This is a genomic window from Oceanimonas aquatica (assembly GCF_030732065.1).
GTDB lineage: Bacteria > Pseudomonadota > Gammaproteobacteria > Enterobacterales > Aeromonadaceae > Oceanimonas.
Genome location: NZ_JAVBHX010000001.1, coordinates 1 through 57,671 on the forward strand (window position 1 = coordinate 1; position 57,671 = coordinate 57,671).

Here is a 57,671-nt window from a genome sequence, read left to right on the forward strand (position 1 = left end):
TGTACTGCCGCCAGTTGCTGATGTTGTGCCGAGCTTTGCCCATCTGCCTGCTCCTGAGTCCGTTCGTTAGGAGATCGGATCACGGCTGAGACAGATAGTTCCCTGATTTAGGAAACAACGCCGGTTCGCTTCGCTCATCACAACCTACTTTACTGCCCCAATAAATTGGGGCCTACGACCCCGCCGCCAGGTATTTGGCCATTTCTTCCTCGGGCACCATGCCGCCGCCGGTGGCCCACACCAGGTGATGGGCCCGGGCCAGCCGGGCAGGGGTTAACCCCATGCGCTCCCGGTAGCCCTGGTCTTCGTTCTCCACCCGCCAGGGGCCGGGCATGCCGGCCAGGGCCGAGGGCTCGAGGTAAATGCCTTCCTGCCGGGCCAGCAGGCTGAGCAGGTTCAGCATGTCTTCGTCGGGCAGGGTGTAAAAGCCGTCCAGCAGCGGGGCCATTACCCGGCCCACAAAGCCTGACGGCCGGCCCACCGCCAGGCCGTCGGCGGCGGTGAGATTGTCGATGCCCAGATCCTGCACCGAAATGCTGTCGTGCAGGCCGGTATACACCCCCAGCAGCATGCAGGGGGAGTGGGTCGGTTCGGCAAACACGCAGTGCACCGCATCGCCGAACGCCAGCTTCAGGCCAAAGGCCACACCGCCGGGGCCGCCGCCCACGCCACAGGGCAGGTACACAAACAGCGGGTGCTCCTTGTCCACTTTTATGTCCTGCTTTTCGAGCTGGGCCTTGAGCCGCTGGCCGGCCACGGCATAGCCGAGAAGCAGCTGCACCGAGTTTTCGTCATCCACAAAGTGGCAGCAAGGATCGTTCTGGGCCTTGGCCCGGCCTTCGGCCACTGCCACCGAGTAATCGTTCTGGTATTCCACCACGTTCACGCCGTGGCTGCGCAGCCGGGCTTTTTTCCATTCCCGGGCGTCGGCTGACATGTGCACACTGACCTTGAACCCCAGTTTGGCGCTGATAATGCCAATGGACAGTCCCAGGTTCCCGGTGGAACCTACGGCCACGGAATACTGACCGAAGAAAGCGCGGAATTCGTCGCTGTCGAGTTTGGCGTAGTCGTCACTCGGGTGCAGCAGGCCGGCCTTGATCGCCAGTTTTTCGGCATTCTGCAGAACTTCGTAAATGCCGCCCCGGGCCTTGATGGAGCCGGATACCGGCAGCAGATCGTCCCGCTTCAGCATCAGGGTGCCGGCAAGGGGCTGCTCCAGGCGCGTATCCATTGCCCGTTGCATGGCGGCAAGGGGCTGAACCGGTGATTCCAGCAGGCCGTTAAGCGCCCTGGTGTTGGGAAACACGGCGCGAAAGTAGGAGGCGAACCGATTCAGCCGGGCGGCGGCATCGGCCACGTCGTCGGCGTTCAGGTTCACCCCCGTCAGCGCCTGCTCCAGCGGCTGGCGTTCGGGGTTGAACCAGCTCACCGGGGTCAGGGCCATCAGCGGGTTCAGCAACGGATAGGCGCGGCTGAGTTCGTCAATGGCGCTTTGGGAATAATGGGGGTGTGTATGCATGGGAAAAGGTCCTGAATACAAGCTGTTGCCAGTATAACAGCGTTGGGCAACGAACAAAGGGCGTGGTTGGCATTCTTGTCAGCGCGGCAGAATGATTCTGGATCAGGAGCGAAAGAGCAGCGTCGTCTGCCCCTGGATCTCCGCCTTCGCGGAGATGACGAGTGGTTTTACTTCTGCGAAGAACCGCCATTCCCAAAAAAGCGGGGCGGGGTCATGCATTTCTGCAGACGCTGTGTTGTCGTCAATATCTTGCAACAAAAAGGGCACCGTTGCCGGTGCCCTTGGTACTGGTTACTCGATTAATCAGCTTGCTTTCTGCTTGGCGAAGTATTCCCTGGTCAGGCGGAATACCACCGGGCTCAGCAAGGCCAGAGCGATGAGGTTGGGAATGGCCATCATGGCGTTCATGGTGTCTGCCATCAGCCAGATAAACTCCAGCGACTGAGTGGCCCCCAGCGGCAGGGCCAGTACCCAGGCAACACGGAAGGGCACAATGGCCTTGACGCCAAACAGGAATTGCACACACTTCTCGCCGTAGAAACTCCAGCCCAGGATGGTGGTAAAGGCGAAGATGGCCAGCGCTACCGATACAATGTATTCCCCGCCGGGAATGGCCAGCGAGAAGGCCAGGGTGGTAAGCGACGCACCGGCCTCGCCGCTGGTCCAGCTGCCGGTCACGATAATAGCCAGACCGGTCACCGAACACACGATAATGGTGTCGATAAAGGTACCCAGCATGGCGATCAGACCCTGGCGCACCGGGTTGTCGGTCTTGGCGGCGGCGTGAGCAATGGGCGCACTGCCCAGGCCCGCTTCGTTGGAGAACACACCCCGGGCCACACCAAAGCGAATGGCGGCCCACACGGCGGCGCCGGCAAAACCACCCTGGGCGGCGATGGGCGTAAAGGCGTGCTCGATGATCAGCGCAAAGGCGGCGGGAATCTCGCCAATGTTCATGATCAGCACCACGATACCGGCGGTGAAGTAGGCCACTGTCATCAGCGGCACCAGCTTGCCCGCCACTTCCGAGATCCATCGAATGCCGCCAATCAGCACCAGGCCTACCAGCACCATCAGCACAATGCCGGTCATGGTGTGGGAAATGCCAAAGGACGCATCAAGGGCATCAGCCACCGAGTTGGCCTGCACCGTATTACCAATGCCAAAGCCGGCAATGCCGCCAAAGATGGCAAAGGCCACACCCAGCCAGGCCCACTTTGAACCCAGACCGTTGCGAATGTAATACATGGGGCCACCCACGTGGTTGCCCAGCTTGTCGGTCTCCCGGTATTTCACCGCACACACCGCCTCGGCGTATTTGGTGGCCATGCCCACCAGAGCGGTCATCCACATCCAGAACAGCGCACCCGGGCCACCAAAGAAGATGGCAGTGGCCACACCGGCAATATTACCGGTACCAATGGTGGCCGACAGGGCGGTCATCAGCGCGTTAAAGGGGGAAATTTCACCGACTCCGGCTTCGGTCTTGCTGAACAACAGTTTAAAACCGGTGCCCAGTTTGCGAATGGGCATCAGCCCCAGACCCAGCTGCAGGTACAGGCCCAGGCCGAGAATGCCCACCAGCATAGGCACGCCCCAGACAACGCCGTTAATTGAAGTTAATAGTGAGGTAAGTAGTTCCATCTATGCTGCTCCTTAAGGAAAAAAAGCATCCGGGTGAAAGCCGTCAGTTGAAGACTAGCCCCATTCAGGTCAATAGCATAATGACTTCATGTTTCAACTGGAACTTAAAAGTAACACTGCATGATTCGGCGCAGCGCCGCGATCACACTTTTCTGCCCGGCATAGCCCAGCTCTCTGGCCAGCCGGGTGGGATCGGCACCGGGCTCAAGGGCGGTGTGCAGCAGTGTGTGTTGTGCCTGAGTAAGGGATTGGCGCGGGGAATGGTGTGCAACAAAACGGCGCAGGGCCGGGCGATCCGCATGCAGATCTCTGTGATAAAAGGCAAAGTCATGAGCGCGCCAGCGATCCTGCTCTTCATCGGGCCGGGGCGGCACCAGGGGTATGTTTGCCGGCGCCCGGCGGCCCTCATCGTATATGTCGGCACTGAACCGCCCTTGCCACTTTGGCAATGCCGTGTGAGCCTTTGCCGTGACCGGCCACAACATCATGGCCGCCTGCAGCCCGCTGACCCCATCGGCGGCCAGCCCCAGGCGCACCAGCTTAAAACCATTGCCATGCCAGAAGGCCAGCAGCTCGGCGCTGGCACCAAAGCTGGTACCGAGAAAGTCGGTGTCGGTCTGCTGTTTGAGCCAGCTCAGCAACTGCGAGCCAACCCCCGCCTGCTGACAGGCCGGGTGCACCACAATGCGCATAATGCGGGCATAGCCGAACCGGCAGGCCTCGGCTAGGCCGCCATGAAAGGCCAGCGACTGGGGCAGCAAATGCCCGCGAGGGCGGCGCTGGCCCCGCCAGATAGGCTCGCTCAGTGCCGCGTCCAGCTCACCTTCCTGTTGCAGCAGGGCCGCAGCCACCGGCATCTTCTGCCGGAACACCACCGCCAGTGACACTCCTGGCGCATCCAGCAACTGGCGCAGATCGCTGGGCCGGGTCTGGTAATGGGCCAGGGTCAGCAGACCAAACACTTGTTGCAGCAGTTGATCGTCGGCCAGCAGGCGCGGGCGGGAGACCCATTCAGTATGCAGCTCACCGGCGGCGGGCGGGGCGGGCGCATCCGCGTTCAGGGCCAGCAGCCGAAACAGCAGGGGTTCAAGCGGATCGGTGTCGCTCCAGCGCGCCGGGGCCTGAATATGCACCTTGCGAAAGCCGGGATAATGCGCTGCCAGCGCCGGCTGAAACTTGAGGGCAAAGCCCAGGCCGGTGCCTTCGTAGCCGTGCTCGGTGCTGGCAAACAGGCAAGAATAACGGCGCGCCAGGGTCAGCAACATGGAAACGGGAATGGCGGCGGCCTCGTCCACCAGTACCACATCGGCCTCGGGGTGCTCAGCCAGCAGGGCGTCGGGGGCCATAAAGTCGAGGGGAAGATCACAGTGTGACAGAACTTGAGCGGCCGCCCCCGGGCTGGGGGCGGTGAGCAGCACCTGTTTGCCGGCACGCAGCAGCCGGCTGGCCGCCAGCCCCAGCAGGCTGGACTTGCCCCGTCCGCGATCCGCGGTGAGCACCAATGGACGCTGGTGGCGGGCACTGTGCAGCAACAGCGCCAGGGCATGGCGCTGTTGTGAGTTCAGGCAGCCGTGGCGGTCCCGGTGCAAGCGCCAGGCCGGGCCGGTGATTGCCGGCTGTGGCGGAAAAGCCTGGCCCTGCTGCCACAGCAGGACGCTTGTATCGCTTTGCAGCAGGGAGACGATCCGCGTAATAAAACGACTGGTCAGCCCTTCTGCCTGCTCGGGCAGGGCCACGTAGCGGCGCAGATCCGGATCCGTAAACTGGGGCCAGTCGCTCAGTGGGGGGCACAGCAACAGCAGCATGCCGCCGGCAGCCAGGGCCCCCACGGCGGCGCCAAGGGCATCGGGGTGCAGGCCGCTGCGGGCATTGAAGACCAGGTTTCGGTATTCTCTGCCCAGGGCGGTGTGGTACTTGCCCATGGGGCAATGAGGTTGCCCGGCAGAAGCATCGCCCAGCCAGAGGGTGTTTGAAGCGGATTCATCGGCGAGTAACCTCTGGGCCTGGTTGAGCGTCCAGTCGGCCTCACCGCTTAGCACCAGCAGCCGGCGTTCGCCAAGGTAGAACAGTTGCCGGCGAAAGCCGGGCCAGTCAGTCAAACAGGCGCTCACCATTTTCGTCGATCAGCCGCCTGGCCTTGCTCACCATCAGTTCGGCAGCCTGCTCGGCACCGGGCAGCAGGTCGGCCCGGATCAGCCGGTATTCCCGCTGCTCGCCATCCTTCTGCAACACAATGCGCCCCTGCAACCGGTACTGGCCGCCTTCGGCCCCCGGCTCGGGAATAATGGTAAAGCCCTGGTATTCCACCGGCTCAAACCGGGGTTGTTCCGGGACGGGTGCGGAGACGAGTTTTTTCAGCCAGCCGAACATGGTAATTACTTTTTAACCCGCAGGATCACGTCGTCGGCGGCGGTAACGGCGCCACTTTGCCGGGTCAGCTCCTTGACCTCGTCCATATTGGAAATCACGATGGGGGTCAGGGTGGACTTGGCCTTTTGTTCCAGCAGCGCCAGATCGAATTCCAGCACGGTATCGCCCTTTTTCACCTGCTGACCTTCCTGCGCCACCCGGGTAAAGCCTTCGCCCTTAAGCTCAACGGTGTCGATGCCGAAATGCACAAACAGCTCCAGGCCGGAATCGGATTCAATGGAAAAGGCGTGGTTGGTTTCAAAAATTTTGCCGATGGTGCCGTCGCAGGGCGCCACCATTTTATTGCCACTGGGCTTGATGGCGATGCCGTCACCCACGATCTTCTCGGCAAATACCACGTCCGGCACTTCCTCAAGAGGAACGATTTCACCGGAAAGGGGCGCAAACACCTCAATGGCGTTGGCTTCGCTGGTATCGTCTGACACCATTTTTTTCAGTTTATCGAACAGACCCATCGTCTCAGCTCCTGAAGGATTCAGTTGATGATGATAGCACGCCCTTAAAGCAGGTAAACAGCCGTTGAAAGGGGGAATGATCACCATCAAAAAAGGCGCCTTGCGGCGCCTTTTGATGACTGCGAATTATTGTTGCAGTTCCTGCTCGGTAAAGAGGCCCTGGAACAGGGCGGTGCTCAGGTAACGCTCACCGGAGCTGGGCAGGATCACGACGATATTCTTGTCGGCAAACTCGGGCAGTTGGGCGATGCGGTTGGCGGCCACCACGGCGGCGCCGGAGCTGATGCCGGCCAGAATGCCTTCGTCCTTCATCAGGCGGCGGGCCATATCGATGGCGTCTTCGCTGCTGATTTGCTCAACCCGGTCGATCAGCGACAGCTCCAGGTTGCCGGGAATAAAGCCGGCGCCAATGCCCTGAATCTTGTGCGGGCCGGGCTTGATTTCATCGCCGGCCAGGGCCTGGGTGATGACCGGGGATTCCACCGGCTCAACGGCCACTGTGGTGATGGCCTTGCCCTGGGTATGCTTGATGTAGCGGGATACACCGGTCAGGGTGCCGCCTGTGCCCACACCAGCCACGAACACGTCCACTGCACCGTCGGTGTCTTCCCAGATCTCGGGGCCGGTGGTCTTTTCGTGAATTTCCGGGTTGGCGGGGTTGTTGAACTGCTGCAGCAGTACGTATTTTTCCGGCTCGGATTCTTTCAGCTCCATTGCCTTTTCAATGGCGCCTTTCATGCCCTTGGCGCCGTCGGTCAGCACCAGGTTGGCCCCCAGGGCCTTGAGCAGCTGGCGGCGCTCCAGGCTCATGGTGTTGGGCATGGTCAGGGTAATGGCGTAACCACGGGACGCCGCCACAAAGGCCAGGGCAATACCGGTGTTGCCGCTGGTAGGCTCAATGAGCTCCTTGCCGGCCACCAGCTCGCCACGTTTTTCCGCGTCCCAGATCATGTTGGCGCCAATACGGCACTTCACGCTGAAGCTGGGGTTGCGGCTTTCCACCTTGGCAAACACCCGGCCCTGAGAAACCCGGTTCAGCTTGACCAGCGGAGTGTGGCCAATGGTGAGTGAGTTGTCTTCAAAAATCTTGCTCATTGTGGCTGTCCCTGAAGTAAATAAACATGAATAGAAAGAATACAGTGTCAGCTTAATCCTTCCGTCGAGAATGAGAAGTGACGATTTGTTATAACAATATGTTATTAAATGATAAAATAATATTCCTTACAGCTCTCTGTAATATCACCGAATGAAACCCTGTGACCCTGCTCACTTTTTTGTTTTTCAAGCTGAGCGGTGTTTTTGCAGGAGCCCTTGTCTTACAGTCATAAAAAAGTGGCAGGCTTGCTGGTTTGCCCCGGTCATGGTGAATAACGGACTTTCGGAACCCTGCTGATGAAAAGAACCCTAGTCTTGAGCTGGCTGTGCGGCCTGTGCCTGCTGAGCTTCGCCTCCCTTGCATCTACCTGGCAGCAGGCGCCTCAGGCCCGCCTGCAACTGCATCAGCTGGGGCTGGAGCTGGCCCTGGCGGATGTGCATCCGGAGCTGACGGCGCGCTGGCAGCAGGCGGTGTCGGCGAATACCTCCTCGGAAGCGGCAGACGACCGGCTATGGCTGGGGCTGGCGGCCTTCTGGCGGCAATGGGCCACCCTGGATTTTGAACAGCGCCAGTACCTGAGCACCGGCAAGCTGGCACTGGAGCCCAGCGAAGAAGAGCTGGCCCGGCTGAGTGCGGCCGCCGCCGGCAATAACCGGCTGGCGCTGGTGCGCGAGCTGGTACCCGGCTACGGCGATTACGATGCCCTCAAGGCGCAGCTGGCCCGGCTGCTGGCGCTGGCCGACGAGCCCTGGCCCGCCATTGCCGGTGCCACCTTGAGGCCGGGAGATAGCGGCGAGGCGGTGGTTAACTTGCGCCGCCGGCTGCAACGGCTGGGGGACTTGCCCACCGAACCCGATGCCCTTAATGATCCCGCCTTGTTTGACCAGACCCTGGCGGCGGCGGTTGCGAGCTTTCAGTATCGTCATGGCCTGACGGTGGACGGCGTGGTGGGCCCCCACACCTATGGCTGGCTGGATCTGCCGCCCCGGCGCCGGGCCCAGCTGCTGATGCGCAGCATGTTGCGCACCCTGATTGGCGACAGTCTGCCGTCGTCCTACCTGCTGGTGAACATTCCGGAATACCGGCTGCGGTTGTATCAGGATCGGGTTCAGGTGCTGGAAAGCGAGGTGATCGTGGGCCGCGACAGCCGGCGCACCCCCATTATGCACAGCGCTATTACCAACGTGGTGGTGAATCCGCCCTGGAACGTGCCCAACTCCATCATGACCAAGGACATAGTGCCCAAGCTGTATCGGGATCCGGATTACATCGCCCGTCAGGGCTTTGAAGTCATCGACCGGGCCGGCCGCATTGTGCCCACCGAAGAGTGGCAATACGTACTTTACATGGAAAACCGCTTTCCGTTTCGTCTGCGCCAAAAGCCCGGCAGCCGCAACGCCCTGGGGGCCTGGAAGTTTCATCTGCCCAACAACGAGGCCATTTACCTGCATGACACGCCGTCCCGCAACCTGTTTGCCCGCGACAGCCGGGCGCTCAGCTCCGGCTGTGTGCGGGTGGCCAACGCCGAGCAGCTGGCGCTGTGGTTGCTGAATGCCAACTGGAGCCCCGAGCGTCTGGCCGAGCTGAAGTCGACCAAACGTACCCGCTGGCTTCCGGTGAGCGAGCCGCTGCCGGTATTTATGGTGTACTGGCGCGGCTGGCTGGGTGCCGATGGCCTGCCCCGGTTTCGGGACGATATCTACGAGTTCGACAAGGGCCTGGCGGATCCCTTTGTGCCGTTACACCGGCAGAGCTGAATGACATTGGTTAACTTCCAAATGGCTCCTTATAACCAATGGTTGTTGAAGCACGGGCTTATTCCGGGTTAGCTTACGCTCACTTTTATCCATTCCAAGGCCGGATCACGCCATCGTGACCCGGCTTTTCGTTGGCTTGTTATTTTAGTGGGGGTTGTATGCTGAAACGCCATCTGGGTCGTCGTCGTTTTTTGCTGGGGCTGGGAGGGCTGGGCGCCGCCGCCCTGGTGCCAACACCGGCCGAGGCCAGTTTGTCGGCGCCGGTGCGCAAGCTCAGCCTGCATAATCTGCATACCGGAGAAAAGGTCAGCGCCCGCTTCTGGGAAGAAGGCCAGTACATCGATGACGGTCTGGCGTCCTTTAACGAGGTGATGCGCGATTTTCGCAGCAACGAGGTGCACCGCATCGATCCCAAGCTGTTCGATCAGCTGTTCCTGCTGCAGCACCGCCTGGGCAAGCAGGGAGAAATTCAGATCATCTCCGGCTACCGCTCACCCAAGACCAACGCCATGCTGCGCCGCACCAGCTCGGGCGTGGCCAAAAAAAGCTACCACATGAAGGGGCAGGCCATTGATCTGCGCATGCCCGGCGTGGAGCTGGCTCATCTGCGCAATGCCGCCCGCAAAATGGCGGTGGGTGGGGTAGGTTACTACCCCAGCTCCAACTTTGTTCACCTGGATACCGGCCCGGTACGCAGCTGGTAAAAGTGGTCTACCCACAGGGCGGTGGCCCCGCACACTGCCACCGGCATCACCAGCAGATTGATAAAGGGCAGGCTTGAGCACAGGGTCACGGTGGCGCCAAAGCCCCAGGTAAGCCGGCGTTTGCTGCTCAGCTCCCGCTGCATAAGGGTAAAGTCGATCTTGTGATTGTCGAAGGGATAATCACAATACTGAATGGCCATCATCCAGGCGCTGAAGGCAAACCACACCAGGGGCGCCAGGGTCTGACCCACCACCGGCACCAGAAACAGCAACAAACAGCCCAGCGCCCGGGGCAGGTAATAGGCCATTTTGCGCCATTCTCTGGCCAGCATGCGCGGCGTGTCTTTTATCAGGTCCAGCCAGCCGCTGTCGGGCACCGGGGTGCCGGTCAGCTTCAGCTCCACCCGCTCTGCCAGCAGGCCGTTAAAGGGCGCCGCCAGCATATTGGCAAAGCCGGTAAACACAAACGAAAACCCCACCGCTATGGTGATCAGTGCCAGCGGCCACAGCAGATAGCCCAGCCAGTGCAGGTAGTCGGGGGTCTGTTCGGCCAGCCAGGCAAACAGCACTTCCAGTTGGGTAAACAGGTAATAAAAGGCGCCGCCAAACAGCAGCAGGTTAATAAGCAGGGGCACCAGTACAAAGGGGCGCAGATCCCGCTCGCTGATAAGCGACAATCCCTTCATCAGATATTGCGGCCCGCTGGCGCTGTGGTAACTGGCAGACATAACGACTCTCTTTTTGAATGAAGGGCACATTCTAAATAAGCCCTTGCCCGACCGCCACCGTCGCGCGAAACCCCTTGTCGCAGTGCCGTTTCCCGCAAAAGGCGGGCTCAGGCGGCAAAAGCGCATGATTTTGTGTTACCAGTGCTTGCCAGACTCTTGTCAAACCCGAATGGTAAACATACCCTTGTCGCAGTATTCGGGATAACCCCTATGGATTGCGCCGGTGCCAGCGGCTCGGCAGGCAAACAAAAACAGAGAAACGATAATGCAGGACTTGCGAATTATCTTGATTATTCTGGGCGCCATGGCCATTGCCGCCCTGCTGATCCATGGACTGTGGACCAGCAAGAAGGATCGCCAACCCGCCATGCGCAACAAGCCCATGGGCAAGGTGGCCTCGGAGCCGGCCACCAGTGACGACTTTGATCAGGACGGCATTGGCCAGGTGCGGGTAGTGAGCGGCCCTCGAGCCGGTGAGCCCGTGGCCGGTGAACCTGTCCGGCGCGAAGAGCCCCACTTTTCCGCTCTGGACGAAGACGACGAGACGCAAGCTGCTGGCCCCGAGCTGAAGCCACAGCCCGCCAAGCCGGCGCCGGCCGCCGAAGTGAAGGCAAACGAGCAGGATGACGAGTTCGATCCCCTGTTTGACGAGCCGGTGCGCCCGGCAGCCCGCGCCACTGTGGCTGAACCCGAACCTGCAGCCGAGCCAGCTCAGCCCGAGCCAAAAGGTCAGCCCGAGCCGGCCAGTGAGCCCGAGATCAAGGCTGAAGCGCCTGCGGTCGCCGAGCCGGCTCCGCAGCCCGAGCCTGAACCGCAGGCCCCCCTGCGTGAGGTACCCCGCACCTGGCAGGATGTGTACGTAGTTAACCTGATGGCCCGCCCCAACCAGCAGATTGACGGCGCCGCTCTGATGCGCGCGCTCACCAACAACGGTTTTCACTTTGGCGACATGGACATTTTCCATCATCACCAGACACCGGCGGGTCAGGGCAGTGTGTTGTTCAGCCTGATCAATATGGTCAAGCCCGGCACCTTTAACCCCGAGGCCATGAGCGACTTCACCACCCCTGGTGTGTCCATCTTTATGCAGCTGCCGCGCCCCGGCATGGCCAAGAACCAGTTCAACCTTATGGTGCAGACCGCCGAGAACCTGGCCGAAGAGCTGGACGCCCTGCTGTTTGATGTGGAGCGCTCGCCGGTGAGCCCCGATTACCTGGCCCATTGTCGTGAGCAATTGCGCGACTACGACAGCCAGGCCCAGTAACCCATTACTTTGAAAGTTAAAGTGCGGCGCCAGCCGCACTTTTTGTTTAAGCGGAACCCATTAATGAACGACGTCCACGCCCGCCTGCTCGCCCTGCGCGATCAACTCAACACCTGGAACTATCAATACTACGTGGAAGACGCCCCCAGCGTGCCCGACGCGGAATATGACCGCTGTATGCGCGAACTGCAGGCCCTTGAAGCCGAGCATCCCGAGTGGCAGGATGCCAGCTCGCCCAGCCAGCGGGTGGGCGGGGCGCCGGTGTCGGCCTTTCCCGAGGTGCAGCACGCCATGCCCATGCTGTCTTTGGATAACGTATTCAGCGAAGACGAGCTGGCCGCCTTTGAAAAGCGTATTCTCGACCGCCTCGGCCGCGCCGAGCCGCTGGAGTTTTGCTGCGAGCCCAAGCTCGACGGCCTGGCGGTAAGCCTGGTGTACGAGCAGGGCCGGCTGGTGCAGGCCGCTACCCGGGGCGACGGCGCTACCGGCGAGGGCATAACCGAAAACGTGCGCACCATTCGTGCCGTGCCCCTTACTCTGCGCGGCGAAGGCTGGCCCGAGCGGCTGGAAGTACGCGGTGAAGTTTATATGCCCAGGGCCGGCTTTGAGCAGATGAATGAGCGTGCCCGTCTTGAGGGCGGCAAGGTATTTGCCAACCCGCGTAACGCCGCCGCCGGCAGTTTGCGCCAGCTCGACTCAAAAATTACCGCCAGCCGGCCCCTGGCCTTTTACTGCTACGGCGTCGGCCTGGTAGAAGGCGAGCCCCTGGGCGAGCGCCACTTTGATGTTCTGCAAACCCTCAAGGGCTGGGGCTTTCCGGTCAGCCCGGAAGTTAAGCGAGTCAGCGGACGTGAAGGTTGCCAGGCCTATCACGACGACATTCTGGCACGCCGGGATCAGCTGCCCTACGAGATAGACGGCGTGGTCTACAAGGTGGACGAGCTGGCGCTACAGGCGGAGCTGGGCTTTGTGGCCCGGGCGCCGCGCTGGGCCACCGCCCACAAGTTTCCGGCTCAGGAGGAGCTGACCGAGCTGCAAAATGTTGAGTTCCAGGTGGGCCGCACCGGTGCCATTACCCCGGTGGCCAAGCTTAAACCGGTGGCGGTAGCCGGCGTGACCGTATCCAATGCCACGTTGCACAACGCCGATGAAATCGCCCGCCTGGGCGTGATGATTGGCGATAGCGTGATCGTGCGCCGTGCCGGCGACGTTATTCCTCAGGTGGTGGGCGTAGTGTTGGAACGCCGGCCCGAGAATGCCCAGGCTGTGGTTTTTCCCGAGCGTTGCCCGGTGTGTGACTCCGACATTGAGCGCATTGAAGGCGAAGCCGTGGCCCGCTGCACCGGGGGGCTTATCTGCGCCGCTCAGCGCAAGGAGGCCCTGCGCCACTTCGCCTCGCGCAAAGCGCTCGACATAGAAGGCCTGGGTACCAAGCTGGTGGAGCAACTGGTGGATCATGACCTGGTCAAGACCCCGGCGGATCTGTTCCATCTCGATCAGGCCACCCTGATGGGCCTGGAGCGCATGGGTGAGAAGTCGGCAGTCAAGCTGCTGGCCGCCTTTGACAAGGCTCACCACACCACGCTGCCACGCTTTCTCTATGCGCTTGGTATTCGCGAGGTCGGTGAAGCCACCGCCAACAACCTGGCCCGGCATTTTCTGGAACTGGACGCGGTGATGAATGCCGAGGTGAAAAAGCTGATTGAAGTGCCGGATGTGGGCGAAATCGTGGCCAAGCACATCTATTACTTCTTTCGTCAGCCCCATAACCGGGAAGTGGTGGATGCACTGGTCACCCCCCGCGAGCAGGGCGGCTGCGGCCTCACCTGGCCAGCGATGGAAGCGCCCAAGACCGACGCCCAGCCCCTGGCGGGCCAGACTTTTGTGCTCACCGGCACGCTAAACCGCATGCCACGCAACGATGCCAAGGCCGCGCTGCAGGCCCTGGGGGCCAAGGTGGCCGGCTCGGTCTCCGCCAAAACCAGCGTGCTGGTCGCCGGCGAAGCCGCCGGGTCCAAGCTCACCAAGGCCCAGGAGTTGGGGGTTGCCATTATGGATGAAGAAGAGCTGATTGCGCTGCTGGCAGAGCACAACCTCGCTTAAATTACCTTCTCCCGCTAAGGAACGTCATTCATCGCGAAGGCGGGGAGCATGTGACAATGTCGGCTCACATTTCACAAGGTTTTTGTCACCCCCGCGGAGGCGGGGGACCATGCGGGCGAAGCGGCAATCTTCATCCGTCAGCAATACCCGGCTCGCGTCATTCCGGCCCCCGAGCCGGAATCTTTTTGCTGGCCGCTGTGAACCTGCGTAGCACCAACTCTGGCTCTTATCAAAAACACCCTAAAGCTTGGCCAAACGAAGCCGATAGCCCTGATGAAAGGCAGGGTGGCCATGGTGCATAGCTGCAAAACACAGCGAAAAAAACGCTAAAGAAGCCGAGAACCTCGCCGATAACCTGAATAACAACGCAATACCGGCACGGGCCGGAACAAACCTCACGGAGAGTTTATTATGGCGATTACAGTTAATACCAACGTTACTGCAATGGGTGCCCAGCGCAACCTGAACAAGTCTTCCAACGCCCTGGCCACCTCCATGGAGCGTCTGTCCACCGGCAGCCGCATTAACTCCGCCAAGGACGACGCCGCCGGCCTGCAAATCTCCAACCGTCTGAACTCTCAGGTGCGTGGTATGGGGGTTGCGATGAAAAACGCTCAGGATGGTATTTCTCTGGCACAAACCGCTGAAGGTGCGTTGGATGAATCCACTAATATTCTGCAGCGTATGCGTGATCTGTCGGTTCAGGCCGGTAACGACACTAACAGCACTGCAGACCGCACCGCGATTAAGGCCGAGATTGACGAGTTGTCTGATGAGCTGACCAAGATTACCGAGAGAACCAAGTTTGGTGGTGGCGCGCTGCTGGATGGTCAATTCACCAGTAAAGTATTTCAGATTGGCGCCAATTCTGGTGAGACCATCACCATAAGCATTGCAACCCTGAATGCTGCTGCTTTGAGCGTAAATGCCATTACTGTAGAAAGTAACGGAGCGGTATCAGTCGGGCTGGCAAAAATTGATGCAGCCATTGCATCAGTTGACACCGAGCGCTCGAAACTGGGTTCCTTCCAGAACCGGATGGACAGTACCATCAATAACCTAGCCAACATTCGTGAAAACACTGCAGCAGGTATGAGCCGTATCAAGGATGTGGACTTTGCCCAGGAAACCGTTAACCTGACCAAGCAGCAGATTCTGCAGCAGGCCGGTACTTCCATCCTGGCTCAGGCCAAGCAGATTCCGCAGGCTGCCCTGTCCCTGCTGGGCTAAGCCGAATGTCTACCGGGGGAGAGTCCCCCGGTTTATTCGCCGTTGAGCTTAGTGTCACAGATACCTGGTCATTAAGCTCAGCGGCGTCTTGGTTTTGGTGATGAGGACTCAACCATGAATACGCTTATCCCTTCTCAACGCATGCCTGCCTCAGTAACAGATGCTGTACAGAAACAGCCTCTCGTATCCACTCAGCCTGCCGGCAACGAGGCCACTCAAACTAACCAAGCCGTGCAAGCCGTGGATAAAACACAAAAAAGTGAGCTGAGCGGCAAGCAACTGGAAGAGATGGCAGAGCAGGTGGAGTCTTTTGTCAGTACTTTTAATCGCGGGCTCCAGTTCAGGGTGGATGAAGACTCGGGCCGGCATGTGGTCACAGTGCTCGATAGCGACACTGGCGATGTGGTACGCCAGATACCATCAGAAGAGTTGCTGGATGTGATTACTCGCCTAAATGAAGCCAGTAGAGGCTTGATTGATACCAAAGCATAGGAGATAGCACTGTGGCAGATTTGAAGTTACCCGGCGTAGGCTCCGGCTTTCCTATACAGGCTTTTGTTGATGCAACCGTAGCTGGCGAACGTGCAGCCAAGGATCAACAGTTGTCGCGCCGTGCCGATTCCATAGATGTGCAACTGTCAGCTTATGGCACCATTAAAAGTGCGATGGACGAGTTTAACACCGCACTTAAAAAGCTCACTGAGGATGAAGCCTTTCAGAAGCGTTCGGCGACACTGAATCATGAAGACTTTATTGCCGCCAAGGCAGATAGCACTGCCGTGGCGGGTAGCTACAGTATACAGGTGATACAGCTTGCTCAGGCACATAAGCTGGGGTCGGCTGCCGTAGAGCCAGATAAATCTCTTGGCTCTGGTAGTATGACGCTGGGAGTTGGCGGTGAGTCTTTTACCGTTAACATCGATATTAACAAGAGCTCTCTGGCCGATGTGGCTGCTGCCATCAATAACGCGGAAGACAACACGGGTGTCAGAGCAACAGTCATTACCGATGATGGTGGCTCGCGACTGGTTTATTTTGCCGATAAAACCGGCGAAGATCATCAGATCACCGTTGCAGCCAGCAGTAACGGGGATGGAGAGGCCGGGAACAGCCTGACTGCACTGGGGCAGACCACAGAAATAAATGCAGCTCAGAACGCTAAGGTAAGCATTGATGGTGCCACTGTTACCAGCCAGTCTAATCAGGTAAAAGATGCCATCGCCGGTGTTACCCTGGATTTGAAAGCCGTGAACAATGCCGCAGGTGAAAAACCTAATACGACTCTTACTATTGGTTATGACAAGGAAGCCGTAGAGACCAATATTAAAGATTTTGTTGCATCTTATAATAAGGTGATGAGCACGCTAAATAAATTGACCAGCTATGATGTGGTGAATGAAAAGGCCGGCGCTTTGAACGGAGACAGTACCGCTCGTAGCCTGCAGTCAAACATGAGAGCATTGTTGGGTGAATCGGTAGCAGGGGCAATTGGTGATCTGAACAGCTTGAATGACCTGGGTGTAAAAACTAAAAGAGATGGTTCAATAGAGCTTGATGATAGTGTGCTGAATAAACAGCTTACTGATAACTTTGATCAGTTGGGTGCCTTGTTTTCGTCTGATGATGGTGTTGGTAGTAAGCTCAGTAACTTAATAGATGGATATATTGGGAATGAGGGTGTTATTACTCAAAAAAATGATGCTCTTAATAAACAGATGACCCGAGTAGAGCAAGATGCCGATAAGTTTGAGTTGTACATGAGTGGTTTTGAGACTCGGGTTTACAAGCAATTTTCTGCGATGGATATGGCTGTAGCCCAAATGAACCAGCAACTTAACTCCGTAATGGCTGCATTTTCCAATATGCCGACCATGGGAATGAATCAGTGAGTGTATTAAAGGCGCTCACTGAACTGGATATTCATCTTTTGCAAAATTTGAAAGATGTGGACTCTATTGATGAAGTGGATCTCGAAAAGCAGATTGCTTTAAGAGGGGAGTTGTTGAAAAAAGTCATCAAAGAAGAACCTAGTATTGATCACGTCGAAGCTGAGCAGCTCATAGCGCGCTCTCGACAACTTAAGACGAATGTTGAGAATTTAAGGCAACAATTGGCTGATAAACTTAAAACGATTAATAAAGGCCGCCGTCTTATCCAAGAGTACCAATCTGTAAAAAATAATCAGGAGTAAACCATGCGCGGTTCTATGAAAGCGTATAAATCCGTAGCGATCGATAGCCAAAAATCGGTGGCAAGCCCCTATCAGATAGTCAAGTTGCTGCTAGCCGGTTCACTGGAACGTCTTGCCAAATCGCGTGTTGCCATTGAACAAAAAAACTATGAGCAACGTGGTGAGCTGATAAGTTCAACATTGCTCATATTGGCAGAGCTTCGCATGTCTCTGGATCATGAAGCAGGGGGTGAAATAGCCACTAACTTGGATAAACTATATGAGTTTATAATGGGTGAGTTGGTTGAGGCTAATAGTGAAAATAATATTGAACAGGTAGAGAATGCAAGCCGTCTTTTACGAGAAATAAAGGTTGCTTGGGATAATATTCCAACAGAGTTTCAGAGTTAATTAGTTTAAGGAATGGTAGCAATGCAAGCTTTTAAAAATAAAAAAAACATGACAGTTCAACGTCTATTAGATGAAGGGCTGCATTGTTACCATGAAAGGCGTCTCGAAGAGGCCCTTTTTTATTTTGAGAAACTACTGGATGTTGCTGATAACAATGTTGATCTTTTACATACTATTGTAAAGCTACTGCAGGAAATGCAAGATTTCAGTAAAGCAGCTATGTATGGTGAAAAACTTCTTGTTTTATCTCCGGAAAATGAAGACTTTTTGTTGTCCCAGGCTGAAAATCACTTTTTTTTGAAAGATTATCAAAGTGCATTACAACTTTATCTAAAGTTGCATCAGCAGTTTCCTTCTAGCCTACATCTGTTGAATCGATTTATTTTGATTTGTAATGAAGATGTCAAATGTTTGAGTTCGTTACAACTACAGTTGCTTGCTGATAATGACTTGGAGCATGAAACCCTTGTTGATTCAGCACTTTCTTTATCTGAAGCACTGCTGAATAAAGATGAACTTGACAAAGGTAAAATAATTCTGGAAAGTCTGCTTGCTATAGAGCAGGAGAACTTAGAAGTATTTGGGCTGTATGGTATTTTTCTGGAAAAATCAAGTAATCGAGAAAAAGCAATATTTTATTTAGATAAAGCGGTTGATAATGGTCATTTTAAATACTTAAGTACATTGGCAAAATGCCTTGAAATGGTATTTAACATTCCTGCAGTAGTGTTCTACCTTGAAAAACTGGTGGAAAAATTCCCTGATCATGATGTGACTAAAAAGTTGCTTGGCTATTATTATTATAGAAATGATGATTACGGGAATGCTGATAAAATATTTTCAAATTTTTCCGTTTCTCCTGAGGATGATATTTATCTTTTTAAGTATAAAACACTTGCTCGATTTAAAGTGGTCGATGAGCGTAGCGGTGCACAAGATATAAACGTACATATATCATTGATGAATGATCTTTTTTCACTATGGAAACACTTACCGCAGGATGAGCAAGTTTCATCTAACTTGGTTTTATTCTACCTGAATTTAGGGGAAATTGAAAAAGCACATGATATTTGTCTTAAGTTGGATGAAGTAATTCCAGGTAACTTGACCAATAAATGGAACAAGCATGTTTATTATCGTGCGAAAGGGTTAAAGGATGAGTACTTTGACGCTTATCTTGCCGGGCGTCATATTCGATACAGAAAATCCTGGAGTGTAATAAAAGATAAAGTATGGAACGGCGAAAGTCTAAAAGGTAAGCGAATTGTCGTATTCAGGGAGCAGGGGGTTGGTGATGAGTTACTTTTTGCTAGCAATTACGGTTGGCTCGTAGATAAGGCCGAGCACATTGATGTTTTCTGTGCTTCCAGATTAAAAGATATATTTAGCTGTGCATTTCCTACTATAAACTTCATACCCATTTCAGAAGAAAGTTTTAATTGCAATGATGAAAGTGTATTTCAGCTGATATCTGATGCTGACAAAATAATTCTTTCAGGAGATTTACCTTCATTCATATATCGGGAAAGAAGGGAGAGCTTGTATGAACAAGTTTTTCTTGAAGTAGAGGGTTATAAAAAAACTTTTTGGAATAGTAAGCTGGCTAATTTAACAGGAAGGAATAAGCCCAAAGTAGGTTTAATCTGGCGAAGTGGCTTTGTTAGTAGTTCAAGGAGTAAGCACTTTCTAGATGTTTATGAAGTGGCTAGTATTATTTCAGGTATGCCGGATGCTGATTTTTTTAGTTGCATGTATGTAGAGTGCGATAATGAGATTAAAGAAATAGAAAAGCTTTCAGGCAGGAAGATACATGTTATACCTGAACTTGATCAAAAAAATGACTTTGGTAATACAGCTGCAATGCTGAGTAGCTTGAATGTTTTGGTTGGTGCTTATACTGCTACTCTTTCTCTTGCTGCTGCTGTGGGCACTCCAATAGTGGCTTATGCTTCAGATTACTTTAAAAATGACGGCGTGCTTAAAAAAAGAGCGCTCTACTATAAAGATGTTGTCCATATTTCTTTGCCGAATAATGATAATTTAACACGGAGAGAAGCTGTAAAAGTTATTATGAATGAGGTAAGGCTTTCTATTTCTTAAAATGAAGTGATTCAGACACGATCTGACAGTTTCCGGCTACCGACTTTTCAACTCGTGACTGTCAGATTTTAATCATCCTGGACACTTCTCTTGCTAAGCTGATTTTTCATCAATCATTGCTTACATGGGGACAAGACTACAGCACATTTTTTCTTGATGGATTCGTTCATTGTTGTAGTACTCCAACTAGATACCCAGACCATCTTGCAGCTAATCAAGTGTGCTGTAAACCTTCTTCCTGAAAGTCACTTGTAGAATTCCTACAATATCGTCTTAAGGAAGTATGAAGGAGAGTAACATGAAAAAAGATAGTTCCTTGATTTAGGATAAACGGCCCAGTTTTCATTTAAGAGGAATAAGCAAAGTCAGTAGCACTTTTTTATCAGCAATGCTTTCAGAACTTTTATCAAGTTTGGTAAACCTCAATTATTCAAGGTTAGTGTTAGATTAAGTCAGGAATAATAAACCGCACCTTTGTATAACACATCAGTTGCAATTAATTTTCATGTAAAACGTTTTATTCATAAAACAAATTCCAATTCGTTGGTTGACCGTAACTAACACTTTCTTTTAATAACTTACCAATTAATGAATCAAAATATTTAGGAGCTAAACCATAACCTGGTCTTACACTGCGTATCGCATCTTCAGTTACAATGCTGTCGGCCTTTAGATCTTTAACGAAATAAAGCGAGCGGCGGAACTTAATATTACCCTGTTCACTGGACTTACGTCCGTAATCAATCTTTCCAAGCGCTTGCCAAGCTGTTTTGGTATCGTTGCACAGGGTTGTGAGTTCAGCAGGTTCAAGTGAGAAACTGTCGTCCGGGCTACCACCATTACGATCGAGAGTAAAGTGCTTTTCAATAATGGACGCACCCATAACAACGCTGGCGATGGCTGTGGTGTTATCCAAGGTGTGATCTGACAGACCAGTTACCAAACCAAAGCGCTCAATCATGTCCGGGATTGTACGCAGGTTGTAATCTTCTGCTGGTGCCGGATAGCCACTAACACAGTGAAGAATAGCCAGCTCCTTGCAACCACCTTCCCGCGCGGCCTCTATGGCTTCCTGAATTTCTTCTGCATCAGCCATGCCGGTTGAAATGATCATCGGCTTGCCGGTGCTGGCTACATATTTGATAAGAGGCAGATCAACGGCTTCAAAAGAAGCAATTTTGTAGGCGGGTGCATTCAGCTCTTCCAACAGATCGACTGCGGTGTTATCGAATGGTGAGCTGAAGATGGTAATGCCAAGTTTACGAGCGTGTTCAAAAAGTGGCTTGTGCCACTCCCAGGGCATATGAGCTTCTTCATATAGATCGTAAAGTGTGCGGCCGTCCCACAAGCCACCTTTGATCTGAAATTCTTCTCTGTTTCTGTTAAGTGTAATGGTGTCGGCAGTATAGGTTTGTAATTTAACAGCATCTGCACCTGCTTTTTTTGCTTCTTCAATAATACGAAGAGCAGTTTCTAGCTTCCCGTTATGGTTGGCAGACAGTTCAGCAATAATATAAGGACTAGTATCAGCAGCAATTTGGCGCCCAGCAATATTAATACTCGGAAGGTTAGCCATATGTTTATCTCTCATTATTTGTGTTCCATTCGCTTGAAATCAAACCAAAGCAAATAACATCATGGTACTGTTGCCCATCAAAGTATTGATCACGCAGCCTGCCTTCTTCTTCAAAGCCTAAGCGCAAATGAAAGCATATGGAGGGTTCGTTATAGCTCAACGCTTGGCCACATACTTTATGTAAGCCAGCAGTAGTAAATGCATAATGTAATGATGCTTGCCCGAGCAATTTTCCAGTTCCTTTGGGTGCCCCTGGTGCAGCATAAAAACCCCAGTCTGCCACCCCACCATCAGTAATTTGGTGAATATTAATAAATCCGAGGGGCTTGGCATCAATTTCAAAAATCAATAGGTGATAAGTGCTATCTTGAGATACTCGCTCAAACCAATGGGAGTGTTCAGCCAACGTAATTTCATGCTGTCTGTACATATATCGTCGCACATCTGAATGGTTGCGCCACCCTAATACAAATTCGAGATCACTCTCGAGCATAGGGCGTACTTTTATATGTGAATTTTTATTCATATCATGATTCCAGACGCTTTATTACTGTGTCAGCACCATAGCCATCGAGTATATCTGCAGCAGCTTGACTCATTTTTTTAAGCTGGAGTGGTTGTGCTACTAACGCTGCTAACATATTTGATATACATGAGCTAAGATGATCATTATTAGATAGAACTCGGGCAGCGTTTGCTTTTTCAAGGTTATTAGCAATTGTCTGCTGATTATCAGCCAAGACCACCATTACAGTAGGCAAGCCCAAACAACACCGCTCCCAGGATGTGGCTCCAGCAGCGCCTATGGCCAGATCACTATCGGCCATCAATTGGGCCATGTTACTAACCCCCACCTTGACTTCTGTTGACCATGGCAGTGTTTCGGCTTGTTGGATTACTCTTTCTAACCAGGGAGCTGTTGCTCCCATCACCACCATAATTCTGCAATCGGCCGGAAGTTCGCTGTCACGCAGTGCTTCAAGCACTTGTCCGGTTACATTGTCTTTATCCACTCCGCCCATGGTGATCAGCAATTGGCGTAGTGCCGGTTGGCGACGGCGCTGCTGGCTGTAAGGCCGTAGTTCGGCAAACTCCGGGCGCAGCAATGCGTATTGGGAGCCACATAGCAGCTCGCAATTATCAGGCACCAAGGGGCGATAGTCTGCTGCGCTGCGGCCAAAGGTCTGATCCAGCAATAGGTTGCACTGGTGTTCACGGTCGGCCAGATCATCAATCACCATAATACGGGCGGCAACCTCGGCTGCCTGCTGCTCCCAACCAATGTCCAGTGCATAGTGATCCGCTACCAGCCAGTCTACGGGCTGATTGCTGAGAACAGCGCGGGTCTGTTCGGCGTCCTGCTGCCAGGTGACACCCAGCCAAGGGGCGTGATCATTCCAGTTCAGCTCTGCTGATGCATGCTCTGCTTTATCACCAGCCGGCAGTAAATGCAATGAAAAGCCTTTCGCGGCAATCAGGTCACCTAGGTGCCCTTTGTGTTCACGGCAGATAAACAGGCATTCATGGCCTTGACGTTTCAGCTCTTCGGCCAGCGTAAAGCAGCGCATAACATGACCGGTGCCAATTTGAATGGAGGCATCGGCGCGAAAGGCGATGTTCATTCAGCCACCACATTGGCCTGCATGGCTTTGAACAGCCACTCGGCACGGGTCCAGTCTTCCGGGGTATCGATATCCTGCACCCGGTGCCGGGGCAGCTTTACCGGTACCGAGCCGCCGGCAAAGAGTGGTTTTTCGGCCAGCCAGGCTGCTGCTGTGCCCCAGTAGAACTGGCCCGCATCGTGCCAGGCTTCTTCCAGATCCTGAGAGCGGGTCATGAAATGTTCGGGGTTAAACATGGCCACACTCCCTTGCCCGGTAATGCGAATGGCCCGCTGAATGGGGAAGGCATAGCTGGTAACCGAAAAGGCGTAATCATGCGCTGTGCCATTGAGCAGTTGCCAGCCTTGCTGAAGATCTTCGGCTGACACAAAGGGCGCCGTGGCATAAATGCAGCAGGCATAATCAACAGAACCTTCATGTTCTTGAAGCCACTGCACCGCATGGCGTATCACCGGAATGGTGCCAGCGTAGTCGTCGGACAATTCTGTCGGCCGCATAAAAGGAACTTGTGCTCCCCATTGCCTGGCCGTTTCCGCAATCTCGATATCATCCGTGGAAACGATAATTTTATCGAAACAGCCGCTGGCCTTTGCCGCCTCAATAGACCAGGCAATCATGGGCTTGCCACAAAACGCTTTGATGTTTTTGCGCGGAATACGCTTGCTGCCGCCCCGGGCAGGGATAATGGCAACTCGGATCATGCTGTTGCCTTCTCCAGAACTGCGTTCAGCACCTGAATAACTTCATCCTGCTGCTCATCAGTCAGCCCCTGATACATTGGCAGGCTGATCGCTTCGCTGTAGTACTGCTCCGCTTGCGGGTAATCGCCCTGCTTAAAGCCCATGTTCTGGTAGTAGGGTTGGGTATGCACCGGAATATAATGCAGGTTTACGCCAACACCCTGCTCTCTCAGCTGTTCAAACACCTGACGATGAGTTTTACCGTGCAGGCGAACAACATACAGGTGTAACCCGGAGTAACTGTCGGGCTGCTGCCAGGGAGTGATAACCGGCAGGTTTTGCAGCAATTCATCGTAGCGCCTGGCCAGCTGATGTCGGTGGGCTACAAAGGAATCCAGCCGTTCCATCTGACTGATGCCCAGTGCCGCCTGCAACTCGGTCATACGGTAGTTGTAACCGAGTTCTATCTGCTGGTAATACCAAGGACCATCTGGCTCATGAGTCATAAGTTGTGGCTCACGAGTCACGCCATGGTTGCGATACAGCTTCATCTTCTCGGCTAGCTGATCATCGTTAGTTAGCGCCATGCCGCCTTCGGCAGTGGTGATGATTTTCACCGGATGGAAGCTGAACACAGTAATGTCGCTGTAGCGACCGTTTCCGATGTACTCGCCCTGATACTTGCCACCAATGGCGTGAGAAGCGTCTTCAATCACCTTGAAGCCGTATCGCTGTGCTAGTACATGTATGGCCGCCATATCGCAGGGCTGGCCACAAAGATGCACGGCTACCAGCACCTTTGGCAGGCGGCCTTCGCACTCGGCCACTTCCAGCTTGGTGGCCAATGCCTTGGGGCAAAGGTTATAAGTGCGTGGGTCTATATCGACAAAATCCACTTGGGCGCCACAATATAAGCCGCAGTTGGCGGAGGCGACAAACGTGATGGGAGTGGTCCACAGCCAGTCTCCTTTGCCAAGACCCAATGCCAGGCAGGCGATATGCAGTGCACTGGTTGCGCTGTTGGTAGAGAGAGCGTGTTTAGCTCCTACCTTGGTGGCAACGGTATGCTCAAACAGTGGTACTTTGGGACCCTGAGTAAGAAAGTCAGAATTGAGCACCTCAACCACCGCATCAATATCGGCCTGGGTGATTTCCTGTTTACCGTAGGGGATCATCAGATGCTGCCTATTTTTCCACGATTTACTTTAATCCAGCTTTGCAATTCAGCATCTGTCATCCAGTCGGCATTATTATCGCTGGCGTAAACGAAGCCTTCTGGTACTTTTTTGCCGTTCTTGATGCGTTTTTCACAGTTGGACCAGCCATGAATGCTGGGCAAAATTTTGAAATGCTCGTCGTATTCATAGGTGTAGTGGGCATCTTCAGCGCTGATCATTTGTTCATGCAGCTTCTCGCCGGGGCGAATGCCAATCAATTCCTGCTTGGCTTCGGGGGCAACTACGCGGGCCAGATCTGTTACCTTCATGGAAGGGATTTTTTTCACATAAATCTCGCCACCCACCATGTCTTCAAAGGCATGCCATACCAGCTCAACACCCTGTTCGAGTGAGATCATAAAGCGGGTCATCCGAGGATCTGTAATGGGCAATACGCCCTGATCCTTAAGTGACATGAAGAAAGGAATGACCGAGCCTCGTGAGCCCATGACATTGCCATAGCGAACAACGGAAAAGCGGGTACCGTGCTCACCGGAGTAGGAGTTACCAGCTACAAACAGCTTGTCGGATGCCAGTTTGGTGGCGCCATAAAGGTTGATGGGGCTGCTGGCCTTGTCTGTTGAGAGAGCCACAACGCCTTTAACTCCCTTGTCGATGCAGGCATCGATCAAATTCATGGCGCCGTTGATATTGGTTTTAACGCACTCGAACGGGTTGTATTCGGCGGTGGGCACTATTTTGGTGGCGGCGGCATGCACCACATAGTCGACACCATCCAGGGCTCGATAAAGGCGATCCTTGTCGCGTACATCGCCTATAAAGAAGCGGATTCGTTCATCGTGCTGGAACTTGGCGGCCATCTCCCACTGCTTCATCTCGTCTCGGGAGAACACGATCAGCTTTTTGGGGTTGTAACGGGCCAGTGTCATGGGGACGAAGGTGTTACCGAAGGAGCCTGTCCCTCCCGTGATGAGGATGGTTTTGTTGGAGAGCATGCCGATTCTCTGGTGCAATAGAATGAACCTGATTCTAAGCAAAATGTATGCCTGTTTACAGGGCATGATGACAAGCGCCATTTTCCCGCCACAGACTGCCTCCAAGTTTGACCTGACTGCCCTGCTCAAGATTGAAAATTAGTCACCTACTTTTCCAAGTTTGATCCTGATCAATATTGTTCGACTTTTTGCGTCTATCTTTGTCGAGTTGTTTTGACGCTTGTGTCAGAATTACGACTCATATGGTTTCATGTGTGTACCGCTTCAATGTTATGCTGGTGTCGAGCTAGGGATAAGCTCTGAAATTAAATTTAATAACCAACTGAATTTAAAGGATATTTACCCTATGGGCTTTAATGGCTGTGTCTTGATCATGGATCATAACCAGGAACGGCGGTCAAGACTGGAAGCTATCCTTTCCTTTATGCAGGTGCAGTGGCGCAGCGGCAGCCGCGCCAATGATCTGGCGTGGTTGCGGGAGCAACCCCATACCATGACGGTACTGTTGGGGGAAACGGACTTTCCGCCCGCCGAGTTGCTGAAAGAGCATCCCCATCATGTGTTTATTACGCTCAACCCTTGCCGCACCAGGGCGACTAATCTGCTGGGCGCCATTAATGAACTGACCTACGACGAGCTCACCCGGCTGCTGGGGCAGGCCGAGCAATGGCGGCCAGTGGCGCAAGGACATCAGCATGAGCAGTGCCTGAAGGAATTACTGGTGGGAGAGAGCCCCGCCATGCAGTCGGTAAAAGGGCTTATTCGTCAGGTGGCCGACAAGCAGGCCAATGTGCTGTTGCTGGGGGAGTCGGGTACCGGCAAGGAAGTGATCGCCCGGGCCATTCATTCATTGTCGCAACAGGCGAAGGGACCCTTTGTGCCCATTAACTGTGGAGCCATTCCGGCGGAGCTGCTGGAAAGCGAGCTGTTTGGTCATGAAAAGGGCGCCTTTACCGGCGCGGTATCGGCCCGTAAGGGGCGCTTCGAGCTGGCCGATGGCGGCACCCTGTTCCTGGATGAAATTGGCGACATGCCCCTGCCCATGCAGGTAAAGCTGCTGCGGGTGTTGCAGGAACGCAGTTTTGAGCGGGTAGGGGGCACGCGGCCCATCAAGGCCAATGTGCGGGTCATTGCCGCCACCCACCGGGATCTGGAAGAAATGATCCAGGAGCAGCGCTTTCGGGAAGATCTCTACTACCGGCTCAACGTGTTTCCGATCACGGCGCCGCCCCTGCGTGAACGAAAAGACGATATTGCCCTGCTGCTGAAAGAGCTGGTGGCGCGCCACCGCAGCGAGCACCGCGTGGATCTGGGCTTTTCGCCGGCGGCCATTCAGACCCTGCAGGGGTATCGCTGGCCCGGCAATGTACGCGAGTTGTCGAACCTGGTGGAGCGCATGATGATCCTGTGCCCCGATCAGCAAGTGGAGCCGGGCGATCTGCCGGAAAAATACCGGGGCGATTATGTACCTGCGTCGTTCGATGACATGGACGAGCAGGCAGCTCTGGCGTCCATTTTTTCCGATGAACCCGTCGAGTTCGATGAAGAAGGGGCTACCTTTTTTGATTTTGAACCGGAAGACGACACCCCGGTCATGAACGGTGAGCTGCACATTCCCGATCTCGCCACCGAGTGCTTCAACCTCAAGGAAATGCTGGCCAATATCGAGGTCGACATGATCGGCAAGGCGCTGGACGCCCACGACGGCGTGGTGGCCCGGGCCGCCGAGCACCTGGGCATGCGCCGCACCACCCTGGTGGAGAAGATGAAGAAGTACGGGATTGGGCGGGATTGACCGGCTCATTTGCGCGTAAGTCAGTCATGCCGGCCTTGAGCCGGCATCTTTTTCAATGCGACCCTGGGTGCCACAAGATTCCGGCTCGGTGGCCGGAATGACAGCGTGACTTGTTCCCTCCCCTTGGCAAGGGAAGGGGCAGGGTGTGGTTTTTATTTTGCTCATGGCACGTATTTTGAATAATGCGTGCCATGAGCACATTAACGCCCCCCCATACCGACACCGATGCTCCCTGGCTCAGCCTGCTGGGATCCGAGCGCCTTGAAGAAATTCTTCACACCATGCCCGGTGGTTTGCTGTGGGTGGACGGCCACGGTACGGTCAGCCGCGCCAACGCCGCCGCCCGCGAATTGCTGGGGGAGCCCTTGCTCAACATGCCCTGGCTTGAGGTGATCACCCGGGCCTTTGCCCCCCGGCCCGACGACGGCCTGCAGGTGTCGCTCAAAAATGGCCGGCGGGTGCAACTGGCCATTTCCCATCTGGAAGGTCAGCCCGGCCAGCTGGTGCAGCTCACCGATCTGACCCCCACCCGGGCCTGGGCCGAGCAGCAGGGGCATGCCGAGCGGCTGGCGGCGCTGGGGCGCATGGCGGCCACCCTGGCTCACCAAATACGTACGCCCTTGTCGGCGGCCACCCTGTATGGCGCCAACCTGGCCAGCCCCGAGCTGAATGCCTCGCAACGGGCGCGGTTTCAGCAGCGGCTGATGGAAAGGCTCACCGACATTGAACGTCAAATAAGCGACATTCTGCTGTTTGCCCGCCCGGATCAGGCTGCCCTGGCCGAGCCCCTTTGTGTGGACACCCTGCTAAACAGCGCCGCCGATGCGGCCGCTGCTTTGCTTTCCGGCAAGGCCCGTCTTGAATGCCGGAGTAAAAGCGCGCTGAGCGTACTGGGGAACGGCAACAGCCTGAAGGGCATTTTGCTGAACCTGGTGGAAAATGCCATCGAGGCCGGGGCCGATGCCCTTGTTCTGAGTGCTGAGCGTGAAAGGGGCTGGGTTGTCATTCGCCTTGCCGACAACGGCAAAGGCATGGATGAGGCCCTGCAAAAGGATATATTCACGCCCTTTTATACCACCCGCAGTCAGGGCACGGGCCTGGGGCTGGCAGCGGTGGCCTCGGTCATGCGGGCCCACCAGGGCCGGGTGGAGGTGAGCTCTGCGCCGGGGCGAGGCACTTGTTTCAGCCTGTGTCTGCCATTGGCGAAGCATGAGGAATCACAATGAATACCGATATTCTGATTGTGGAAGACGACACCGGCCTGCAGCAGGCGCTGCAGGACACCCTGGAGCTGGCCGGCCTTGGCTGCGACTGTGTGGCCAGCGCCGAAGACGCCATTATTTACCTGCAGCAAACGCCGGTGCGCATGGTGATCACCGATGTGCAAATGGCGGGTATGAACGGTCTGGAGCTGCTGGGCTGGATAAACGAGCGCCTGCCCGGCCTGCCGGTGCTGGTGATCACCGCTCACGCCCAGGTGTCGGGGGCAGTGGCCGCCATGCGTGCCGGCGCCGTCGACTATCTGGCCAAGCCCTTTACGCCCGATGCCCTGCTGGAGCGGGTGCGGCGTTTTGTGCGTCCGGCATTGCACAACAATGAAGAGCCCATTGCGGAAGACGCCGCCAGCCGCCACTTGCTGCAACTGGCGGCCCGTGTGGCGGCCACCGATGCCAGCGTGATGATCTCCGGCCCCAGCGGCACCGGCAAGGAGGTGCTGGCGCGCTTTATTCACCGCCGTTCGGCCAGAGCCGACAAGCCCTTTGTGGCCATCAACTGTGCCGCCATTCCCGACAACATGCTCGAAGCCACCCTGTTCGGTTATGAAAAGGGGGCCTTTACCGGCGCCGTGCAGGCCTGTGCGGGCAAGTTTGAGCAGGCCCATGATGGCACCCTGCTGCTGGATGAAATCACCGAAATGGACGTGAATCTGCAGGCCAAGCTGCTGCGGGTGCTCCAGGAGCAGGAGGTGGAGCGGCTGGGCGGACGCAAGACCCTGCGGCTGAATGTGCGGGTGCTCGCCACCAGCAACCGGGATCTGCGCCAGGCGGTGAGCGAAGGAAGGTTTCGGGAAGATCTTTTCTACCGGCTGAATGTGTTTCCGCTGGCGTGGCCGGCCCTGGCCGAGCGCCCCGCCGACATAGTACCGCTGGCCCGGTTTCTGCTGCATCGTCACGCTCAGGCTCAGGGGCGCCATGGCGTGGCACTCTCAAAGCAGGCCGAAACCCGGCTCACGGGCTGGCACTGGCCGGGCAATGTGCGCGAGCTGGATAACGTCATGCAGCGGGCGCTGATCCTGGCATCCGAAGACGAGATCGCCGCCGGCGATATTTTGCTGGATGAGGGCAGCCCGCTTTCCGTGCCGGTGCCGGCCGGTGCCGCGCAGGAGCTGGGTGAAGAGCTGGAAAGCCAGGAGCACCGCATTATTTTGCAGGCGCTGCACAGCAGTGGCGGCAGCCGGCGTGAAGTGGCCGAGCAGCTCGGCATCAGCCCGCGCACCCTGCGCTACAAGCTGGCACGCATGCGCGAAGCCGGCATAGAAGTACCCGCCTGACGCCGAAAAGATGAACTGGCCCGGGCTTTGCATTAAGATGCGTGGGTTGTTTGAAATTTTACTGATTGAGGAGCCAAATTGATGGAAATTAAAGCCGCCGCGCTGCTGGCTGAAATGCAGTCCATGCAGGGTGAGGCCCAGAACCTGGCCCCGGTGCAGGGCACCGGCCCTCGTCAGGATTTTTCCGAACTGCTGGGCCAGGCCGTCAACAAGGTCAACGGCCTGCAGCAAACCACCGGCGATTTGCGCACCCGTTTTGAGCTGGGTGATCCTTCCGTGGGCCTGGAGCAGGTGATGATTTCGGCGCAGAAGTCGAGCATTGCCTTTGATGCCACCGTGCAGGTGCGCAACAAGCTGGTGGACGCCTACAAAACCATCATGAACATGCCGGTGTAAGGAGCTGACGGGTGGCTGACAATCCGCTGGCGGAAACCGACAAGAACACACTGCCTGCCAATAACGACGCCTCCGCCATGGAGGCACAAGAGCGCAAGAGCACGCCCTTTGCCCTGCTGGGCAACACCGACGTGCTGCGTCAGATCGTCATTGTGCTGGCTCTGGCCATTTGCCTGGCCATGGCGGTGTTTGTGCTGCTGTGGGGCAAGGAGCCCGAAATGCGGCCGCTGGGGGTGTACAGCAATCAGGAACTGATTGAAACCCTCGATTTTCTCGACGCCCAGAAGATTGAATACAGCATCGACGGCAACAGCGTGCTGGTGCGCGCCGATCAATACCCCGACATTCAGCTCAGCCTGCGCCGTTCCGGCCTGACTCAGGCCCCTCCCGAAGGCGACAGCATTTTGCTGTCCGATCCCGGTTTTGGCATCAGCCAGCGGCTGGAGCGGGAACGCCTTAACCTCAGCCGGGAACGTCAGTTGTCCCGGGTGATTGAACAATACAACAGTGTGTCCCGGGCTCAGGTGCTGCTGGCCATTCCCCGGGAAAACGTATTCGTGCGCGACAAGCGCAAGCCCAGCGCCACCGTGGTGTTGAACCTGCGCCGGGGCAGCAGCCTGCGCCAGGAAGAAGTGGACGCCATCGTCGATACCGTGGCCTCGGCGGTGTCGGATCTCACCCCGGGCCGGGTCACGGTTACCGACCAGAACGGCCGCCTGCTCAACTCCGGCTCTCAGGATCCGCTGGCCGCCCGCAACCGGCGCGAGTTTGAGCTGCAGCAAAAGCAGGAAGAAGAATACCGCCAGAAGATTGACGCCATTCTCAGCCCGGTGCTGGGACTGGGCAATTACACCGCCGAGGTGGACCTGCGCCTCGACTTTCGTCGTCGTCAGCAAACGGTGAAAACCTACAATCCCGACATGCCGGCAGTGCGCTCGGAAATGGTGATGGAAGACAACAGCTCCGGTCGCGGTGCCATTGGCATTCCCGGCGCGCTCACCAACCAGCCGCCTCAGGACTCCGACATACCCGAGCAGGCCGGTCAGGCGTCGGAAAAATCCGGCACCGAACGCAGCCGGCGTGAAGCCACCCGCAACTTTGAACTCGACACCACTATCAGCCATACCGAAAGCGCCGTGGGCGACATTCGCCGGCTGACGGTGTCGGTAGCGGTGGATTACAAAACCGTGACCCAGGCCGACGGCAGCCTGGACCGTGTTCCGCTGGAAAACGCCGAGCTGGCCCGCATCGAGCGCTTGCTGAAAGGCGGCCTGGGCTTTGACGTGAGCCGGGGCGATGCCCTCGAGGTGGTGAGCATGTCGTTCAACCGCCCCGATCTCGACGCTGTGGCGGACATTCCCTTTTACGAGCAGGCCTGGTTCTGGCGGCTGGCCCGCATTCTGGGCGCCGTGCTGGTGCTGGTGGTGCTGTTGCTGGCGCTGGTGCGGCCCATGGTAAAACGCCTGCTTAATATCGATGAAAAGACCGACGAGCTGGATCTCGACGGCCAGAGCGCCCTGGCGGGCAGCGACGATCTGGAGCTGCTGGCGCAACAGGCGGAGCTGGAAGACGGCATGTTCGGCATCAAGGACGGTCAGCTCAAGCTGCCCAACCTGAACAAGGATGAAGACCTGCTGTCGGCGGTGCGGGCGCTGGTGGCCAACGAGCCGGATCTGGCGGCACAGGTGATCAAAGACTGGGTACAGAGCGATGAGTGATGAGCAGGAGCTGGTAATAACCGATGCGCAGCGGCAGTTGCTGTCCCGCATGAGCGGTGCCGAAAAGGCGGCCCTGCTGATGCTGAGCCTGCGTGAAGACGATGCCGCCCAGATTTTTCGTCATCTGGACCCCAAGCAGGTGCAGCGTCTGGGCATGAAAATGGCCGCCCTGGGCGACTTTGGCCCGGATCGGGTCAGCGCTGTGCACCGGCTGTTTATCGAGGATATTCAGCGCTTTACCAAAATCGGTGTGGGCAGTCAGGACTTTGTGCGCAACGCCCTGGTGGCGGCCCTGGGGGAAGACAAGGCAGGCCGGCTGGTCAACCAGATTGCCGCCGGCGCCGGCTCTCGCGGCCTCGACTCCCTCAAGTGGATGGATGCCCGCCAGGTGGCCGGTATTATTCACAACGAGCACCCGCAAATTCAGACCATAGTGCTGTCCTACCTCGACGCCGATCAGGCGGCGGCCATATTGCAGCAGTTTCCCGAGCCCATGCGGCTGGATCTCATTATGCGCATTGCCGAGCTGGAAGAAGTACAGCCGGCGGCCCTGCAGGAGCTCAACGACATCATGGAAAAACAGTTTGTCGGCAAGAGCAACGCCAAGGCGGCCAAGATGGGCGGCCTGAAGACCGCCGCCGACATCATGAACTACCTGGATACCTCGGTGGAAGGCATGCTGATGGACTCTATTCGCGATCAGGACGAGGAAATGAGCATGAAGATCCAGGATCTGATGTTCGTGTTCGAAAACCTGATCGATGTGGACGACCGGGGCATTCAGGTGCTGCTGCGCGAGGTCAATGCCGAGCTGCTGCAACGGGCGCTCAAGGGCGCCGACGATCAGCTCAAGGAGAAGTTTTTCGGCAACATGTCGAAGCGGGCCGCGGAAATGCTGCAGGAAGATCTCGAGGCCATGGGGCCGGTGCGGGTCAGCGATGTGGAAGCGGCCCAGCGCGAGATCCTGGCGGTGGCCCGGCGCCTGTCCGACAGTGGCGAACTGATGCTCTCCAAGGGGAGCGGGGATGACTTTGTATGAGTGGCTATAACGCCAAGGGCCGCATACCCGCCGGGCAGGCGGCCTGGCAGTGGCCCGAGCTGGAGCTGGCCCGGGAGCCACGGGAAGAGCGCGCCGCCTTGCATCTGCGCACCGAGCCCGAACCCGAGCCGCAAGCCTCCGAGCCCGCCGAGGAAGCCGCCCCCGAACCCCTTACCGCCGAAGCCCTGGACGCCATTCGTCAGGCCGCCTTTGAAGAAGGCCATGCCGAGGGCAGGGAGCAGGGGCTGGCCGAGGGCCGGGAAGAAGGCCGCTTGCAGGGCATGCAGGAAGGCCACGAGGCCGGCTTGCAACAGGGGCTGGAGCAGGGCCTAGCGGAAGGGCGGGAGCAGGTTCAGCAGCAACTGGAATGCTGGAGCGCGCTCACCGAGCAACTGCAGGCGCCACTGGCGCAAATTGATCACACAGTAGAGCAAAGCCTGGTCATCCTGGCCATGGAGCTGTCCCGCAACCTGTTGAAGGCCGAGGCCAGCGCCTCGCCCAGGCTGCTGCTGGCCACGGTGCAGGAAGCGCTGCAGGCGCTGCCCCATCACGACGGGCCGCTTACCTTTTACCTGCACGCCGACGATCTGGCCATGCTGGCCGAGCATTACGATGAAGCCGCCCAGGCCAAACGGGGCTGGGAATTTGTGGCCGAGCCCGGCCTGGCGCGGGGCGAGCTCAGGCTCACCACCGCCATGTCGAGCCTGGACGTGAGTCTGGCCAGCCGTATCGACACCCTGATGGCCAATTTTATCAAGGCCAACTGGAGTCGTTTCCATGACGCTGGCTGAGCGGCTGGCCGGCTACCAGACCGCCGGCCTGACGCCGCCCATGGCCGCCAGCGGCAAACTCACCCGGGTGGTGGGGCTCACCCTGGAAGCGGTGGGCTGCACCGCCGCCGTGGGCAGCCAGTGCAAGGTACAAACCCAGTTCGGTGAAATGGACGCGGAAGTGGTCGGCTTTGCCGACGACAAGCTCTATTTAATGCCCAGCGAATCCCTCAAGGGCGTGATCCCCGGCGCCCGGGTCACGCCCGCCGGCGACGGCACCGGCGTGCCCGTGGGCATGGCGCTGCTGGGCCGGGTGATCGACGGTATCGGCCAGCCCCTCGACGGCCTGGGGCCCATTAACACCGGCACCACCGCCGATTTTGTCTCCCGTCCCATCAACCCCATGGCCCGCCAGCCCATTGAAGCGCCCATGGACGTGGGCGTGCGCGCCATCAATTCGGTGCTGACCGTGGGCCAGGGCCAGCGCATGGGGCTGTTTGCCGGCTCCGGCGTGGGCAAGAGTGTGCTGCTGGGCATGATGACCCGGGGCGCCAAGGCCGACGTGGTGGTGGTGGGGCTCATCGGCGAGCGGGGCCGGGAAGTAAAGGAGTTTATCGACGTGATCCTCGGCGACGAGGGCCGGGCCCGCTCCGTGGTGGTGGCGGCCCCCGCCGATGCCTCGCCCTTGATGCGCCTCAAGGGCTGTGAAACGGCGCTGACTCTGGCGGAATATTACCGGGATCAGGGCCTGAATGTGCTGCTGCTGATGGACTCGCTCACCCGTTACGCCCAGGCTCAGCGAGAAATCGCCCTGGCGGTGGGCGAGCCGCCGGCGAGCAAGGGCTACCCGCCCTCGGTGTTCGCCAAATTGCCGGCGCTGGTGGAGCGCGCCGGCAACGGCGCCCAAGGCCAGGGCAGCATTACCGCCTTTTTTACCGTGCTGACCGAGGGCGACGACCTGCAGGATCCCATTGCCGACGCCGCCCGGGCCATTCTCGACGGCCATATTGTGCTGTCGCGTCAATTGGCCGACAGCGGTCACTATCCGGCCATCGACATCGAAAAGTCCATCAGCCGGGTGATGACAGCGGTAACCACGCCCGAGCACCAGCAGCAGGCCCGGGCCATCAAGCAGGCCTATGCCCTTTATCAGCAGAATCACGATTTGATCAACTTGGGCGCCTACAAGAGCGGCGCCGATCCCAGACTCGACATGGCCATCACCATTCGCCCCCGGCTGGAGCGGTTTCTGACCCAGAGCATGACCGACGTGTTTGATCTGGACGCCTGTCTGAAAGAGCTGGAAGTGGTGGCCATGCCGCTGCTGAGGGCCGGCTGATGAGCCGGGCCCTGAACCTGCTGCTGGAGCAGCTGGATGGCGAGGAGCGTAAGGCGGCGGCGGAGCTGAACATTGCGCAATTGCAGGTGCAGCAGATGGAGCAGCAACTGCAGACCCTGAGCCAGTACCAGCGTCAGTATGTACAAACCTTTCAGCAACGCGGCCAGAACGGGCTGGATGCTCACCAGTTTGAGCATTTTCGCGGCTTTATCGACAAGCTGGAAGTGGCACAACAGCAGCAACAGCAAGGCTTGCAGCAAGCCCGGGATCAGCTTACCCAAAGTCGTGAGGCCTGGCTGGCGGTGCGCGCCCGCAAACAGGCCATTGCCAAGCTGATGGAGCGCGAAAGCGAGCGCAAAAAGCTGGAAGCCGCCCGTCAGGAGCAAAAAATGCTCGACAACCTCGCCATCTACCGGTTTCACCGCAAGCCGCTTTAGGTTTTTAATCCGGACTCTTTCCTGCCGGTATTACATAAAGTTGGTACATTAATTGCTTTTCTTATGGTCACAGCATTCAGGCCGCACCGGCCACAGCGACCAACAAGGGATCAGCATGACCACAGTCATTCCCGCCCTGTCCGGCGGCATGGGTTCAGCAAGGTCCGTTTCGCCGCCGGGCGAGGCGGGAAAACCGTCCGCTTTTTCCGAGCTGCTGGCTCAGGCCGGCAGCGAAGCCGAGGTGGGTAACAGGTTGCCGGCCGATGCCGCCCCTGCGGCCGACACCGGCAAGGCTCCTGTTCTGGCCGATGAAACGGTCAGCGCGGCCGATGAGGCTGCGGCCGAAACCGATGCTGCCGCCGCAGAAGCCGGTGCCAATAAGTCGTCAACCACAGATGCGCCCGGTGTGAGTGCCGAGGCGGAGCAGGGCGCCAATAGCGCGAAAGAGACCGGCGAAGAGCCGCCCGAAGAGGCCGGTCTGCCGGCCGTCCCTTTGATGGCACCGGGCGGCAAGGTGCTGCCGGAGGCGGCAAACATCAGTACCGAGCAGGCGGACAACGACATGACCGAGCCTCGCCGGAACATGCGTTCGGCGGGCGAACCCTCGGGCACGCCGCCATCGACCGAGCCAGCGTCAACCAAACCTTCCAGCGCCGCTTTCGAGGGTGGCAGGGCGGTGCCGGTTAGCTCTGCCAATGATGCTGAAGCCGATGCCGGCCGCCAGCCAGCCGAAACCAAAGCCGCCGCTTCAGCGCAAAACCATGCAGCCGAGTCTGCGTTGGGCAACACCGTGAACACGCCGCCGTCTTCGGCCGCCGAGGAAGACACGCCGGCAGAGGCTAAACCCGCCCCGTTAAAGCCGGAGTCGGCTCAGGCGGGGCGGTCCGACGGCATTCCGCTGTCCGGCATGCAGGCCGTACAGGCCAGGCGCACCCAGGCAACGCCGCCGGTGCAGGAAAAAGCACCCGTTATTCAGCCCGGTAACAGCCCCGAGGCCATGCCGGCCGGCAGCCGACCGGCAGCGGGGGAAGCGATTCCGGCCCATGAGCCGCCGGCGAAGGAAGCCGGTGTACGTCAGCCCGGCATGGGGCCTGATGCCGCCGAGCGGCAAGCCCCCCGCTCGGCACCGGTGAATTTCGTGGCTGCCGAGCCACCGGCCGCCGAGAGCGATGTGACTCCCGAGCAGGCCGCTCAGCCCAGGCAGGATGCGGCCGTGACCCGGCAGGATGGCCAGCGTCAGCCCGCCACGCCCGAGTGGCTGGCCCAGATAGAACATGGCCGGCGCTGGCAGCAGCAGTCCGGTACCACCACCGCCACCGAGCAACCGGCCGAGCTCACGGTCGAGGCCGGCGATACTGAACGGCCGGTGGCGGATAACGCCGGCGAGGCCAAAGACCAGTCTGCGGATAGTGGCGCACGGGGTGAGCGGCTGGCCGAAGCCATGATGGCGGGGCAGGGCACCGGCCGCGAGGTACCGGTGCAGCAGGCCGGTGTTTCGGATGGACAGCAGCAGCTTGCCGGGATCTCTGCCGGGCGCGATACGTCCGCTACCATCTCCGAGCGGGCGCCGCTGCCTCAGGGGGAGCGAGTGCTCAACCTGCACCAGGCCGCCCCCGAGCAAAATGCCCGTCAGCTCAGCCAGCAGGTGCAGGTGATGGTGAACCGGGAATTGCAGGAGGCGGACATTCGTCTGAACCCGTCGGAGCTGGGCGGCATGCGCATTCAGCTCAAGTTTGATCAAGGCGAGGTCAGCATGCACATTCAGGCTCAGCACGCCCAGGCCCGGGACATGCTGGAGCAGGCCATGCCGCGCCTGCGAGACATGCTCAGCCAGCAGGGCATTCAACTGGGCCAGGGGCAGGTGGGTGGCTTTGCCGGCCAGCAGGGCTCGGCCCAGAACGGTGCCTCGGGGCAGGGTGCAACGGGCCGGGAAAATGGGCATAATCCCTCTCCGTTTGAGCAGGGGCCGGGTGGCGACGAACCGGCCTACGGCGGCCAGGCGGCGGGAGCCCTGGCCGGTGATGGCCGCATCGACTTTTTTGCCTGAACGTAACGGGCCGAACCTTTAAGGACACTTCATGGCAGAGAATCTCACCATTCCCAAGGTGGCATGGTACAAACGCAAGCTGATCTGGATGTTGTTTCTGGTGCTGCTGGCCGGTGGTGGCGGTGGCGCCGCCTGGTTTCTGATGAACCCGGCCGAGCAGGCCGCCAAGGCCAAGCCGGAAGACACCAGCAACCGGGCCATTTACGTCAGTCTGTCTCAGCCCTTTGTGTTCAGCGTGCCCGGCGGCACTCGGGACCGGCTGGTACAGATTGAGGCCCAGCTGATGGTGCGAGGCGAGTCAAATGAATCGCTCGCCAAACAGCACCTGCCCCTGCTCGAGAGCACCCTGCTGGATGTGTTCAGCCGCCAGAGTGCCGACAATTACCTGACCGCCGCCAACAAAAAGGCCCTGCGTCAGGAAGCCCTGAACGAGCTGAACCACGCCACCGCCGAGGTGCTGGAAAAGCGGCTGTTCGAGAAAGTGTTGTTTACCAGCATAGTGATGCAATAGGTGAGTTGTGAGCGATCTGTTATCCCAGGATGAAATCGATGCCCTGTTGCACGGGGTGGACGATGTCAAGGAAGAGGAAGTTCAGTCGGAAGGGGGCGTGGCCTCCTTTGACTTCTCTTCTCAGGATCGCATCGTCCGGGGTCGCATGCCGACCCTGGAGATGGTGAACGAGCGTTTTGCCCGTCATATGCGCATTAGCCTGTTCAACATGATGCGCCGCACCGCCGAGGTGTCCATCAACGGCGTGCAGGTCATCAAGTACGGCGAATACGTGCATTCGCTGTTTCTGCCCACCAGTCTCAACATGGTGCGCTTTCGCCCCCTCAAGGGCATTGGCCTGGTGACCATGGAAGCCCGGCTGGTGTTTATTCTGGTGGACAACTTCTTTGGCGGTGACGGTCGTCACGCCAAGATTGAAGGCCGGGAATTCACGCCCACCGAGCGCCGGGTGATCCAGCTGCTGCTGAAGCTGGTATTTGAGGATTACAAGGAAGCCTGGGCCCCGGTGATGGACGTGGAGTTCGAATACCTGGACTCGGAAGTGAACCCCACCATGGCCAATATCGTCAGCCCCACCGAGGTGGTGGTGGTGAGCTCCTTTCATATCGACCTCGACGGCGGCGGCGGCGATTTTCACGTCACCCTGCCCTACGGCATGCTGGAGCCCATTCGCGAACTGCTGGACGCTGGGGTGCAAAGCGACAAGGGCGAGAATGATTTGCGCTGGGGCAAGGCCCTGCGTGACGAGATCCTCGATGTGGAAGTGGAAATGACCACCCGGCTGCTGGAAAAAGAGGTCAGTCTGGGCGACATCATGGAGTGGAAGGCCGGCGACATTATTCCCGTCGAAATGCCCGAGCACCTGCTGGTGTCGGTGGAAGAGCTGCCCACCTTCAGAGCCCAGCTGGGGCGTACTCAGGAGAAAATGGCCATTCGCATCAGCGAAAAAATCAAGCGGCCGGAAACCGTGAAAACCGAATTGCATGAAGTGACCCGCCGCGGCGTGCGCATTGATGGCGAAGCCGAGCTGGAAGAACTGGAAAGAACCATTGAGGACGCATAATGAGCGAGCAGAACGATCAAAGCGAGCTGGATGATATCTGGGGCGACGCCATGGCGGAGCAGGAAGGGGGCGTGAAACCCGCCGAGCTGGACGATTTCAGCGCCGACGGCCAGTCACCCATTACCCAGGAAGAGCGGCGCAAGCTCGACACCATACTGGATATTCCGGTCACCATTTCCATGGAAGTGGGCAAAAGCCAGATCAGCATTCGCAACCTGCTGCAGCTGAATCAGGGATCCGTGGTGGAGCTGGACCGGCTGGCCGGCGAGCCGCTGGACGTGATGGTCAACGGCACCCTGATCGCCCACGGCGAAGTGGTGGTGGTGAACGACAAGTTCGGCATTCGCCTGACCGACGTGATCAGCCAGACCGAACGGATTAAAAAGCTCAAATGAGGCGCGCACTGTTATTGATGGCCGCCAGCGCCCCTGCCTACGCCCAGGGCGGGCCGGAAATCCAGTGGGATTCATGGGCCATGTCGTCGGCATTGGTGATCGGCCTGTTGCTGGCGTTGGGCTGGGGCCTGCGCCGGCTGAAATTGCCCGCTCTGGGCGGCAACCGGCAATTGCGGGTGATTACCAGCCTGGCGCTGGGGCACAAGGAAAAACTGGTGGTGGTGCAGGTGGGCGAGGAGCAGTGGCTGCTGGGCATTACCCCTCAGAACATCAATCGTCTGGGCAAGCTGGAGCAGCCGCTGGAAGCGCCTCAGGCCGGCAAACTGTTGACGGGCAAGCGTGATGAAGTGCATTAAGGTCTTGCTGCCGCTGTTGCTGCTGGCCACGCCGGCGCTGGCCCAGCAGGGCATGTCGGCGGTCACGGTCACCACCAACCCGGACGGCAGCCAGGAATACAGCCTCACCCTGCAGGTGCTGGCGCTGATGACGGCGCTGTCGTTTCTGCCGGCGGTGGTCATCATGATGACCTCGTTCACCCGCATTATCGTGGTGCTGTCCATTCTGCGGCAGGCCTTGGGCCTGCAGCAAAGTCCGTCCAACCAGGTGCTGATCGGCATCAGTCTGTTTCTGTCATTTTTTATCATGGCGCCGGTGCTCGACAGAGTGAATGCCGAGGCCCTGCAGCCTTATCTGGCGGAAGACATCGGCTCACGGGAAGCCCTGGCCCGGGCCGAGCTGCCCATTCGGGACTTTATGCTGGCCCAGACCCGGGTCAAGGATCTGGATACCTTTCTCAATATTGCCGATGTGCAGGTGAATAATGAGGCCGAGGTGCCGCTGCGCGTACTGATCCCGGCCTTTGTGACCAGTGAGCTGAAAACCGCCTTTCAGATTGGCTTTATGTTGTTTCTGCCTTTTCTGGTGATCGATCTGGTGGTGGCCAGTATTCTGATGGCCATGGGTATGATGATGCTGTCGCCCATGCTGATCTCGCTGCCGTTCAAGCTGATGTTGTTCGTGCTGGTGGACGGCTGGAACCTGATCATGGGCACGCTCGCCACCAGCTTTGGACTGGGAGCCCCGTAATGAGCCCGGAAACCTTTGTCGACATCTTTCGCAGCGCCCTCTGGCTGGTGACCGTACTGGTGTCGGCGGTGATCTTTCCGAGTCTGGCGGTGGGCCTGATGGTGTCGATCTTTCAGGCGGCCACCTCCATCAACGAACAGACCCTGAGCTTTCTGCCCCGTCTGCTGGTGACGCTGGGTGCCCTGGCCGTGGGGGCTCACTGGGGCTTTGGCATGCTGATTGATTATTTTCACGAGCTGGTGAGTCAAATCCCTCAGGTGGTGGGTTAGGGTGAACTACACCACCGCCGAGCTGATGCAATGGCTGGCGTCCTACCTCTGGCCGCTGTTTCGCATTGCCGGCCTGATGATGACCATGGTGATGTTTGGTGCTCAGCTCACGCCGGTGTATACCCGGCTGCTGCTGGCGGTGGCCACGACCCTGGCGGTGGCGCCGGTGCTGCCGGCCATGCCGGCGGTGGAACTGTTCTCGGTGCAGGGCTTTCTGATCACCATTCAGCAGGTGCTGATTGGCGCCGTGATTGGCCTTCTGTCCCAGTTTTTGCTGCAAACCTTTGTCACCGCCGGCCAGATCATCGCCATGCAGACCAGTCTGGGCTTTGCCTCCATGGTGGATCCGCTTAACGGTCAGTCGGCGCCGGTGGTGGGCCAGCTTTATCTGATGCTGGGCACCTTGCTGTTTCTGGCCCTGAACGGTCATCTGGTGATGATTGAAGCCATTGTGCTCAGCTTTACCTCGGTGCCGGTGGCGGCCAGCGGCTTTACCGTGGGTGACTGGCAGAATCTGGCCGGCCTGCTGACCCTGCTGTTTCAGGCGGCGGTGGCCATGTCGCTGTCGGCCATCGTGGCCATGCTGCTGATCAACTTCAGTTTTGGCGTCATGACCCGGGCCGCGCCCCAGCTCAATATCTTCAGCGTAGGCTTTGCCATCAGCATGGTCTGTGGCCTGTTTATCATGTGGCTGACCCTGGGCGGCTTTATGGATCACTTTGAAAATCAGTGGCTGCGCATGCAACAGGTGATGTGCGACACCCTGAGACTGACCTGCGAAGGAGGCTGACATGGCAGAGTCGGACGGTCAGGAAAGAACAGAACAGCCCACGGAGCAGCGACTTCGTCAGGCGCGGGAAAAAGGCCAGATCCCCCGTTCCAAGGAGCTGGGCACGGCGGCGGTGCTGCTCAGTGCCTGCGCCGCCCTGCTGATGCTGGGGAGCTCACTGGGGGCGGCATTATCGAAAGTCTTTGAGCAAAGTTTCCGGCTGGAGCGCGATGCCATTTTTGACCCCGCCGCCATGATGCCGGCCCTGGCCGAGGCCATCGGCGGCCTGATGTGGCCGCTGCTGGGGCTGTTCGCGGTGGTGCTGGTGGCGGCCCTGGTGGGCAACAGCCTGCTGGGCGGTTTTAACTTCAGCACTCAGGCGATAATGCCAAAATTCAGTCGCATCAGCCCGATGAACGGCCTCAAGCGCATGTTTGGCGTGCAGGCGCTGGTGGAGCTGCTGAAGTCCATCGCCAAGGTGGTGTTTATCGCCACCATTGCGGTCTGGCTGTTGTGGGGTCAGTTCGACAATATTCTGCGCCTGAGCGGCGAAACCCTGAACCTGGCCATGAAGGATGCCCTGGAGCTGCTGTTGTGGATGGGGCTGGGGCTGTGTCTGGCACTGCTGCCCATCGTGGCCATCGACGTTCCGTTTCAGGTGTGGAATCACACCCGTCAGCTCAAGATGACGCTGCAGGAGATCAAGGACGAATACAAGAACACCGAGGGCAAGCCCGAGGTGAAAAGCCGTATTCGCCGCCTGCAGCAGGAAATGGCCAACCGGCGCATGATGGCCGAGGTACCCACCGCCGATGTGGTGGTGGTGAACCCGACCCACTTCTCGGTGGCCCTGCGTTACGACAAGGACAAGCCCGGCGCTGCCCCCATGGTGGTGGCCAAGGGTCTGGACGAAGTCGCCCTTAAAATTCGGGAAGTGGCCCGGGAATACAAGGTACCGGTGATCTCCTCACCGGCCCTGGCCCGGGCGGTGTATTTCTCCACCAAACTGGACCGGGAAATTCCCGATGGCCTGTTCGTGGCCGTGGCCCAGATACTGGCCTATGTGTTCCAGCTTAACGCCTGGCGCAAGGGGCAGGGCAACAAGCCGGTGCCGCTCAAGGATGACCTGCCCATTCCCGACGAATATCGGGTTTAAAAGATATTAAGGGATTAGGGACTTGGGATTAGCATGCCCCAATCCCCAATCCCCAATCCCCAATCCCCAATCCCCAATCCCCAATCCCCAATCCCCAATCCCCAATCCCCAATCCCCAATCCCCGAAATGATTGGCTCATTTATTGCATTAACCCGCCCATGATTGTTGATGTTCAGCGAGTGTCATGGAGTTAAGGGCGAGGCTTTCACAGGCAAAACAGTGGTCCCGGTGGGTGAACAAGGGCATGGGTACCCCCTTGCTGGTGCTGGCGGCGCTGGCCATGGTGGTGCTGCCCATTCCGGCGCTGATGCTGGATGTGCTGTTTTCCTTCAACATCTCCCTGGCGCTGGTGGTACTGCTGGTGGCGGTCTATACGCAGCGCCCGCTCGACTTTGCCGCTTTTCCTACCGTGCTGCTGGTAGCCACCCTGCTTCGGCTGGCGCTCAATGTGGCGTCCACCCGGGTGGTGTTGCTGGAAGGCCACGAAGGCGGTAACGCCGCCGGTAACGTGATTGAGGCCTTTGGCTCCGTGGTGATCGGCGGCAACTATGCCGTGGGTCTGATTGTCTTTCTGATTTTGATGATCATCAACTTTGTGGTGGTCACCAAGGGTGCCGGCCGTATCTCCGAAGTGAGCGCCCGCTTTACCCTGGATGCCATGCCCGGCAAGCAGATGGCCATCGACGCCGATCTCAACGCGGGGCTGATCAATCAGGAAGAAGCCCGTACCCGCCGGGAAGAGGTCACTCAGGAAGCCGACTTCTACGGCTCCATGGACGGTGCGTCAAAATTCGTCAAGGGTGATGCCATTGCCGGCATCATGATCCTGTTCATCAACATTATCGGCGGTTTCATTATCGGCATGGCCCAGCATGAGCTGAGCTTTGGCGATGCCGCCCGTGTCTATACCCTGCTGACCATAGGTGACGGTCTGGTGGCGCAGATCCCGTCACTGCTGCTGTCCATTGCCGCCGCCATTATCGTGACGCGGCAGAATACTCGGGAAGACATGGGCCAGGCCATGCTGGGTCAGCTTTTTGACAACCCGCGTTCACTGGCCATTGCCGCCGGCATTCTTATCGCCATGGGCCTGGTGCCGGGCATGCCCCATTTTGCCTTTCTGCTGCTGGGCGGCCTGTCCGCCGCCGGCGCCTGGTGGATGCATAAACGCCAGGGTGAGCGTGAGCAGCAACAGCTGGAAAGCGATGCCCAGCCGCCGGCGGTGAGCGGCAACGAAAACCGCGAACTGAGCTGGGACGACGTTATGCAGGTCGACACCATTGGCCTGGAAGTGGGCTACCGGCTGATCAGCCTGGTGGACGTGTCTCAAGGGGGCGAGTTGCTCAGCCGTATCAAGGGGGTGCGCAAAAAGCTGTCCCAGGAGCTGGGCTTTCTTATTCCCGCCGTGCACATTCGCGACAACCTGGAGCTGGGCCCCAACGAATACCAGATCACCCTGATGGGAGTCAGCTCGGGGCTGGCGGATATTTATCCCGAGCGGGAGCTGGCCATCAACCCAGGGCAGGTGTTTGGTCCGGTGCAGGGCATCGACACCCGGGATCCGGCCTTTGGCCTGGAAGCCACCTGGATTGCCCGGGAGCAGATCGAAAATGCCCAGAGCCTGGGTTACACCGTGGTGGATGCGGCCACCGTAGTGGCTACTCACTTAAGTCAGTTGCTCACCAACAACGCGTCCCAGCTGCTGGGCCATGAAGAGGTGCAGAACCTGATCGACCAGGTGGGCCGCAGCCAGCCCAAGCTGGTGGAAGGCCTGGTGCCCAATACCCTGAGCCTGGCGCTGGTGACCAAGGTGCTGCAGAGCCTGCTGAACGAAGGTGTCTCCATTCGGGACATGCGCACCATTTTGCAGACCCTCACCGAATACGCCCCCAAAAGCCAGGATCCGGAAGTACTCACCGCCGCCTGCCGCATTGCCCTGCGCCGGTTTCTGGTGCAGGAGATCGCCGGCACCGAGCGCGAACTGCCGGTTATTACCCTGGCGCCAGAACTGGAACAGATATTGCAGAACTCTTTGCAGGCCGGCGGTGCTCAGGGCAGCGGCATAGAGCCGGGGCTGGCAGAGCGCATGCAGCAGTCTCTGACCCAGGCCGCCGCCAACCAGGAGCTGGAAGGTCAGCCGGCGATATTGCTGACCTCGGGCATGTTGCGTACCACCCTGGCGCGCTTTGTGAAACATACCATTCCCAGTCTGCGGGTGCTGTCTTACCAGGAAGTGCCGGATGATCGCCAAATCCGCATCGTGGCGTCGGTTGGGCAGCAGTAGCGGGAGAGATTGAATGAAGATTAAACGGTTTTTCGCCAAGGACATGAGGGCCGCCCTGGCCGAGGTTAAGGAAGTGCTCGGGGCGGACGCGGTGATCATGTCCAACAAGAAGGTGTCGGGCGGCATCGAAATCGTGGCCGCCGTGGACGACGACGACAGCGCGCCGGTAGAAGCCTCATCCCGGGCCCTGAGTGACGACAATGTCAGAATCTCGTCGCAGGCCCGTCAATTTGTTCCACCGCTGAGCGATCAGCAGCAGGCCGACTCGCTGCAGGCGCTGTTAAGCCGTGGCAAACCCGAGCCTTCGCCCAAAACCCTGGCCGAGCAGGTGGACTGGGGCCAGCCCGAGGCCCGCCGCGAGCCGGTGCTGAGCCAGCCCGCGCCGCTGTTTGCCGGCGGTGCCAAAAGCAGCGGTCGCCAGAAGGAAAGCGCCAAGGACAAAGAGCTCAACGCCATGCGTCAGGAAATTGCCAGCATTCGCCGGCTGCTGGAGCATCAGGTGTCGGGGCTGATGTGGCAGGAAGTGGAGCGCCGCGAGCCGGTGCGGGCCATGGTGATCAAGCAGCTAAACCAGCTCGGTTTCAGCGACGGCTTTGCCGACATGCTGGCCATGCGGGTGCACGAGCGCGCCGCGCCCCACGAAGCCTGGTCCCAGATTGAAGCGTCACTGAACGAACTGCTGGTCACCGGCGAAGACGAAATCATGCGCCAGGGTGGCGCCGTGGCCCTGCTCGGTCCTACCGGGGTGGGCAAGACCACCACCATCGCCAAGCTGGCCGCCCGCTTTGCCGCCCGCCACGGTGCCGATCAGCTGGCGCTGATCACCACGGATCACTATCGTATCGGCGCCCACGAACAGTTGCAGACCTATGGCCGCATCATGGGCGTGGCGGTCAAGCAGGCGCGCACCTATCAGGAGCTGGCTCAGGTACTGTATCAGCTGCGCCATCGCCGGCTGGTGTTGATCGACACCGCCGGCATGGGCCAGCGGGACATGCGCCTGAACGAACAGCTCGACAACCTGGTGGGGGATCGCCAGATCCGCATTCGCAATTATCTGGTGCTGCCGTCCACCGCCCAGCGCCGCGTGCTGCAGGAGGCGGTGGAGCATTTTCGCCGCATTCCCCTGGCCGGCTGCATTCTCACCAAGCTAGACGAGAGCCTGTCGCTGGGGGATGTGCTCGACATCAGCATTCAGAACAGCCTGCCCATCAGTTATGTCACCGACGGCCAGCGGGTGCCGGAAGATCTGCGTCTGGCCAGGGCCGACGAGCTGGTGCGCCAGGCACTGGGAACGGTGGAGCAGCAGCGGGAAGATCCCTATTACTGGGAAGCTTCCGATGCCGACCATGAGGATGCGCGTTTTTATGAATAATTGGTTTCAGGACCAGGCAAGCGGACTGCGGCTTATGCAAAAAATGAACAAAGTGCAGGTGATTGCCGTGACCGGCGGCAAGGGCGGCGTGGGCAAGACCAACATTACCCTTAACATGGCCTCGGCCATGGCGGCCCAGGGCAAGCGGGTGATGGTGCTGGATGCGGATCTGGGGCTGGCCAACGTGGACGTGCTGCTCGGCATTCGGGTCCGGCACAACCTGTCTCACGTGCTGCGGGGCGAATGCAGTCTGGACGAGGTAATGGTGGAAGGCCCTCAGGGCATTCGCATCATTCCCGCCACCTCCGGCAATCAGTCGATGACCGAGCTGTCGCCCCTGGAGCACGTCAGTCTGATCCGCGCCTTCAGCGAAATGCGTACCCCGGTGGACGTGCTGCTGGTGGACACCGCCGCCGGCATCTCCGACATGGTGCTGAGCTTTTCCCGGGCCTCTCAGGAAGTGCTGGTGGTGGTGTGCGACGAGCCCACTTCGATCACTGACGCTTATGCCCTGATCAAGCTGCTTTCCCGGGAGCACGGCGTATTTCGCTTCAAGATCGTCGCCAACATGGTGCGTAGTCAGCGCGAGGGCATGGAGCTGTTCGCCAAGCTCACCCGGGTCACCGACAAGTTTCTCGATGCCTCCCTTGAGCTGGTATCCTGCATTCCCTTTGACGGCAACCTGCGCATGGCGGTGCGCCGCCAGAGCCTGGTGGTGAACCAGTATCCCAAGTCGCCTTCCGCCATGGCCATTCGCGCTCTGGCGTCCAAGGCCCTGAACTGGCCCACGCCCCACCGGGCGGAAGGGCACCTGCAATTCTTTGTAGAGAGGCTGCTGGCCAACCCGGTCGCAGAGCAGGATGTTCGGGGGTAACAAGGCGCAGGCCTACGCCCGGCACAACGCCCAGGGGCTGGTGGAGCGCCACGCCGCTCTGGTGCGGCGCATCGCCCAGCATCTGCTGGCGCGCCTGCCAGACAGCGTGCTGCTGGACGATCTGATCCAGTCGGGCATGGTGGGTCTGCTGGAAGCGGCGAAAAATTTCGATGCCTCCAAGGGCGCCAGCTTCGAGACCTTTGCCGGCATTCGCATTCGCGGCGCCATGCTCGACGAAATTCGCCGGGGCGACTGGGTACCGCGCTCGGTGCACCGCAATGGCCGCCAGATTGCCGAGGCCATGCACAGCATTCAGCGCCGGGAAGGGCGCCCGGCTCAGGATCGGGAAATTGCCGATGAGCTAGGGGTATCGCTCACGCAATATCACGCCATGCTGGCGGACGTGAACCACGGCAAGCTGCTGGAAATGGATGAATTCGAGCAGGGGGTGGAATACCAGGCGTGCCCGTCGGCACACGCGGGCAGCCCCTTTGAAGGCATGGCCAAGGACCGTTTTCAGCACGCTCTGGCCGAGGGCATTCGCAAGCTGCCGGAGCGGGAAGCCCTGGTGCTGTCGCTGTATTACGACGAAGAGCTCAACCTGCGGGAAATCGGCCAGATCCTGGAAGTGTCCGAGTCTCGTGTGAGCCAGATCCACAGTCAGGCCATGTTACGGCTTAAATCTCGCCTTAAAGACTGGCAAATTTGATTTGTGACAACAAGTTAAGTGGAATAAACGACATATTCTCGCTCAAGAAGCCGGAATTTCTGCCGACTAGTTAACAGTGGGCATCTCTTACATGTTCAGCGGCTGTTGGTTCAGCAGAACAGGAGGAATGGGTTGGACAAGAACATGAAAATCCTCATCGTGGATGATTTTTCCACCATGCGCAGGATTATAAAAAATTTGCTCAGGGATCTGGGCTTTAACAATACGCACGAGGCGGATGATGGTCTGACGGCCCTGCCCATGCTCAAGAACGGCGACTTCGACTTTGTGGTGACCGACTGGAACATGCCGGGCATGCAGGGCATCGACCTGCTCAAGGCCATTCGCGCGGACGACAAGCTCAAGCACCTGCCGGTGCTGATGGTCACCGCCGAAGCCAAGCGCGAGCAGATCATCACCGCCGCCCAGGCGGGGGTAAACGGCTATGTGGTCAAGCCCTTTACCGCCGGTACCCTCAAGGAAAAACTCGAGAAGGTTTTCGAGCGCATCGGATAAAGGCCTCACATGACACAACCACAAGGACTGATCAGTCTGGAACAGGCTCGCGAGCTGGTGGCCCTGCTGGAGCAGGGAGATCAGGCCGGGGCCGATCGCTTTATGACCGACGTCTGCATGCCCCACGCCGATGCCCTGCTGGATCAGGTAGGGCAGCTGACCCGTCAGCTGCACGACGCGCTGCAGGAGTTTCGCAACGATCCTCGTCTGCCTCAGCTGGCCGAGACCGACATTCCCGATGCCCGCGAGCGCCTGAACTACGTCATCGACATGACCGACAAGGCCGCCAACCGCACCATGGATGCGGTGGAAGCCAGCCTGCCCATCGCCGACCGCCTGAATGATCGCATTCAGCAGGTGATGCCGGGCTGGCGCGGGCTGATGCAACGGCAGCTGGAGCTTAACAAGTTCAAGGAACTTTGCTACCAGCTCGATGATTTTCTCAAGGATTCCGAGCAGGATGCCGACCGGCTGCGCCAGTTGCTGACCGAGATCCTGATGGCCCAGGATTACCAGGACCTGACCGGTCAGGTGATTCGCCGTGTGATCAAGCTGGTGCAGGAAGTGGAAGCCAAGCTGGTGGACATTCTGTCGGTATTCGGTCGCCTCACCGGCGAGCAGCTGCACACCGGGAACCGGTCCGAGCCTCCGGCCGCCAGGGCGGTCGAGGCCACCGAGGCCGAGGGCCCCATCATCAACAAGGAACAGCGTGATGACGTGGTCTCGGATCAGGATGAAGTGGACGATCTGCTGTCCAGTCTGGGATTTTAAGGAGCAAGCATGGGCTTTGAGGTAGATGAAGATATTCTGCAGGATTTTCTGGTGGAAGCATCGGAAATTCTGGAGCAGCTGTCGGAACAACTGGTGACCCTGGAGCGTCAGCCCGACGACAAGGATCTGCTGAACGCCATTTTCCGCGGCTTTCACACCGTCAAGGGCGGTGCCGGCTTTTTGTCGCTGACCGCCCTGGTGGACACCTGCCACAAGGCCGAGAATGTGTTCGACATTCTGCGCACCGGCCAGCGCCGGGTCACCTCCGAGCTGATGGACGTGATCCTGCGGGCGCTGGATACGGTGAACGCCATGTTTGCGGAAATTCAGAACCGCCAGGAACCGACCCCCGCCGATCCGGCGCTGCTGGAAGAGCTGGGCTTTTATTGCCGGCCCGAGCAGGAAGACGAAACACCGCCGGTACAGTCGGCCGAGCCGGTGGCGGAAGCGCCCGCCGTGGATGACTCTATCGAGTCTCTCAACGAGCAGGAATACCAGCAAATGCTGGGCGAGCTTGAGGGCGAACAGAGCGCCGGCGACAGCGACGACATTACCGACGACGAATTTGAAGCCCTGCTGGATCAGCTGCACGGTGCCGGCCAGCACGGCGGTGTGCCGCAAACGGCGTCCGAATCTGCCCCCAAGTCCGAGGCAAGCCCCGGCGGCAAGGATGACGATGAGCTGATTGACGACGGCGAATTTGAAGCCCTGCTGGATCAGCTGCACGGTGCCGGCAAGGGCCCCACCGCCACGCCGGCCCCGGGCGGCGCCGTGCCTACCGGCGCCAAACAGCCTGAAGCCAAGCCCGAGGCGCCCGTTGCGGCGGCCAAACCCGCCGCCAAGGCAGAAGCCGCCAAACCGGCCGCCCATCAGCCGCCGCCCGCGGATACCACGGTGCGGGTGGACACCCGTACCCTCGACAGCATCATGAACATGGTGGGCGAGCTGGTGCTGGTGCGTAACCGTCTGCTCAGCCTGCAGTCCGGTCACGAGAACGAGGAGATCACCAAGGCGGTGACCAACCTCGACGCGGTGACCGGCGATCTGCAGGGTGAGGTAATGAAAACCCGCATGCAGCCCATCAAGAAGGTGTTTGGTCGTTTTCCCCGTGTGGTGCGGGACATCGCCCGCAACATGAAAAAGGAAATCGAACTGGAGATGGTGGGTGAAGATACCGACCTCGACAAAAACCTGGTGGAAGCCCTGGCCGATCCCCTGGTGCACCTGGTGCGCAATTCCTGTGATCACGGTATTGAATCGCCCGAAGAGCGGGAAGCCGCCGGCAAGCCGCGCAAGGGCGTGATAAGGCTGACCGCGTCTCAGGAAGGGGATCATATTCTGCTCGGTATCGAGGACGACGGCGCCGGCATGGATCCGGAAAAGCTCAAGAGCATCGCCATCAAGCGCGGCATTCTCGACGCCGACGGCGCCGCCCGCATGAGTGACAACGAGGCCTACAACCTGATTTTTGCCCCCGGCTTTTCCACCAAGGTGGAGATCACCGACGTGTCCGGCCGGGGTGTGGGCATGGATGTGGTCAAGACCGGCATCAGCTCGGTGAACGGCTCCATCGTGATCGACTCGGAAAAAGGCAAGGGCACCAAGCTGCAGATCAAGGTGCCGCTGACCCTGGCGATCCTGCCCACCCTGATGGTGGTGGTGGGAGAGCAGACCTTTGCCCTGCCGTTGACCAACGTCAACGAAATTTTCCACCTGGATCTGACCAAGACCAGCATGGTCGACGGCCAGCTCACCGTGGTGGTACGCAACAGGGCCATTCCGCTGTTCTACCTGCAGGACTGGCTGCTGCGCGGCGGCAAGCGCGAGCGCAAGGCCCATGGCCATGTGGTGATCGTGATGATCGGCAACCAGCAGGTGGGTTTTGTGGTGGACGGCCTGATCGGCCAGGAAGAAGTGGTGATCAAACCTCTGGATCAGTTGCTGCATGGCACGCCCGGCATGGCCGGCGCCACCATTACCAGCGACGGCGGCATCGCCCTGATCCTCGACATTGCCGGCCTGATCAAGGCCTACGCGCGTCGTTACGCCTGACGCCATAACAGGGAGCACGACAACAATAATGACTATTCGGGTTTTGGTGGTCGACGATTCCAGCTTTTTCCGCCGGCGGGTGAGCGAGATCCTGGCACAGGATCCCCTGCTGGAGGTGATCGATACCGCCGCCAACGGTCGTGAAGCGGTGGAAAAGGTGAAAACGCTGCGGCCGGACGTGATCACGATGGACATCGAAATGCCGGTGATGGACGGCATTTCCGCGGTGCGCGAGATCATGAAGGCCACGCCCACGCCGGTGCTGATGTTTTCCTCCCTCACCCACGAAGGTGCCCGGGCCACCCTGGAAGCGCTGGAAGCGGGGGCCATGGACTTTCTGCCCAAGCGCTTTGAAGACATTGCCCGCAGCAAGGAAGAAGCCATCGCCCAGCTGCAGCAGCGGGTGCGGGCCATTGCCCGGCGCCGCCCGCGGGCGGTAAGCCCGCGTCCGGCGCCGGCATCGTCGTCGCTTTCCGCGCGCTCCGCACCGGCCCGCAGCCCGGCCATGAGCCGGTTCAGCCGGCACGAGCCGGCGGCGGCACAACCGGCCGTGCAGGCGGCCCCCGAGCGGCGCAGTCTGCCCCGGCGCAGCGGCAAGAGCTATCAGTTGCTGGCCATCGGCACCTCCACCGGCGGCCCGGTGGCGCTGCAGGCGGTACTTACCCGGCTGCCGGCCAACTTTCCGCATCCGATTGTGCTGGTACAGCATATGCCGGGGACCTTTACCACCGCCTTTGCCGCCCGGCTCGACGGCTTGTGCCAGATTCGGGTGAAGGAAGCGGAAGACGGCGACGTGCTGCGCCCGGGTCATGCCTACCTGGCCCCCGGCGGCCGGCAGATGATGTTTGAAGGCCGGCCCGGCGCGGCCCGGCTGCGCATTCTCGACGGCAACGACAAGGTCAACTACAAGCCCTGTGTCGACATTACCTTTGCCTCTGCCGCCAAGATTTACGGCGGCAAGGTGCTGGCGGTGGTGCTCACCGGCATGGGGGCCGACGGTCGCGACGGCGCCCGCCTGCTGAAAGAGCAGGGCGCCAGTATCTGGGCGCAGGACGAGGACACCTGTGTGGTCTACGGCATGCCTCAGGCGGTGGCCAAGGCCGGTATTGCCTCCGAGTCGCTGCCGCTGCCGCTGATCGGCGAGGCCATCGTCAACGAAATGGCGGGCTGACATGGCACTGACCGGCCTGTTGCTCGCCCTTGCCTGCATTGCCCTGGCCCAGTGGTGGCACGGCGGTGAGCTGTCGGTACTGCTGGACGGCCCGGCCCTGCTGATCGTGCTGGGCGGCAGCCTGGGCGCGGTCTGGCTGCAGACGCCCTGGTTTCAGTTTCGCGCCGCCATTCGCGCGCTGGGTGCGCTGTTTACGCAGCGGGTCTGGCCCTTTCAGGAGCAGTGTACCCGCCTGTTGCGCTGGTCTCACGAGGCGCGTCAGGGCGGGTTCCTGGCGCTGGAGGGGCGGCTGCACAGCGATCAGCTCGACGGCTTTACCCGCCAGGGGCTGCAATGGCTGGTGGACGGCACCGAGCCGCAGATGATGGAACAGTTGCTCGACAACGAGCTGGCGCGCATCGAGGAGCAGAAAGAGCTGGAAGCCCGGGTGTTTGAAGCCATGGGCGGCTACAGCCCCACCATCGGCATTATCGGCGCCGTGCTGGGGCTGATCCAGGCCATGTCGCACCTGGACGATCCGGCCCGGCTGGGCAGCGGCATTGCCGTCGCCTTTGTCGCTACCCTCTATGGTGTGGGGCTGGCCAACCTGTTGCTGTTGCCCCTGGCCAACCGGCTCAGGGCCATTTACCGGCTGGAGCTGCGTTACCGCGAGCTCACCGCCATCGGCCTGCTGGCCATCGCCCGGGGCGAAGGCAGCCTGTCGGTCAGCCGGCAGCTGGGGCAGTTTCAGGGAGGCCGGCAATGAGGCGGCGTTCGCTGGTGCCCGCGCACCACGACCAGCACACCGAGCGCTGGCTGGTGTCCTACGCCGATTACATGACACTGGCGTTTGCGCTGTTTGTGATGCTGTACGCGGTGCATGCCTCGCGCAGCGAACTGCGCCAGCCGGTGGTGGAAGGGGTGCAGCAGGCGCTGGGACAACTGGGCATGCACCCCGACAGGCAAGGCGCCCTGAAGCGTCAGGGCCAGCCGGCGCTGCCGGTAAGCGAGCAGCCGGCGGCGACTTTCTCCGCCAACCGCCTGCATGAATTTCGTCTGGGCCTCGGTGATCGGCTGGCGCCGCTCACCGAGCGCGGGCTCGCCAGCATAGAGCTGGGGGAGGAAGAGCTGGTGCTGACTCTGGACGGCAGCCTGCTGTTTGCCGAGGGCAGCGCCCTGCTCGGGGCCAACAGCGAGGCGGTGTTTGCGGCCCTGCTGCCGCTGCTTGCGCAGGATACCCATTTTTTGCGGGTGCGCGGCTTTGCCGACAATATCGCGGTGAGCAACGAATTGTATGTGTCCAACTGGCAGCTTTCCGCCGAGCGCGCCCGGGTGGTGCTGGAGCGGCTGGCAGAGGGCGGCGTGGCTCCCCAGCGGCTGGTGCTGGAAGCTTATGGCCAGTACCGGCCCGCTTCGCGGAGCAGGGGAGACGACAGTCGGTCGCTGAACCGGCGGGTGGAGATTGCGGTTTCCAGCCGGCGCTGGCAGCCACCCGAGGTGTCGGCGCCGGCCCGCACTCTGCCGCCGGACGAGAACGGCGGCCTTAACGTGTATGAGCTGCCGGGTGGCGGCATTCGCATTACCAACGACAGGATGAGCCCGTGATAGTCTGGACAGTAGCAAATCAGAAAGGCGGCGTGGGCAAAACCACCAGCGTGGTGGCGCTGGCCGGGCTGCTGGCGCAGCGCAACAAGCGGGTACTGCTGATCGACACCGATCCCCACGGCTCGCTCACCGCCTATCTGGATTACAACTCCGATACCCTGGCCGGCACCCTGTTTGATCTGTTTCAGACCCCCGGCGCCGGCCGTGCCGAGTTCGACAGCGTGGCGCTGACCACCCGTTTTGACGGCATTACCCTGCTGCCGGCATCCATTTCCCTGGCTACCCTGGAGCGTACCTCCAGTACCCGGGAAGGCATGGGGCTGGTGCTGAAGCGCTTGCTGGCGGAAGTCAAAGACCAATTCGATGTGGCCATCATCGACTGCCCGCCGGTGCTGGGGGTGATGATGGTCAATGCCCTTGCCGCCTGTGACCGCATTCTGGTGCCGGTGCAGACGGAATTTCTGGCGCTCAAGGGGCTGGAGCGCATGGTCAGTACCTTCAGCCTGATGCACAAGGCCCGCAAGAACGGATTTAATTACACCGTCGTGCCGACCATGTATGATCAGCGCACCCGGGCCTCGGTACAGAGCCTCGACAGCCTGAAAGACCAATACGGCGACCGGGTGTGGCCAGCGGTGATCCCGGTGGACACCAAGTTTCGTGACGCCAGTCTGCGCCACGAGCCGCCATCCTATTTTGCCAAGGGCAGCCGGGGCGTGTATGCCTACCAGACCCTGCTGCGCTATTTGTGGCGTCTCGACGGAGGAGACCAGCCATTATGAATCAACGTCAGTTTGCGGCTCTCGACGACTATTTTGATGCCCTGCTGGAAGATCCGGCGCCGCAGCCGGCGGCCGAGCCCGAACGGCCGGCCGTGGCCTATGCGGATCCCGAGGAAGAGGAGCGCCGCCGGGCACTTGAATCCCTGCTGGCCACCGTGGCCGAGCTGAAGGAAGAAGAAGCCGCCGCGGTGGAGCCGGAGGTAATGGCAAGGCCGGCGCCGCTTGCCGAGCCGGTGATAAAGGCGACGCCAAAGGTCAGTACCCCCGAGGTGGTGCCCGAGATCCAGGCTGACACGCAGGTTGAGCCTCAGGTTGAAACACAGGTCAGTGCCGAGCCGGCCTGGCGCAACATGGACACCGAGCCACGCTTTCAGGCGCTGTTTTTCGAGGTGGCGGGCATGACCTTTGCGGTGCCACTCACCCATCTGGGGGGCATTTATCAGATATCCAAGCTGACCAGCCTGTTCGGCAAGCCGGCCTGGTTTGCCGGCATCATGACCGAGCGGGAACGGCAGCTCAGTGTGGTGGACACGGCGCGCTGGGCCATGCCCGGCCATACCCAGGACGAGGAATACCAGTATGTGGTGACCCTGGGGGAGAGCCACTGGGGGCTGTCGTGCCACCAGCTCAAGGGCACTGCCCAGCTTACCCGGGAGCAGGTGAAATGGCGTACCACGCCCGGCTCACGCCCCTGGCTGGCGGGCATGGTAAAAGAAAAAATGTGCGCTCTGCTGCACGTTGATGCATTGATTGCATTGCTGGAGCAGGGCAAAAATATCGACGGACAACGGGTCTGAGAGACATAAGGGTGAGTGTATGAGCAATCATCGCAATGTAGCGGAAAATCTGGCTGAAGACGAAGTGTTGCAGTGGGTGACCTTTCGCCTCGACAACGAAACCTATGGCATCAACGTGATGCAGGTGCAGGAGGTACTGCGCTACAGCGATATTGCCCCGGTACCCGGTGCCCCGGACTATGTGCTGGGCATCATCAACCTGCGTGGCAACGTGGTGACCGTGCTCGACACCCGGCTGCGTTTTGGCCTGCATCCCGCCGAGGTCAGTGACAACACCCGTATCGTCATTATCGAAGCGGAAAAGCAGGTCATCGGCATTCTGGTGGACAGCGTGGCCGAGGTGGTTTACCTCAAGTCGTCGGAAATCGAGAGTGCGCCCAATGTGGGCACCAGCGAAAGTGCGCGTTTCATTCAGGGCGTGTGCAACCGGGAAAGCGAGCTGCTGATCCTGGTGGATCTCGACAAGCTGTTGTCCGACGACGAGTGGGAAGAGCTGAGCCAGCTCTGATGATCGGCGAAACCGCACTGATCCTGGCGGTGCTGGCACTGGTCCTGGCCATGGCCGCCATGGGCATTGCCTGGATGATGTGGCGCCGCAGCCAGCGCAAGCTGGAGGCCATGAGCACCCTGATGCGCGAACTGGCCCGCAGCCGTGACAGCTACCGCAAACAGCTCGAAGAGCTGCAGGCAGCCAACATTGGCCTGGGCAAAAAACTCACCGAGCTGGGCCGCCAGCAGGTGAGTCTGCGCGAGCAACAGCAGGAGCTGGCGCTCAAGGATCCCCAGAGCAAGCTCTACAGCCGCGCCGCCCGCATGGTACAGCTGGGCGCCGACATCGAGGAGATCATGGCCGAGTGCGAAATGCCCCGGGCCGAAGCCGAGCTGCTGCTGTCGCTGCACCGGCAACGGTAACCCCTGGAGCGCAGGCTGCCAGCCTGCATTAGCGTCCGCTAGGGCGCTTTTTGCAGGGTTGCCGCTTCGCGCCAAGTTGCGGGCAAGCTGCCCGCGCTCCATTACCGATGTTTGTTCCAGCGCAATAAACCCCCGTTAATTCAGCTTCATGGCCCCAAGGGGCAAGTCTGCGCCGGCGCCTTGTGCTAGACTGGCGGCCATTTTTCAATGGTCCGAATGCTTACCTATGCTTGAAGCCAACGCCCTGACCTGCGTTCGCGAGGAACGCACCCTGTTCAGCGAGCTGTCGCTGACCGTCTCGCCCGGTGAGCTGGTGCAGATCGCCGGCCCCAACGGCGCCGGCAAAACCAGTTTGCTGCGGTTGCTGGCGGGCCTGTCCCGGCCCTATGGCGGCGAAGTGTGCTGGCAGGGAGAAAACATCGAGCACTGCCGCGATGGTTATCACCAGGAACTCTTCTATCTGGGCCACCAGGCGGGCATCAAGCACGAACTCACCGCCTATGAAAACCTGGCCTTCTTTCGCCGCATGCACCATCAGAACAGTCAGGCCAATCTGTGGGACGTGCTGGCCCAGGTGGGACTGGCGGGGCTGGAAGAGCAATATGCCGGCCAGCTCTCCGCCGGGCAGAAACGCCGGGTGGCCCTGGCTCGGCTGTGGCTGGGCGGCCCCAAACTGTGGATCCTCGACGAGCCCTTTACCGCCATCGACAAGCACGGCGTCAAGGTGCTGGAGCGGCTCTTTCTCGAGCACACCGATGCCGGCGGCATGGTGCTGATCACCACCCATCAGGATCTCAATCTCTGCGCCGACCGGGCGCGCATTCTTCATCTGGCGCC

General features: G+C 58.8%; 56 protein-coding genes (1 of these 56 running past the window's edge). 43 read left to right on the forward strand and 13 right to left on the reverse strand.

The window, feature by feature from the left end:
* Positions 1-172: 172 nt before the first annotated feature.
* From Q9290_RS00005 to cysK, 6 genes are all read right to left on the reverse strand, one after another.
* Positions 173-1,522 (reverse strand): D-serine ammonia-lyase, encoded by a 1,350-nt coding sequence (locus Q9290_RS00005; RefSeq protein ID WP_306077590.1) that lies wholly within the window; start codon positions 1,520-1,522, stop codon positions 173-175.
* 303 nt (positions 1,523-1,825) lie between these two features.
* On the reverse strand, positions 1,826-3,166 hold the full coding sequence (locus Q9290_RS00010) for an alanine/glycine:cation symporter family protein (RefSeq protein ID WP_306077591.1): 1,341 nt from the start codon (positions 3,164-3,166) through the stop codon (positions 1,826-1,828).
* Between the two features lie 104 nt (positions 3,167-3,270).
* Complete coding sequence (locus Q9290_RS00015; protein WP_306077592.1) at positions 3,271-5,265, reverse strand: tRNA(Met) cytidine acetyltransferase TmcA; 1,995 nt, start codon at positions 5,263-5,265, stop codon at positions 3,271-3,273.
* Positions 5,258-5,536, reverse strand: a complete 279-nt coding sequence (locus Q9290_RS00020; protein WP_306077593.1) for an HlyU family transcriptional regulator — start codon at positions 5,534-5,536, stop codon at positions 5,258-5,260. The genes Q9290_RS00015 and Q9290_RS00020 overlap by 8 nt, the downstream gene beginning before the upstream one ends.
* 5 nt (positions 5,537-5,541) lie before the next feature.
* The gene (crr, locus tag Q9290_RS00025; RefSeq protein WP_306077594.1) at positions 5,542-6,051 is read right to left on the reverse strand and encodes a PTS glucose transporter subunit IIA; all 510 of its coding nucleotides are present in this window, start codon (positions 6,049-6,051) and stop codon (positions 5,542-5,544) included.
* A gap of 126 nt (positions 6,052-6,177) precedes the next feature.
* Positions 6,178-7,146 carry a cysteine synthase A gene (gene cysK, locus Q9290_RS00030; protein ID WP_306077595.1) on the reverse strand — a complete coding sequence of 323 codons (969 nt, stop codon included), beginning with the start codon at positions 7,144-7,146 and terminating at the stop codon, positions 6,178-6,180.
* Positions 7,147-7,443: 297 nt separating this feature from the next.
* Here cysK and Q9290_RS00035 point away from each other — a divergent pair, with 297 nt between their 5' ends.
* Positions 7,444-8,904, forward strand: a complete 1,461-nt coding sequence (locus Q9290_RS00035) for a L,D-transpeptidase family protein (RefSeq protein WP_306077596.1) — start codon at positions 7,444-7,446, stop codon at positions 8,902-8,904.
* Positions 8,905-9,062: 158 nt separating this feature from the next.
* Positions 9,063-9,608, forward strand: a complete 546-nt coding sequence (locus Q9290_RS00040) for a peptidoglycan L,D-endopeptidase MepK (protein ID WP_306077597.1) — start codon at positions 9,063-9,065, stop codon at positions 9,606-9,608.
* On the opposite strand, the gene cysZ is transcribed toward Q9290_RS00040, so the two are convergent.
* Positions 9,575-10,336: a sulfate transporter CysZ gene (cysZ, locus tag Q9290_RS00045; protein WP_306077598.1), complete on the reverse strand. Its 762-nt coding sequence runs from the start codon at positions 10,334-10,336 to the stop codon at positions 9,575-9,577. The two genes, Q9290_RS00040 and cysZ, sit on opposite strands and share 34 nt — an antisense overlap.
* Positions 10,337-10,601: 265 nt before the next feature.
* On the opposite strand from cysZ, the gene zipA reads away from it, so the two are divergent.
* The 8 genes from zipA (at position 10,602) to Q9290_RS00085 (ending at position 19,614) form a co-directional block, all read left to right on the forward strand.
* Entirely contained in the window at positions 10,602-11,600 is a 999-nt protein-coding gene (zipA, locus tag Q9290_RS00050; protein WP_306077599.1) for a cell division protein ZipA, read from the forward strand.
* 63 nt (positions 11,601-11,663) lie between these two features.
* Positions 11,664-13,703, forward strand: coding sequence for an NAD-dependent DNA ligase LigA (gene ligA / locus Q9290_RS00055; protein ID WP_306077600.1), 2,040 nt, complete (start codon positions 11,664-11,666; stop codon positions 13,701-13,703).
* Positions 13,704-14,114: 411 nt separating this feature from the next.
* The gene (locus tag Q9290_RS00060; protein ID WP_306077601.1) at positions 14,115-14,933 is read left to right on the forward strand and encodes a flagellin N-terminal helical domain-containing protein; all 819 of its coding nucleotides are present in this window, start codon (positions 14,115-14,117) and stop codon (positions 14,931-14,933) included.
* Between the two features lie 114 nt (positions 14,934-15,047).
* Entirely contained in the window at positions 15,048-15,425 is a 378-nt protein-coding gene (locus Q9290_RS00065; RefSeq protein ID WP_306077602.1) for a flagellar protein FlaG, read from the forward strand.
* 11 nt (positions 15,426-15,436) lie between these two features.
* Entirely contained in the window at positions 15,437-16,822 is a 1,386-nt protein-coding gene (fliD, locus tag Q9290_RS00070; RefSeq protein ID WP_306077603.1) for a flagellar filament capping protein FliD, read from the forward strand.
* Positions 16,819-17,124: a hypothetical protein gene (locus Q9290_RS00075; protein WP_306077604.1), complete on the forward strand. Its 306-nt coding sequence runs from the start codon at positions 16,819-16,821 to the stop codon at positions 17,122-17,124. Before fliD ends, Q9290_RS00075 begins: the two co-directional genes overlap by 4 nt.
* 3 nt (positions 17,125-17,127) lie before the next feature.
* Positions 17,128-17,514 carry a flagellar export chaperone FliS gene (gene fliS / locus Q9290_RS00080; RefSeq protein ID WP_306077605.1) on the forward strand — a complete coding sequence of 129 codons (387 nt, stop codon included), beginning with the start codon at positions 17,128-17,130 and terminating at the stop codon, positions 17,512-17,514.
* Between the two features lie 21 nt (positions 17,515-17,535).
* Positions 17,536-19,614, forward strand: a complete 2,079-nt coding sequence (locus tag Q9290_RS00085; RefSeq protein ID WP_306077606.1) for a tetratricopeptide repeat protein — start codon at positions 17,536-17,538, stop codon at positions 19,612-19,614.
* A gap of 517 nt (positions 19,615-20,131) precedes the next feature.
* Here Q9290_RS00085 and pseI read toward each other — a convergent pair.
* The 6 genes from pseI to pseB are packed head-to-tail and all read right to left on the reverse strand — an operon-like array spanning position 20,132 to position 25,665.
* On the reverse strand, positions 20,132-21,172 hold the full coding sequence (gene pseI, locus Q9290_RS00090; RefSeq protein WP_371930884.1) for a pseudaminic acid synthase: 1,041 nt from the start codon (positions 21,170-21,172) through the stop codon (positions 20,132-20,134).
* Positions 21,173-21,194: 22 nt separating this feature from the next.
* Positions 21,195-21,716 carry a UDP-4-amino-4,6-dideoxy-N-acetyl-beta-L-altrosamine N-acetyltransferase gene (gene pseH / locus Q9290_RS00095; RefSeq protein WP_306077607.1) on the reverse strand — a complete coding sequence of 174 codons (522 nt, stop codon included), beginning with the start codon at positions 21,714-21,716 and terminating at the stop codon, positions 21,195-21,197.
* Position 21,717: 1 nt separating this feature from the next.
* Positions 21,718-22,812: a UDP-2,4-diacetamido-2,4,6-trideoxy-beta-L-altropyranose hydrolase gene (gene pseG / locus Q9290_RS00100; RefSeq protein WP_306077608.1), complete on the reverse strand. Its 1,095-nt coding sequence runs from the start codon at positions 22,810-22,812 to the stop codon at positions 21,718-21,720.
* Entirely contained in the window at positions 22,809-23,513 is a 705-nt protein-coding gene (gene pseF / locus Q9290_RS00105; protein WP_306077609.1) for a pseudaminic acid cytidylyltransferase, read from the reverse strand. Before pseF ends, pseG begins: the two co-directional genes overlap by 4 nt.
* Positions 23,510-24,667 carry a UDP-4-amino-4,6-dideoxy-N-acetyl-beta-L-altrosamine transaminase gene (gene pseC, locus Q9290_RS00110; protein WP_306077610.1) on the reverse strand — a complete coding sequence of 386 codons (1,158 nt, stop codon included), beginning with the start codon at positions 24,665-24,667 and terminating at the stop codon, positions 23,510-23,512. The genes pseF and pseC overlap by 4 nt, the downstream gene beginning before the upstream one ends.
* Positions 24,667-25,665, reverse strand: a complete 999-nt coding sequence (gene pseB / locus Q9290_RS00115; protein WP_306077611.1) for a UDP-N-acetylglucosamine 4,6-dehydratase (inverting) — start codon at positions 25,663-25,665, stop codon at positions 24,667-24,669. The genes pseC and pseB overlap by 1 nt, the downstream gene beginning before the upstream one ends.
* Before the next feature lie 346 nt (positions 25,666-26,011).
* On the opposite strand from pseB, the gene Q9290_RS00120 reads away from it, so the two are divergent.
* From Q9290_RS00120 to ccmA, 33 genes are all read left to right on the forward strand, one after another.
* Entirely contained in the window at positions 26,012-27,460 is a 1,449-nt protein-coding gene (locus tag Q9290_RS00120) for a sigma-54-dependent transcriptional regulator (RefSeq protein WP_306077612.1), read from the forward strand.
* Between the two features lie 182 nt (positions 27,461-27,642).
* Positions 27,643-28,686, forward strand: coding sequence for a sensor histidine kinase (locus tag Q9290_RS00125; protein WP_371930877.1), 1,044 nt, complete (start codon positions 27,643-27,645; stop codon positions 28,684-28,686).
* Positions 28,683-30,011 (forward strand): sigma-54-dependent transcriptional regulator, encoded by a 1,329-nt coding sequence (locus Q9290_RS00130; RefSeq protein WP_306077614.1) that lies wholly within the window; start codon positions 28,683-28,685, stop codon positions 30,009-30,011. The genes Q9290_RS00125 and Q9290_RS00130 overlap by 4 nt, the downstream gene beginning before the upstream one ends.
* Positions 30,012-30,092: 81 nt before the next feature.
* Complete coding sequence (gene fliE, locus Q9290_RS00135; RefSeq protein WP_306077615.1) at positions 30,093-30,407, forward strand: flagellar hook-basal body complex protein FliE; 315 nt, start codon at positions 30,093-30,095, stop codon at positions 30,405-30,407.
* Between the two features lie 11 nt (positions 30,408-30,418).
* Positions 30,419-32,125, forward strand: a complete 1,707-nt coding sequence (gene fliF, locus Q9290_RS00140) for a flagellar basal-body MS-ring/collar protein FliF (RefSeq protein WP_371930878.1) — start codon at positions 30,419-30,421, stop codon at positions 32,123-32,125.
* A complete protein-coding gene (gene fliG / locus Q9290_RS00145) occupies positions 32,118-33,164 on the forward strand; it encodes a flagellar motor switch protein FliG (RefSeq protein WP_306077616.1) in 1,047 nt (348 codons plus the stop codon). Before fliF ends, fliG begins: the two co-directional genes overlap by 8 nt.
* Positions 33,161-33,955 (forward strand): flagellar assembly protein FliH, encoded by a 795-nt coding sequence (gene fliH / locus Q9290_RS00150; protein WP_306077617.1) that lies wholly within the window; start codon positions 33,161-33,163, stop codon positions 33,953-33,955. The genes fliG and fliH overlap by 4 nt, the downstream gene beginning before the upstream one ends.
* Positions 33,942-35,273, forward strand: a complete 1,332-nt coding sequence (fliI, locus tag Q9290_RS00155; protein WP_371930879.1) for a flagellar protein export ATPase FliI — start codon at positions 33,942-33,944, stop codon at positions 35,271-35,273. The genes fliH and fliI overlap by 14 nt, the downstream gene beginning before the upstream one ends.
* Positions 35,273-35,710 carry a flagellar export protein FliJ gene (fliJ, locus tag Q9290_RS00160; RefSeq protein ID WP_306077618.1) on the forward strand — a complete coding sequence of 146 codons (438 nt, stop codon included), beginning with the start codon at positions 35,273-35,275 and terminating at the stop codon, positions 35,708-35,710. The genes fliI and fliJ overlap by 1 nt, the downstream gene beginning before the upstream one ends.
* A gap of 115 nt (positions 35,711-35,825) precedes the next feature.
* Positions 35,826-37,757, forward strand: a complete 1,932-nt coding sequence (locus Q9290_RS00165) for a flagellar hook-length control protein FliK (protein ID WP_306077619.1) — start codon at positions 35,826-35,828, stop codon at positions 37,755-37,757.
* Between the two features lie 31 nt (positions 37,758-37,788).
* Positions 37,789-38,268, forward strand: coding sequence for a flagellar basal body-associated FliL family protein (locus tag Q9290_RS00170; RefSeq protein ID WP_306077620.1), 480 nt, complete (start codon positions 37,789-37,791; stop codon positions 38,266-38,268).
* Positions 38,269-38,275: 7 nt separating this feature from the next.
* The gene (gene fliM, locus Q9290_RS00175) at positions 38,276-39,331 is read left to right on the forward strand and encodes a flagellar motor switch protein FliM (RefSeq protein ID WP_306077621.1); all 1,056 of its coding nucleotides are present in this window, start codon (positions 38,276-38,278) and stop codon (positions 39,329-39,331) included.
* Positions 39,331-39,726, forward strand: a complete 396-nt coding sequence (gene fliN, locus Q9290_RS00180; RefSeq protein WP_371930880.1) for a flagellar motor switch protein FliN — start codon at positions 39,331-39,333, stop codon at positions 39,724-39,726. Before fliM ends, fliN begins: the two co-directional genes overlap by 1 nt.
* Positions 39,723-40,082, forward strand: coding sequence for a flagellar biosynthetic protein FliO (fliO, locus tag Q9290_RS00185; RefSeq protein ID WP_306077622.1), 360 nt, complete (start codon positions 39,723-39,725; stop codon positions 40,080-40,082). Before fliN ends, fliO begins: the two co-directional genes overlap by 4 nt.
* A complete protein-coding gene (gene fliP, locus Q9290_RS00190) occupies positions 40,069-40,812 on the forward strand; it encodes a flagellar type III secretion system pore protein FliP (RefSeq protein WP_306078165.1) in 744 nt (247 codons plus the stop codon). Before fliO ends, fliP begins: the two co-directional genes overlap by 14 nt.
* A complete protein-coding gene (fliQ, locus tag Q9290_RS00195) occupies positions 40,812-41,081 on the forward strand; it encodes a flagellar biosynthesis protein FliQ (protein ID WP_306077623.1) in 270 nt (89 codons plus the stop codon). Before fliP ends, fliQ begins: the two co-directional genes overlap by 1 nt.
* Before the next feature lies 1 nt (position 41,082).
* On the forward strand, positions 41,083-41,871 hold the full coding sequence (fliR, locus tag Q9290_RS00200; RefSeq protein ID WP_306077624.1) for a flagellar biosynthetic protein FliR: 789 nt from the start codon (positions 41,083-41,085) through the stop codon (positions 41,869-41,871).
* A 1-nt stretch (position 41,872) separates the two neighbouring features.
* Positions 41,873-43,006: a flagellar biosynthesis protein FlhB gene (flhB, locus tag Q9290_RS00205; RefSeq protein WP_306077625.1), complete on the forward strand. Its 1,134-nt coding sequence runs from the start codon at positions 41,873-41,875 to the stop codon at positions 43,004-43,006.
* 185 nt (positions 43,007-43,191) lie between these two features.
* A complete protein-coding gene (flhA, locus tag Q9290_RS00210) occupies positions 43,192-45,291 on the forward strand; it encodes a flagellar biosynthesis protein FlhA (RefSeq protein ID WP_306077626.1) in 2,100 nt (699 codons plus the stop codon).
* A 13-nt stretch (positions 45,292-45,304) separates the two neighbouring features.
* Complete coding sequence (gene flhF, locus Q9290_RS00215) at positions 45,305-46,666, forward strand: flagellar biosynthesis protein FlhF (protein WP_306077627.1); 1,362 nt, start codon at positions 45,305-45,307, stop codon at positions 46,664-46,666.
* Positions 46,659-47,540 (forward strand): MinD/ParA family ATP-binding protein, encoded by an 882-nt coding sequence (locus tag Q9290_RS00220; RefSeq protein WP_462806078.1) that lies wholly within the window; start codon positions 46,659-46,661, stop codon positions 47,538-47,540. Before flhF ends, Q9290_RS00220 begins: the two co-directional genes overlap by 8 nt.
* A complete protein-coding gene (locus Q9290_RS00225) occupies positions 47,527-48,249 on the forward strand; it encodes an RNA polymerase sigma factor FliA (RefSeq protein WP_306077629.1) in 723 nt (240 codons plus the stop codon). Before Q9290_RS00220 ends, Q9290_RS00225 begins: the two co-directional genes overlap by 14 nt.
* A gap of 144 nt (positions 48,250-48,393) precedes the next feature.
* Positions 48,394-48,765: a chemotaxis response regulator CheY gene (gene cheY, locus Q9290_RS00230; RefSeq protein ID WP_425411216.1), complete on the forward strand. Its 372-nt coding sequence runs from the start codon at positions 48,394-48,396 to the stop codon at positions 48,763-48,765.
* 9 nt (positions 48,766-48,774) lie between these two features.
* Positions 48,775-49,536 (forward strand): protein phosphatase CheZ, encoded by a 762-nt coding sequence (locus Q9290_RS00235; RefSeq protein WP_306077630.1) that lies wholly within the window; start codon positions 48,775-48,777, stop codon positions 49,534-49,536.
* A gap of 9 nt (positions 49,537-49,545) precedes the next feature.
* Complete coding sequence (locus Q9290_RS00240; protein WP_306077631.1) at positions 49,546-51,588, forward strand: chemotaxis protein CheA; 2,043 nt, start codon at positions 49,546-49,548, stop codon at positions 51,586-51,588.
* Between the two features lie 28 nt (positions 51,589-51,616).
* Complete coding sequence (locus Q9290_RS00245; protein WP_306077632.1) at positions 51,617-52,759, forward strand: protein-glutamate methylesterase/protein-glutamine glutaminase; 1,143 nt, start codon at positions 51,617-51,619, stop codon at positions 52,757-52,759.
* Between the two features lies 1 nt (position 52,760).
* Positions 52,761-53,504, forward strand: coding sequence for a flagellar motor protein (locus tag Q9290_RS00250; protein ID WP_306077633.1), 744 nt, complete (start codon positions 52,761-52,763; stop codon positions 53,502-53,504).
* Entirely contained in the window at positions 53,501-54,343 is an 843-nt protein-coding gene (locus Q9290_RS00255; RefSeq protein WP_306077634.1) for a flagellar motor protein MotB, read from the forward strand. The genes Q9290_RS00250 and Q9290_RS00255 overlap by 4 nt, the downstream gene beginning before the upstream one ends.
* Positions 54,340-55,125, forward strand: a complete 786-nt coding sequence (locus Q9290_RS00260) for a ParA family protein (RefSeq protein WP_306077635.1) — start codon at positions 54,340-54,342, stop codon at positions 55,123-55,125. The genes Q9290_RS00255 and Q9290_RS00260 overlap by 4 nt, the downstream gene beginning before the upstream one ends.
* The gene (locus tag Q9290_RS00265; protein ID WP_462806080.1) at positions 55,119-55,922 is read left to right on the forward strand and encodes a chemotaxis protein CheW; all 804 of its coding nucleotides are present in this window, start codon (positions 55,119-55,121) and stop codon (positions 55,920-55,922) included. Before Q9290_RS00260 ends, Q9290_RS00265 begins: the two co-directional genes overlap by 7 nt.
* Positions 55,923-55,941: 19 nt before the next feature.
* The gene (locus Q9290_RS00270) at positions 55,942-56,430 is read left to right on the forward strand and encodes a chemotaxis protein CheW (protein WP_306077637.1); all 489 of its coding nucleotides are present in this window, start codon (positions 55,942-55,944) and stop codon (positions 56,428-56,430) included.
* The gene (locus Q9290_RS00275) at positions 56,430-56,834 is read left to right on the forward strand and encodes a DUF2802 domain-containing protein (RefSeq protein WP_306077638.1); all 405 of its coding nucleotides are present in this window, start codon (positions 56,430-56,432) and stop codon (positions 56,832-56,834) included. Before Q9290_RS00270 ends, Q9290_RS00275 begins: the two co-directional genes overlap by 1 nt.
* Positions 56,835-57,060: 226 nt before the next feature.
* On the forward strand, positions 57,061-57,671 hold the 5' portion of the coding sequence (gene ccmA / locus Q9290_RS00280; RefSeq protein ID WP_306077639.1) for a cytochrome c biogenesis heme-transporting ATPase CcmA. Its footprint extends 22 nt past the window's final position; only the first 611 of its 633 coding nucleotides appear in the window; its start codon is at positions 57,061-57,063; the stop codon falls past the right edge of the window.

Coding starts and splice junctions, on each gene's coding strand:
- Q9290_RS00005 (WP_306077590.1), bottom strand. CDS start 1,522: ATGCATACACACCCCCATTATTCCCAAAGCGCCATTGACGAACTCAGC.
- Q9290_RS00010 (WP_306077591.1), bottom strand. CDS start 3,166: ATGGAACTACTTACCTCACTATTAACTTCAATTAACGGCGTTGTCTGG.
- Q9290_RS00020 (WP_306077593.1), bottom strand. CDS start 5,536: ATGTTCGGCTGGCTGAAAAAACTCGTCTCCGCACCCGTCCCGGAACAA.
- crr (WP_306077594.1), bottom strand. CDS start 6,051: ATGGGTCTGTTCGATAAACTGAAAAAAATGGTGTCAGACGATACCAGC.
- cysK (WP_306077595.1), bottom strand. CDS start 7,146: ATGAGCAAGATTTTTGAAGACAACTCACTCACCATTGGCCACACTCCG.
- Q9290_RS00035 (WP_306077596.1), top strand. CDS start 7,444: ATGAAAAGAACCCTAGTCTTGAGCTGGCTGTGCGGCCTGTGCCTGCTG.
- Q9290_RS00040 (WP_306077597.1), top strand. CDS start 9,063: ATGCTGAAACGCCATCTGGGTCGTCGTCGTTTTTTGCTGGGGCTGGGA.
- cysZ (WP_306077598.1), bottom strand. CDS start 10,336: ATGTCTGCCAGTTACCACAGCGCCAGCGGGCCGCAATATCTGATGAAG.
- zipA (WP_306077599.1), top strand. CDS start 10,602: ATGCAGGACTTGCGAATTATCTTGATTATTCTGGGCGCCATGGCCATT.
- ligA (WP_306077600.1), top strand. CDS start 11,664: ATGAACGACGTCCACGCCCGCCTGCTCGCCCTGCGCGATCAACTCAAC.
- Q9290_RS00060 (WP_306077601.1), top strand. CDS start 14,115: ATGGCGATTACAGTTAATACCAACGTTACTGCAATGGGTGCCCAGCGC.
- Q9290_RS00065 (WP_306077602.1), top strand. CDS start 15,048: ATGAATACGCTTATCCCTTCTCAACGCATGCCTGCCTCAGTAACAGAT.
- fliS (WP_306077605.1), top strand. CDS start 17,128: ATGCGCGGTTCTATGAAAGCGTATAAATCCGTAGCGATCGATAGCCAA.
- Q9290_RS00085 (WP_306077606.1), top strand. CDS start 17,536: ATGCAAGCTTTTAAAAATAAAAAAAACATGACAGTTCAACGTCTATTA.
- pseH (WP_306077607.1), bottom strand. CDS start 21,716: ATGAATAAAAATTCACATATAAAAGTACGCCCTATGCTCGAGAGTGAT.
- pseG (WP_306077608.1), bottom strand. CDS start 22,812: ATGAACATCGCCTTTCGCGCCGATGCCTCCATTCAAATTGGCACCGGT.
- pseF (WP_306077609.1), bottom strand. CDS start 23,513: ATGATCCGAGTTGCCATTATCCCTGCCCGGGGCGGCAGCAAGCGTATT.
- pseC (WP_306077610.1), bottom strand. CDS start 24,667: ATGATCCCCTACGGTAAACAGGAAATCACCCAGGCCGATATTGATGCG.
- pseB (WP_306077611.1), bottom strand. CDS start 25,665: ATGCTCTCCAACAAAACCATCCTCATCACGGGAGGGACAGGCTCCTTC.
- Q9290_RS00120 (WP_306077612.1), top strand. CDS start 26,012: ATGGGCTTTAATGGCTGTGTCTTGATCATGGATCATAACCAGGAACGG.
- Q9290_RS00125 (WP_371930877.1), top strand. CDS start 27,643: ATGCGTGCCATGAGCACATTAACGCCCCCCCATACCGACACCGATGCT.
- Q9290_RS00130 (WP_306077614.1), top strand. CDS start 28,683: ATGAATACCGATATTCTGATTGTGGAAGACGACACCGGCCTGCAGCAG.
- fliE (WP_306077615.1), top strand. CDS start 30,093: ATGGAAATTAAAGCCGCCGCGCTGCTGGCTGAAATGCAGTCCATGCAG.
- fliG (WP_306077616.1), top strand. CDS start 32,118: ATGAGTGATGAGCAGGAGCTGGTAATAACCGATGCGCAGCGGCAGTTG.
- fliH (WP_306077617.1), top strand. CDS start 33,161: ATGAGTGGCTATAACGCCAAGGGCCGCATACCCGCCGGGCAGGCGGCC.
- fliI (WP_371930879.1), top strand. CDS start 33,942: ATGACGCTGGCTGAGCGGCTGGCCGGCTACCAGACCGCCGGCCTGACG.
- fliJ (WP_306077618.1), top strand. CDS start 35,273: ATGAGCCGGGCCCTGAACCTGCTGCTGGAGCAGCTGGATGGCGAGGAG.
- Q9290_RS00165 (WP_306077619.1), top strand. CDS start 35,826: ATGACCACAGTCATTCCCGCCCTGTCCGGCGGCATGGGTTCAGCAAGG.
- Q9290_RS00170 (WP_306077620.1), top strand. CDS start 37,789: ATGGCAGAGAATCTCACCATTCCCAAGGTGGCATGGTACAAACGCAAG.
- fliN (WP_371930880.1), top strand. CDS start 39,331: ATGAGCGAGCAGAACGATCAAAGCGAGCTGGATGATATCTGGGGCGAC.
- fliO (WP_306077622.1), top strand. CDS start 39,723: ATGAGGCGCGCACTGTTATTGATGGCCGCCAGCGCCCCTGCCTACGCC.
- fliP (WP_306078165.1), top strand. CDS start 40,069: ATGAAGTGCATTAAGGTCTTGCTGCCGCTGTTGCTGCTGGCCACGCCG.
- fliQ (WP_306077623.1), top strand. CDS start 40,812: ATGAGCCCGGAAACCTTTGTCGACATCTTTCGCAGCGCCCTCTGGCTG.
- flhB (WP_306077625.1), top strand. CDS start 41,873: ATGGCAGAGTCGGACGGTCAGGAAAGAACAGAACAGCCCACGGAGCAG.
- flhA (WP_306077626.1), top strand. CDS start 43,192: ATGGAGTTAAGGGCGAGGCTTTCACAGGCAAAACAGTGGTCCCGGTGG.
- flhF (WP_306077627.1), top strand. CDS start 45,305: ATGAAGATTAAACGGTTTTTCGCCAAGGACATGAGGGCCGCCCTGGCC.
- Q9290_RS00220 (WP_462806078.1), top strand. CDS start 46,659: ATGAATAATTGGTTTCAGGACCAGGCAAGCGGACTGCGGCTTATGCAA.
- Q9290_RS00225 (WP_306077629.1), top strand. CDS start 47,527: ATGTTCGGGGGTAACAAGGCGCAGGCCTACGCCCGGCACAACGCCCAG.
- cheY (WP_425411216.1), top strand. CDS start 48,394: ATGAAAATCCTCATCGTGGATGATTTTTCCACCATGCGCAGGATTATA.
- Q9290_RS00235 (WP_306077630.1), top strand. CDS start 48,775: ATGACACAACCACAAGGACTGATCAGTCTGGAACAGGCTCGCGAGCTG.
- Q9290_RS00240 (WP_306077631.1), top strand. CDS start 49,546: ATGGGCTTTGAGGTAGATGAAGATATTCTGCAGGATTTTCTGGTGGAA.
- Q9290_RS00245 (WP_306077632.1), top strand. CDS start 51,617: ATGACTATTCGGGTTTTGGTGGTCGACGATTCCAGCTTTTTCCGCCGG.
- Q9290_RS00250 (WP_306077633.1), top strand. CDS start 52,761: ATGGCACTGACCGGCCTGTTGCTCGCCCTTGCCTGCATTGCCCTGGCC.
- Q9290_RS00255 (WP_306077634.1), top strand. CDS start 53,501: ATGAGGCGGCGTTCGCTGGTGCCCGCGCACCACGACCAGCACACCGAG.
- Q9290_RS00270 (WP_306077637.1), top strand. CDS start 55,942: ATGAGCAATCATCGCAATGTAGCGGAAAATCTGGCTGAAGACGAAGTG.
- Q9290_RS00275 (WP_306077638.1), top strand. CDS start 56,430: ATGATCGGCGAAACCGCACTGATCCTGGCGGTGCTGGCACTGGTCCTG.